Origin of the sequence: Cellvibrio sp. pealriver (assembly GCF_001183545.1) — a bacterium.
GTDB lineage: Bacteria > Pseudomonadota > Gammaproteobacteria > Pseudomonadales > Cellvibrionaceae > Cellvibrio.
In genome coordinates, this window is sequence record NZ_KQ236688.1 from 3,738,123 (window position 1) to 3,795,793 (window position 57,671).

Genomic DNA, 57,671 nt, shown 5'->3' on the forward strand with positions numbered 1-57,671 from the left:
CAGTAGGTATTGCCTGCATTGCCCGCATAACCTGCAGAAATAGGTAATTGCTGCAGGAGTTCATCCAGCGAGTTGGCACCGGAGCGGCTGATTTGCTCCTGGTCTATCACGGTGATCGGGCTGTAAGCAGGCGCTTCAAGGCTCAGGTGGCTGCCGGTGACGCGGGTATTGAGCAGCTGCTTGAGATCCATCTCGAACAGGTCTTCAACGGAGGGTGATGAATCTGCAAGGGTGAGCGGGCTTATCAGCCAGCCAAGCATCACGCAGGCTGTTATTGTCAGTTGTCGCTGCATCCGTAATGGGGCGCAAGCCGGAAAAAATCTCTGCATAGGTTGCTCTGGGTTGTTATAACTAGCCAGTGTCGTATCGCCTAAAGCCTAGCTTGAAAAAACTATAGCAGCAGATCGGCAGCTTTCCCTCTTTGCATTGCATCAAAGTGAGACAGGCCCAGTTTGTATTTTGACGACAACATGGGACGACCAGAGTTAAATTCAGGTGGACGATAAGGCTACTGGAGCGCAGTCCCTCTCGTCTCTCAGGAATCTTGAATAATAATAACAGTGACGTTCGCAATACCCATCAGAGACACGGTGCTCCCGGTTCAAATAATCAATAACAACCATTGGGTCACTTATATGAAAAGATTCAACAGAGTCCTGCTATTGCTGGGCGCACTGGGTTTTGCCCATGCCAGCAATTCCGCAATCCTGAGTTATGGTGCCGGCAATATTAGCGATACCGTCAACCCTGCCGGCTGGAAATGTGTGGTGGATTACGGCAACTGGATCCATAACGCCGGTGTGGTCAAACCGGGTGTGAGCAGTTGTAATCCGATTGGCACTCCAACCCCTATTTATCCGCAAGAAGTGTCTCCTGCGAGTACCAAACCGACTATGACCCATCGCTGGTGGGGTTCAATCCCTTTTATGGGGGAGATGAGAGTTGGTGCCACCACTGACTCCGGCTATATCACACCTGATCCAATAACCGCGCGTATCACCGAGCGCGGTGTGCGTATTCTGGGGATTCCAGGCGGTCTGCGTACCGGCACTAATGACACTCTTTATTCCATTCCCGATCCGTTCAGCGAAGTGTTTGATGGTATCGCGGTAGGTAACTCGTCTTACTCCAACCTCGATGCATTCCTCAAAGATTTCAGCGACGGTTCTGTCACCGTGCAGTGGAAAAGTGGCGCGACTGCAGTAATGGAAGCGACCTTTGTTCATGGCTCTCCTTACGTTTACTTCACCGCGCTGCAGGGCAATCTGGTGATACGCACCAAGTCTGCTGACGGCGGCGAGAAGGGTGTATTCCACCAAAGCGGCAACAATTTGGGGATCTGGACGGACGTGGCGGGCAATCGCAATGCGTTCCTGATCGTCGGTCACGATGCCACTACCTTTACCGGTGTGAATACCAATAGCATCGGTGTTAACAACAGCACCAAGCGTATGACCGTTGCCTGGTTGCCACAGCTGACCGGCACGCCATCGGCAGCGATGATCAGCGCTTTCGCCCAGTACGCCACCCAGCGTGTGGACAAGGTAAATATCAACTACGCGGTTGACCGTGCGACTAACAAAGTCACCATCAGCCACCAATACCAATTCAATGGCGCAAACGTGACCACCATGGCGGGATTGCTGCCGCTGCACTGGAAAAACTCTACCCAGGCCGTTACCAGCTACAAAGTGCGCTCCGCCCGCGGTGTAACCAAGTTCGCGACTACCAGTAGCTTCAGCTACACCATTCCTTACGTCGGTGTATTGCCTTACTTCCCTGAGAATATCGGCGATTACAATGCAACCCAATTGCGCGCGCTGGTAACCGAGTTTGTTAACCAGGGCACCTCCAAGTGGAACACCGCGACCGATACCTATTGGGCCGGTAAAAACTACGGCAAAGTTGCCGAATTGGCTGCAATCGCCCGTTCGATTGGTATGACTACTGAAGCCAACCAAATGATCGCCTGGCTCAAAGCCGAGTTGCAGGATTGGTTCCGCGCCAATACCACTGGCAGCCTTGATACCACCAAATACTTCGCGTACGACAACAACTGGAACACCCTGCTTGGGTTCGATGAATCCTTTGGCGCGCAACAACAGTTGAACGACCACCATTTCCACTACGGCTACTTTGTGCGTGCGGCTGCTGAAATCTGCCGTATCGATGCCGCCTGGTGTGGATCTACCCAATACGGCCCGATGGTTGAGCTGTTGATCCGCGACTACGCCGCTGGCCGCGACGATGCGATGTTCCCGTACTTGCGCAACTTTGACCCGGCTTATGGTTTCTCCTGGGCATCAGGCCACGCTAACTTTGCGCTGGGCAATAACAACGAATCGACCTCTGAAGCAGCGAATGCGTACGGCGCGATCATCCTGTACGGCATGATCACCGGCAATAATGCGTTGACCGAGCGCGGTATGTACCTGCATGCATCATCAACAGCCGCTTATTGGGAATACTGGAACAACATCGACCGCTACAAAGGTTTGGGTGGCGATTACGACAACTTCACCTCGACTTACACCAAACCAACGACTTCCATTATTTGGGGCAACGGCCATGTGTTCTCTACCTGGTTCAGTGCGGCTTACGCGCATATTCTGGGTATTCAAGGCCTGCCGCTGAGCCCATTGGTGCTGCATATTGGCCAACACCCCGGTTATCTGAACAACTACGTCACCCTTGGGCTGAGCGAATCCTCCAACGGCAAACCCTCCGGTTTACCTAACGGCCAATGGCGCGATGTCTGGTGGAATATTTGGGCGATGACCAACGGTCAGGCGGCGGTAGACGATATGCTGGCCTATGGTTTGAACAACCTGATTCCGGAAGAGGGCGAGACCAAAGCGCATACCTATCACTGGGTGTACACCTACAAGCAATTAGGTCATTTGGCGACCGGTACTGGCGCGCTGACGGCTAACCATCCTGCGGCGGTTGCTTTCAACAAGAACGGCACCCTGACCTATATCGCCTACAACTTCGGCTGTTCGGCGATCAACGTGGCTTACTCTGATGGCACCAGCTTCTCTGTGCCAGCAAAAGGTTATGCCCTGAAGCGCACTGGTCAATCGGTAGTGTCTAGCGGTGCAGGTTGTGGCGGTACCAGCAGCTCGACACCATCCAGTAGCGTGGGCAGTTCGAGCAGTGTGTCTGCGAATGCCGTAACGCTGTACAACGACATCAACTATGCCGGTTGGTCAGCGAGCTTCCCGGTCGGGACATATAACTACAACGCGTTTGTGGCGGCGGGTGCTGTGAATGACCAGGCTACCTCTGTGCGTGTACCTGCTGGTTATAAAGTTACGCTGTATGAGCACGGTGACTTTACTGGTACCAGTGTGACCTTGACGGCGGATAGCAGCTATCTAGGTGCCTTCAATGATAAAGCCTCGGCGGTTGTTGTCAGTCTGAACAACAGCAGCTCCAGCGTGTCATCGACTGCACCAACAACCGGTAATGGCCACAGTATCCTGAGCGGCAGCAGTGTTCGTTTCTATGTAAACAATGCTGCTTGGGCTGATATTCACTACACCATCAACAATGGTGCCCAGCAAAATATCCGTATGACTCACAATGCCGATAACTCCAATACCATCGATGTAACAGGTATTCCTGCAGGTGCAACTGTGCGTTATTTCTTCACTATCGCCCAAGGTGCCGGTGCTATAGATACCTCATGGGTGCAATTCAGCTGCTGTTCTGGCGGTAGCAACTCCAGCACTCCGGCCAGCAGCACCGCTGCGAGCAGCTCAGCCCCAGCCTTTAGCCAATTGGTGCAAGCGGAAGCGTTCACGGCAATGAGTGGTGTTCAAACGGAAGCGACAACCGATACCAACGGTGGTCAAAACGTGTCTTACATAGATGCAGGTGACTGGATGGCTTACGCCAACATCACCATTCCGACTACCGGTAGCTATCGCATTGAGTACCGCGTCGCTAGCCCATCGGGTTCACTGTTATCAGCAGACTTGAATGCGGGTGCTACCCAATTGGGTAATGTGACGATTCCGGCGACTGGTGGCTGGCAGAATTGGACGACAGTAAATCACACCGTAACCCTTAATGCGGGTACCTACAGCTTCGGAATCTTTGCCCAACAATCGGGCTGGAATTTGAACTGGTTCCGCATTACCAAGCTGTAAAAGCACCGTAAACAGATAAATAAAAGAAAGCTTTAAACGTCAAACCCCTGCCTGGACAAGTCCGCGCAGGGGTTTTTTATTTGTACCACTTTCTGAATTGAGTAGATTCTACACATGGGAGGTAACATGCAAAAATGAAGATAACTTATTGAAATATAAATAAATTAGCTAATCCCATTTGCTTAAGTGGAAAGTGATATGCCTCAGGTTCGAGTAAATTTGAAGGTGGGACGACACTTTTTCGAACCAATTGTAATTATGGCTTCGCTAGAAAAGCAGTTTTGGCCTAGGGTTTTACAGGGAGGCTCACGCCTCTTAATCAACTGAAAGGTCATTACACAATTTCATACCAATAAATAAATGGAGAACTCCATGAATAAGACACTAACAACAAAGCAGTCTACGGGCTTTAAGAAAAAACTGATCGCTACAGCGGTTGCATCTACTCTTTTCGGCATGAGTGGTTTCGCAGCAGCACAAGATGATAGCGTCGAAGAAGTTCTGGTTACTGGTATCAAGGGCAGCTTGCAACGCGCCATGGACATCAAGCGTGATGCCAAAGGTGTTGTGGATGCGATCTCTGCAGAAGATATCGGTAAATTCCCTGATACCAACCTGGCTGAATCCTTACAGCGTATTTCAGGTGTGTCTATTGACCGCCAAAACAACGAAGGTAGCAAAATCACCGTGCGTGGTTTTGGTCCTGATTTTAACCTCGTTACCCTGAACGGCCGTCAAATGCCAACTAACGGCTCCAGCCGTAGTTTTGAGTTTTCTGATTTGGCTGCTGAAACCGTAAGTGGTGTTGAAGTTTACAAAACCTTCAGTGCTACCCGTGCTTCTGGCGGTATTGGTGCGTTGGTAAACATCAAAACTGCACGTCCATTAGACAATCCAGGTTTGAAAGCCGCTGTTGGTGCCAAGGCAGTAATGGATAGCACCAATGAAGTGGGTGATGACATCACTCCGGAAATCTCTGGTATTTTCAGCAACACCTTCGCAGATGACACCTTCGGTATTGCCATTTCCGGTTCATACCAAGAGCGTGACAACCGTGCGGTAAATGCTGATATCGCCAACTGGCGTAACGGTATTGACTTCCAGTCTGCAGCAGCTGGTGCTGGCGCTACAGTCAATGTGACCGATAATCGTGCCGACAAAACTGGCCCTGTATTTTATCCACGTAACTTTGGCTACGGCATTGAGGATTTCCATCGTGAAAGAACCAATGGTCAATTGGTGTTGCAATACACTCCAATTGATACCGTCAAGGCTACTCTCGACTACACCTATGCAAAAGTTGATTTGACTGCAATCAACACTGGTGTCGGTATTTGGTACAACGATTCTGGCTCTGATGCACGTGAAGTTGTAATCGATGAGAACGGTACCGTTACCAAGCTGACTGCTGCTGGCGACGACTTCGCTTCAAATATCCGTTTGAACGAATCTGAAACCGAAAATAAATCGGTAGGTTTCAACGTAGAGTGGGAAGCATCAGACAACTTGACGCTTTCTTTTGACGCGCATGACTCTATCAATGAAAACGGCGGTGTTAATCGCGGTAATAACGCATTCCTGATTTTGGCTGCGCCATTTATTGATCGCAAAACCTACGATTCTACAGAAGGGAAAGACATCCCTTACATGCACGTAACCTTCAATCCGAACGGTAAAGGTATTGTAAATGGTGTGCCTACAGCTGCGTCTTACGATTCGCTGTTTGGTGAAGCTAACCTGGCGCTCAATAAATCAGAAGTAACCCAATTCCAGTTTGATGGTACTTTCGATACCGGTGCTGATGCAGGTATTACTTCTATTGATTTCGGTATCGGTAATGCAGAAATTGCTAACCGTTGGAGATCTTTCAGCACTGGCCAGATCGCTGCTGGTTGGTACGGTGGCAACCAGGACTTGTTCCCGGATGACATTTTCGCTGAGCACAAACTGAACGGTTTGACTCCATCATTCTCTGGTGGTGGTTCCAACGTACCTGTGTACCACGACTGGGATTTCGAGAAAGGCGTAGCTATTGCTGAAACCGAGTGGAACATCCCCGGCGGTTCAACCAGACCTTGGGGTTGGGGCACAGGCAATATGCGTCCGAACCTTGATGGCAACCCTGTTAGCGACCACAGAGTGACTGAAGATACAACCAGCGCTTACATGGAAATCAACTCAGCGGGCGACGTTGCAGGTATGGAGCTGAAAGCTACCGCCGGTATGCGTTACGAGAGCACAGATATTGAAGCTAATAGCTTCCAGCGTGATCCAGCCGAAATCGTATGGATTAACCAAACCGAGTGGAGCCTCAATCTGGCTGATGAAAGCTCTTACACCTCAGTTGGTGGTGACTATGATGTATTCCTGCCAAACCTGGATTTGAGCTTGGATGTTACTGAAGATGTTATGGCTCGTATGAGCTACAGCAAATCCATCACCCGTCCTACTTTGGGCAAAATGATTGGTACTACCAGTGTAACCACTCGTCCGAAGCCGGGTGAGCGTACTGGTACTGCAGGTAACCCAGACTTGATGCCGTTTATGGCTGACAACTTCGACTTGTCTGCTGAATGGTATTACGACGATGCGAGTTATGTATCTGCTGGTTTCTTCTTGAAGCAAGTAGATGACTTTATCGTTGATGTGATTACTGAACGTCCGGTAGGTAATCTGCGTGATCCTTCCAAAGGCCCACGTGCTGATCTTGCAAGAGCGCAAATCATTGCTGAAGGTGGCACGCCAACTGACGCTAACGTTATTGAGCGCATCAAAGCGAACGAAGGTATTGCTACTAACCAAAACATTGTGCAAAACAATAACGATCCACTGGCTATGTTCAACATGACCCAGCCAGCAAACCAGGAGCAAGCACGGTTCCATGGTTGGGAATTGGCTGCGCAACATATGTTTGGTGAAAGTGGTTTTGGCTTACAGGCTAACGCCACCTTTGTGACCAGTGATATCGACGTTGATAACTCTTCAACTGACTTCCAGTTCGCATTACCTGGTCTGAGCGATTCTTACAACTTGGTAGGTTTCTATGATGCCAATGGTTTGCAAGCGCGTATTGCGTACAACTGGCGCGATACTTTCTTGAATGGTTTCGGTGAAGGCAATACTCCTTACTACACCGAAGAATACGGTCAAGTAGACGTTACCGTTAGCTATGATCTGCCATTTGTTGAAGGTATGACCGTGTTTGTTGAAGGTATTAACGTAACTGATGCATCACAACGCGTTTATGCTCGTTACGAAAACCAGTTTAAATCTGCTTACCAATACGGTGCGCGTTATAACCTGGGTGTTCGTTACAGCTTCTAATCCTCTCCTTGGGTTAGTGTAAGACAAGGAAAAGCCGCTGATGTCTAGCGGCTTTTTCTTTTTACAAAAACACACTTCCAGATATCGTTGTGCATTAATAAATCGCTACTGAAATGAGATACAGTAGCCGGAGAACTAGTGTGACCAAAAACGTTTTGCTCAATAATGTCACCCATAAAGACTTAAAAATCATTCCAGAGAATAGCAATGCTCATGGAGACGGTTTGGGGTTTTCCGCAATAGTGCCATGGGAGTTTCGTCAGGTCGCTGCTTGTTATCCTATATTTTTTCGTAAAACGGGTAGCGATAATCAATTCGAAGCAATAGCCCTTTTTGGATTTTCACCTGATGAGAATTTGTTTGTCGGTGATCAGCGCCGGGATGATATTTATACTCCACTTTCAATAGCACGAATCCCGTTTGCGATTGGCTATACTCAAGATGGAAATACTGGCCAGCGTGAGCCTGTGGTACATGTCGATATGGATCATCCACGGGTTAGCTTTACTGAGGGTACGCCGGTTTTTCTGGAGCATGGCGGCAACTCGCCTTATCTGGAGCAGGTAAACAGTATGCTTGCTGAACTGATCAGCGGTGTTAATGTGTGCAAGCGCTTCACTGATATATTGCAAGCCGAAGATTTGTTGGAGCCTTTTGTATTGAAAATTACACTGGATAATGGACAGCAAATAGAGCTAGGTGGTTTTTACACTATCAATGAAAAGACGTTACGCGAATTAAGTGCTGAGCAGCTCGCACGGTTACACAACCAAAATTTTCTTGAATTAATTTATATGTCAATCGCCTCTTTGGCGAATATTAAAAAGCTAATAAATAAAAAAAATGCATTGCTACGTAATTAAAATAACCTTTATTCAATAGTTAATAGGGTTGGCAGTAGCGAAGCGATAAAGAGAGTATTTTATGTTGGAGAGCATGCAACCGATTAAAGTATTAGAGGGAGTTTCACCTGACGCTATTCCCTCGGCAGTTCTGGAATCATCTGTCCCGTTAGTGCTAAAAGGATTGGTAAAATCATGGCCGATTGTGCGCGCTGCAGAGCAATCAGCACTGGATGGCTTTGAATATTTATGCCAGTTTTATAATGGAGAGCTAGTCAATACTGCTATAGGCGATACAAGCAATACGGGAGCGATTTTCTATAATCAGGATTATTCAGGATTTTCCTATGAGCGAGCCCGGTCCTCCCTCGCTAATGTCTATAACAATATTAAAAATCTTCAGGCTAGCGGTTCGCAGCGTGCGTATTATGTAGATTCTGCGCCTGTTGATTTTTGTGTGCCAGGTTTTCGGGAACAGAATGATCTGAATTTAGGTGAGTTTAAACCTCGCGTCAGTTTATGGATGGGTAATAAAACGATCGTGTCTGCCCATCATGACATTCCTGACAATATTGCTTGTGTCGTGATTGGCAAACGCCGTTTTGTGCTTTTTCCTCCGAACCAATTAGAAAATCTTTATATTGGCCCGCTGGATTTTAATCCCGCCGGTCCCGCGATCAGCATGGTGGATCTACACAACCCCGATTTTGAAAAGTATCCCCGGTATCGCGAGGCGCTTGCCCATGCACAGGTTGCTGAATTGGAATCAGGTGATGCGATTTACATTCCCAGTATGTGGTGGCATCACGTAGAAGGACTGATGCCATTTAATTTAATGGTGAACTACTGGTGGACATCTTTTCCTGGTTACATTGGTTCCCCCCAGGATGCTTTTACTCATGCGTTAATGAATATCAGGTCTCTCCCTGCGGATGAGCGGCAGCATTGGAAAAACTTATTCGACTATTACATTTTTGATGCAAGTGAAGAAACTGTTGCGCATATCCCCAAAGAAAAGCTCGGTATTTTGGGTGATATGGATGAGATGACGGTGCGGCGACTTCGCTCACAGTTACTTAATCGTTTGAATCGTTAACAAAAAATAAATAATTCGGCTAATGCGCAAGCTAATAGGCATCTGATGAAAAAAAATGAACGAATAGTCATAGTGGGTGGCGGGTCTGCAGGTTGGATGGCTGCCGCTGCATTATCCAATGCGTTTGGATCAACTAAAAAAATCACTCTGATTGAGTCTGATGCTATTGGTACCGTCGGAGTGGGTGAGGCTACTATTCCCGCAGTGAAATCTTTCAATAAGTTACTGGGAATTGATGAGGCAGAGTTCTTAAAAACAACCCAGGGTACATTTAAGTTAGGAATCCAATTCGAAAATTGGGGCGAAAGGGGCGATGTTTATATGCACCCTTTTGGTCTGGTTGGTAAAGATTCATGGATGGCTAACTTCCAACATTTTTGGCTCAAAGCCAGCCGCATGGGAGTTGCAAAGAGTTATTTTGATTATTCATTGAATATCCGTACTGCGAAAGAAAATAAGTGTTTTATAGATCCTAATTCCGGGTTGGATTACGCCTATCACTTTGATGCTGGTTTATATGCGCGCTATCTGCGCCAATACAGTGAAGTGCGAGGTGTTACACGTATCGAAGGACTGATCGACAGTGTGCAGACCAGGAGTGAAGACGGGTTTATTGAATCAGTAACAATGCAAACCGGTGAAATAATTGAGGGTGATATATTCGTAGATTGTTCCGGATTTCGTGCGCTGTTAATTGAACATACCCTTCATACGGGCTTTGAAGACTGGTCGCATTGGTTGCCATGTGACCGCGCCTTGGCGGTGCAAACCGAATCTGTTGGGGAGCCTGTTCCCTATACCCGTTCTATTGCGCATGCAAGTGGCTGGCAGTGGCGAATTCCTTTGCAGCACCGGGTCGGGAATGGTTTGGTTTATTGCAGCCGATATATCAGCGATGAGGATGCTAAAAAATTATTACTCGATAACCTTGATGGAACAGTAAGAACCGAGCCGCGCCTGATTAAATTTAGAACCGGACGCGCAATAAAACAGTGGAATAAAAACTGTATTGCGATTGGATTGTCCAGTGGATTTTTGGAGCCTCTTGAGTCTACAAGCCTGCATTTGATTCAAACAGGTATTGTGCGTTTGATCCGGATGTTTCCGGGTGATGCGATCAATCAATCAGAAATTGACGAGTACAATCGCCAATCGCGTTACGAATATGAGCGTATCCGCGATTTCATTATTCTGCACTATCATGTAACTCAACGCAGTGACAGCCCCTTTTGGAATTACTGTCGTACCATGTCTATTCCCGACACGCTCGCACGCAAAATTGATGTTTATAAAAATACGACCAGTGTCTTTAAGGAGCAGGACGAGTTATTTCACGAGGGTTCTTGGCAACAGGTTATGCTTGGTCAGGGAATAACGCCGACAGGTTATCACCCGGTCGTCGATAAGCTTTCGGATGATGAATTGATTCGATTGTTGAAAAGCATAGAAAAAGAGCATGATCAGTATTTGTCGCGCTTTCCTACGCATCAACAATTTATTGATCACTATTGCAAAGCAATAATGCCCTGAATGAAACACGGAGACCGGATGGTCGGTCTCCGTGTTTGTCCGCTTTAACAGCCCTCATTCTGCGGTTCGTTAGCAAGAATGTGTGCGCACTCGAACGTAAAATAATCGGTTGCCAAGTTCGTAAAACATCATTTATTTGCTACGAGGTTCGGGTTGAATCCCATTATTGGATGTAGGTGCCCCATCTTCGTCAGTTGGCACAAAGTGGGACGACCCTTTCTTTATTTCAGTGCCATTATTCAATCACAAATTCCTGCTTGTGCCCGTGGTTGAGCCTGGCTGGAGTTGTTGCTGATGTGTGTTTTCAGCAGATGAACCCTTGGGTGATGTCAGGTCCCCACGGGTGTTAGCAAGTTTGGTTAGGTACACAAATGCCAACCCTATCTATTCTTGTTAGCTCTCCTTGCTTGGCCCCCGCGTTCTCCCTCAAGTAGAAAGCGGGGGCTTTTTTACATCGGCGGTCATTTTTTGTTTTTCAATCAACCCGGAACTAATAAGCCTGACCCTAATACAGAAGAACAAACATTTGGGTATTAGGAACAAAACTCATACTACAGCTCCTACAACAACATTTTTTTGCGAGGTAATTTATGCCTAGTTTGTATAAATCGGGTGTTTTCGCGGCCTGCAGTCTTGCCGTGCTGGCGACATTAAGTGGATGCGATAAAAAATCCAGCGAGACAACTACTGCGGATACGGCACCGGTAGCAACAGCAGAAGCATCTCTGTGGCCAAGCGTACAAAGCGCGGTTAAGAAAGATCCGGCAATCGAAGCAAAAATTACCGAACTTCTGGGCAAGCTGACCCTTGAGCAAAAAGTGGGACAGTTAATTCAGCCTGAATTGCGCCAAGTAACACCAGCAGACGTGACTGAATATTCGCTCGGTTCTATTTTGAATGGCGGCGGTTCTTTCCCATCAGAGAATAAACACGCCAAAGTAGAAGATTGGCTGGCGTTGGCAGATGCGTTTTATAACGCGTCCATGAGCACCGAAAATGGCCGCGTACCTGTCCCTATTATGTGGGGTACCGATGCAGTGCACGGCCACAACAATATTATTGGTGCAACCATTTTCCCGCATAACATCGGTTTGGGCGCAGCCCGCAACCCGGATTTGATTCGCCAAATTGGTGCAGTAACCGCCGCTGAAATTGCAGTGACTGGTATCGACTGGAGCTTTGCGCCCACGCTCGCGGTTGTGCGCGATGACCGTTGGGGGCGTACTTATGAATCTTATTCAGAAGACCCTGCGGTAGTGAAATCCTACGGCGGTGCGATGGTTGAAGGCCTGCAAGGTGTTGCGGGTAAAGATTTACTCAGTGAGCGCCATGTCATTGCCACTGCCAAACACTTTTTGGCTGATGGCGGTACTGAAGGCGGGCAAGACCGTGGTAATGCGGCAATTAGCGAAGAAGAATTGGTAAAAATCCATAATGCCGGTTATGAAACGGCGTTGGCTGCCGGCGCACAGACGGTGATGGCATCGTTCAGTAGCTGGCAGGATGTAAAAATGCACGGCAATAAATATTTGCTGACTGACCAGCTCAAAAACCAAATGGGCTTTGATGGTTTGGTGGTAGGTGATTGGAACGGCCATGCGTTCGTATCTGGTTGTACACCGGTGAGCTGTCCACAATCAATCAATGCAGGTTTGGATATTTTCATGGCACCGGATCCAAACTGGAAAGAGCTGTACCACAACACCCTTGCACAAGTGAAAAGCGGTGAAATTCCGATGGCGCGTTTGGATGATGCCGTTGCGCGTATCTTGCGTGTGAAGCTGCGTGCAGGTTTGTTCGATAAAGGCGCGCCTTCCACACGCGAACTTGCAGGAAAAGCGGAAGTCATCGGTTCGCCGGAGCATCGCGCAGTTGCACGTCAGGCAGTGCGTGAATCGATTGTGTTGCTGAAAAATAATGGCGCGACATTACCGGTAAAAGCGAACAGTAAAATTCTGGTCGCAGGCGATGGTGCAGACAACATCGGTAAACAATCCGGTGGATGGAGTATCACCTGGCAAGGTACGGGTAACGTGAATGCTGACTTCCCGGGCGGCAGTTCGATTTACCAAGGCATTGCCGATGCAGCGAAAGCCGCTGGTGGTTCTGCCGTGTTGAGTGTCGATGGCAGTTACACCGAAAAACCGGATGTTGCTTTCGTGGTGTTTGGTGAAGACCCTTATGCGGAAATGCAAGGCGATGTAGGTGCGCTGATTTACAAAAATGAAACCAGCCTCGCACTGCTGAAAAAATTAAAAGCCGATGGCATCAAAGTGGTTTCCTTGTTTATCACTGGCCGTCCTCTTTGGGCTAACAATTTTATCAACGCCTCTGATGCATTTGCCGTTGTATGGTTGCCAGGTTCTGAAGGTGTCGGTGTTGCGGATGTGGTACTCACCAAAGCCGATGGTTCCGTCAATTACGATGTAAAAGGCAAGTTGCCGTTCTCATGGCCGTCATCGCCAACACAGTCGCCATTGAACGTGGGTGATGCTGACTACAAACCTCAGTTCGCGTTTGATTTTGGTTTGACCTATAGCGATAAAACCGAAACCGGTTTATTGGATGAATCTGCAGCGCAAGCCGTTGCTGCTGAAACACCCGACAGCGCACCAATATTCAATCAACGTGTAATGAACCCATGGACATTGGTGTTGCTCGATCACATGAATAACATGTTGCCTGTGACCACCAGCAGTGGCGAATTAGGTGCGGTGGTTGTGTCATCAGAAGATAAATCTGTACAAGAAGATACCCGTCGCTTGAAGTTTGATGGCTCCGCGAAAGCAACCGTCACTTTGGGCTCTACGACGCGCACCGATTTCACTCCTTATCTGGAAAGCAAAGGCGCATTGGTATTTGATGTCAAAGTGAATGCAAAACCAAATGCTGACGTAAATCTGGGTATGTATTGCGGCAGTGATTGCGGTGGTGAAATTGCCATTACTGAGCAATTAAATGCAGCTGCAGTAGGCGAGTGGACAAGTGTGAGTGTTGCGCTTGAGTGCTTGGCGAAAAAGCGTGTGAAGATGGATATGGTTCTGGCTCCGTTTATGTTGAGTACAGCGGGCACGTTGGATGTATCTATCTACAATGTACGTATTGAAAAAAATGCAACAGCACCTGCATGTGTTGAATAAACGAAGTCGCTAAATAAAAACTGGGCTCCATTTATGGAGTCCGGTTTTTTGCTTAAGTAACTATTTGAATTTCAGTAAATGGCGACGAGTTATAAAATTGCAGAAAAATTCATTTTCAGTTTATTTGGTTTTATTCAGTTTTAACGTTTGTTGAGTTTGCATTAAAAATTAAGCCAGTGTTTTTAACAAAATCCCGACTTTTTTACACAATAACAATAGAGGTAATTATGAAAAATCACGAACTCAGCTATAAACCCCATTTCACCAAAATATGCGCCGCGATCGCATTGGTTAGTTTAGTTGGTTGCGGTGGTTCTGGCGGTGGCGGCGGTAGTAAAAGCAGTTCAAGTGCTGCATCAAGCTCCTCAGTTGCCGCAACTCCAGAGTGGAAGTTGGTATGGAGTGATGAATTTGATGGCGCGACAATTGATACCAGCAAATGGAATTTTGAAAAAAATTGCTGGGGCGGTGGTAACAATGAGCAGCAGTGTTACACCGACCGTTCAGAAAATGCCTACATCGAAGGCGGTGTATTGAATATTGTTGCAAAGCGTGAAGATTTCACTGGTTCTGATTCGCCTGAAGGTGATAGTCCAAACACCAAAACCTTGCCTTATACTTCTGCACGTTTACGTACCAAGAATATCGCTGAGTGGACATTTGGTAAATTTGAAATTCGCGCAAAACTTCCTTTCGGGCAAGGTACATGGCCAGCGATTTGGATGCTGCCAACAAATTCACCTTATGGTACCTGGGCATCCAGCGGTGAAATCGACATTATGGAAGCGGTGAACTTAAAGGTCGTTACTAATGGCGGTGAGCCTGAAGCAGCGGTACACGGCACATTGCATTTTGGCCGCAACTGGCCAGGTAACGTCAACTCGGGCGCAGATTACAAATTACCGAACAACGCCAACCCGGCAGATGATTTCCATACCTATGCTGTTGAATGGGAAGAGGGTGAAATCCGTTGGTATGTAGATGGTGTTCATTTTGCCACTCAACGTGAAACTGGTTGGTATGGCCAATACATGCAAGATGGTGTGTTGAAAGATGCACCGGTAGGCGCGCCATTTGATCGCCATTCCAAATTCCATTTATTGTTGAACCTTGCTGTCGGCGGTAATTGGGCGGGCAACGTAAATAACAAAGGTGTTGATGAATCCGTATTCCCGCAAAAAATGTTGGTAGATTGGGTGAGAGTATATGAATGCACTGGCTCACCAACGACAGGTAAAGGCTGCGCGACCATCAGCCCCGATGCAGAAATTGTGGCGGGTCATCAACGGCCGGTTATTGGTGCAGTTGAGTTGCCTGGGCCACCGTTGTTTTTGATGTACGACAATAGTCTGGCGAGCGTATTGCAATTTGATTCCTACAATCCCGACGGTGCAATCAGTCATTCACAAGTTGAGGAGGCTGGCCGCGGTAATGTGTGGAATGTCGCAAAGACGGGCGCTAACGGTAACGTCTATTTCAAAATAAAAGGTGATCCTGCTGATATGAGCAATTGGTCAACTGACAGTGAATTAATTTTTGATGTCAAAGTTAACAGCAAAGCAGCCGGTGCAAAATTATTGGTGAAGATCGATAGCGGTTGGCCGAATGTGAGTGATGTCAGTGTGCCTTTAGGTGCTGACGGTGAGTGGAAAGAATTCCGCATTACGCTTGCAGATTTGCTTGATAACGGCAATTCACTGGCGGGTGGTAAAGCGAGGTTGACATCGGTCGTGAATACTTTTGTTGTTGATCCATCTGCTGCAATGAATGTGTCATTTGATAATATCCGCATTGAAGGTAAATCGGCTGATGGTGGTGATACGCCAACATTTGCTGCATTGCCGTTGTTCACCGCTTATGGGGACGTTATTGCTGATGGTTTGCAAGTTCAAAGCTATAACCCAAGTGGCCATATTGCCGCATCAGAAAAAGATGAGGATGGTCGCGGCAAAATATTCAATGTGGTAAAAACCGGTGCCGATGGCAATGTGTTTTTTAACGTGATTGAGGGGCCTGCAAATTTGAATCATTGGGCTGCACAAGGGAAATTGAAATTTGATTTCAAAGTGAATAGCAAAGCTGAAGGCACTGCTTTATTAATTAAAATGGATAGCGGTTGGCCGAATGTGAGTGATGTCAGTATTCCACTGCCTGCAGACGGAGTATGGACCTCTTACAGCATTGGTATTGCGGATTTGATTGATAATGGTAACTCGGTGCCGTGTTGTCCTGGCATTGCGCGGCTCAATGAAATTACCAATTTATTTGTGGTAGAGCCCTCGGGTGCAATTGATGTTTCATTTGACAATGTGCGTTTGGAAGTTGAATAAACCTCTGGGCTGACATTAAGAAAATTTTTAAGATAGAAAAAGGCAAAAAAAGAAAAAGCCGGCAAATGTGCCGGCTTTTTCTTTTAGATTAAAAATCAAAAAAGAGAATAGGCAAAAGCCTGTCAACAGGAGAACTTATGCGTAATGTAATTATTTTAATGCTGTTATTGATATGTGGTGGTTGTGTTGCGGTTAGTGAAAAAAACACAATGGAGTCAGTAGATAAACCGCGCGTAATTGAAGTGTCCCGCGCTGCTTATCGCGACTCTCTGTATGGGTTTTGGTTGGGCCAATGCATTGCTAATTGGACTGGCTTGGTAACAGAAATGGACAAGGTTGGTAATATCGGCGATATCAAAACCGGTGATTTTTATACGCGCGATCATTGGGGTAAAAAAGATCTGCCGAGTATTTGGGGGCAAGGTATTCCCAGTAATTTGTCGGAGACAATTGATTTTGTGACTGTTGATGAAAGCGGTGTTTGGGGCTCGGATGATGACACGGATATTGAATATATTTATCTGCAACTGTTGAAAAACAGTCCATCCGTTCTACTCACGCCAGAGCAAATTCGCACAGGTTGGATGATGCATATTTATTCTGCAAAAGAAGAAACCCCTTTTGGCCGTGATCCGGAAGGAAATTATGAAAATTTTTTATGGGTATCAAACCAAAAAGCATTCGATTTAATGTCTGATGGTGTGCTGCCGCCTACAACGGGAAGCCATGCCCTGAACCCCCATTACGATATGATCGATGCGCAGCTGACGACGGAAATTTTCGGATTTTTTGCACCTGCAAGACCGGATGTCGCGCTTCAGTTAGGTGATTTGGCTGTGCGCACGGTAGCCGACAAAGAAGCTGCCGACATCGCCCGTTTTTATATTGTGATGTATTCACTCGCGTCTGCTGTGGACAAAAAATTATCGCGCAAAGAGCAAGTATTATGGCTGGCTGAACAAGCACGTTCTTATTTGCCGGAAGGTCAGTATCCTGCCGCAATGTTTGATTTCGTCAAACAACAATATCATTCAGGCGTAACCTGGGAGCAAGCGCGCGATGCCATTTATGTGCGCTACCAGCAACAGCAACAAGACGGTTATGATCTGACGTCGCGCAATCTTTATTGCAACGGATGTTTTGCGGCAGGTGTTAACTTCGCTGCAAGCTTGGTCAGTTTGTTTTATGGTGAAGGTGATCTGAAAGAGACAATTAAAATAGGCGCTTTGGCAGGCTGGGATTCTGATAACCCAACCGCTACTTGGGGTGGGTTGCTAGGTTTTATGTATGGCAAAAAAGGAATTGAAGATGCCTTTGGTAAAACATTTTCAAACCGATTTAACATTCATCGCACGCGTAAAAATTTCCCTAATAACGGTATAGATACATTTGAAAATATGGCGGATGCAGGCGTATTAGTCGTTGATAAAGCCATTGTCGAGCTATCAATGGGTAGTCTGGATAAAGTAAACGATAAGTGGATAATTGGCAGATAGAGCAAAAGGTAGAAACAACCCAGGTAGAAAACAGAAAAGCCGACATAATTGTCGGCTTTTTATTAGGCTGCTTTACTTTCTTTGTTTAAATTTTGTTTACGGTATTCGGTAGGCGACATTCCTACAAGGCGATTAAAAAAGCGATGGAATGCGGATTTGCTGTTGAAGCCTGCATGCAATAAAACATCCATTACAGTCATGTCGGCGTGTTGGCTATCGCCCAATAAACGTTTGGCTTCTTCTACGCGGTAGCTGTTCATAAACTCAAAAAAGTTGGTGCCGTAATGCTTGTTGATGACGGCGGAGACCTCTTTGACGGGCAAGTTGATGCGCTTGGAAAATTCATCGATATTGAGGTTTTGTTTTAAAAACAATTTTTGTACTTCCATGCCCAGCTGCACTTTCTGGATTGCAGAGTCGGTAAGTTTTTCGTCAGTTTTATCTTTGGTGACTTCGGGTTTGGTGGTGAGTAATTTGTGCGTGTGTACTACGCTGTTAATGAATAGTGCATTGATCAGGATAAACACAACGTAGTTTTCTGCAATACCGAACAGGTCCGACACCTTGGGTGCATCCAGTGCTACGGTGTTAGCGATGACATGGACGAGTATTGAAAAGCTCCAGGTAAACAAGAAACCTAGGCTCAGCATATTTAACCAAGTGGGTTCGGTAGGTGAAAAGTTGGAGTATTGGTTGTGCAGACTAATACGATAGCGGCGAACAGCATTCACTGAGGCCAACGCATAAAAGAACGGCATGATTTTAATAAAGTGCCATACGCAGTTGGCAATTTCACGCTCTGTTTCGGTTTGCCCGAGGGTTTTGAAACGCAAATCAGAACTATCAATTTGGAAGCCTAGTAACCATAACAATGCAATCGCAATGGGAGCAAGGTGCAGTAAGTGCCTCCGCGTAAACCGGAAGGCGTCCTCCGTGAGTGAAATAACATAAAATAACAACATGGGGCCTTTGAGCAGCTGCGCAATAACCAAAAAATACGGCAGCATGGTTTCATCAAACAGCTCAAACAGTTTTACGTCGTCATTCCACAAAACCAGAATACAAGCGGAGCTGATGGCGATAGAAATTAAAAAAATACTGAGCAGACGGTTGGCGAGTTTATTTTTGACCGGCAGTATCGCTTGGAAAATCACCAGCAGGATACATTCGGCGACGGTCATGAATAAGATGACGTCGTGGATATTGAAAATGTGTTTTTGCATGAGCGTCAAACCCTGGTTGTCGTTGTTATGTGTTATTAGGTCTGTAATGTGTCAGGTTGTGGCCTGTGGTTGAGGGTTGGATTATAGTGGATGCAACCCTTTGTGTCGCAACCAATTACCTTTTACCCTTGCACGGACGAAGCCAAGTCTATCAGTGGGTGCGAAACAATACTGCCTCCTCGTTCTATTTATGGTTTGTGATCCTATGCCGGATATTGCCAGTCCATCCTTTTCCGGGAATTGCCCTCTATTTACGTCGCAACATGCGCAAGAGTTGATCGCAAAAATGCCGGAGTTGCGATTCGATCTGGCTCATGATCAAGCATGGGTTGAGACACTTGGCGCGCAAACCTACCTAAACTTTTATAGTATCAATTTCACCAAATACCAGAATTATCTGGGACATGGCTTTGGCTATGTTCCGGTGGCGGGGTTTCGCGTTGCAACCCACTACTGGCTGCCGTTGAACCCGGCATCGCCCCCCAAAGGCACCTTGGTCATTGTGCATGGCTATTACGATCATGTGGGTATTTTCGATAAAGCGATTGCGTTTGGTTTGCAGCAAGGGTTTGCGGTGATGGCGTTTGACCTGCCCGGCCATGGCCTGAGTAGTGGTGAGCAAGTGGCAATTGATTCGTTTGACCAGTATGCGGATGTGCTTGAAACCCTTTTGCAATCAGCGCGCCATCTACTCCCTGCACCTTATTATGCACTGGGGCAAAGCACAGGTGGTGCGACGCTGCTCAACCATTTATGGCGATACGGGCAACAGCCCACAGCCTTGCCGTTTACGGGTATCGCACTTTGTGCGCCACTGATTCTGCCGCGTGCATGGGGTTCGGGTCGTTGGCTTTATGCGCTATTACACCGCGTGGTGAAACGTATGCCACGCGGCCCGTCAAAAAGTTCACACGATGAGGCATTTAACCGTTTTGTGGATGGTCAGGATTGCTTGCAATCGCGGTTTTTGTCTGTGCGTTGGGTGGGAGCAATGAAGGAGTGGGATGTGCGGTTTCGCCAGTTCTCACCTTTGCTTACGCCTTTGGCGGGATCGCAAAAGCCGGTTTTGGTGGTGCAGGGCGATGAGGATATGACCGTCGATTGGCGCTACAACCTCACTCATATCCAGCGCGCTTTACCCGGTACCAAAATTGCAATGATTCACGGGGCCGGTCATCAGCTAGTGAACGAAGAGCCGGTTCTGCGCGAGAAAATCTTTACGGAAATTAGTCGGCATTTCTTCAGTGATTGACTTGTTGATCTGGCGAGCGTTCAGGCACACTCGCGCCAGTTTTTAACCTTTCTTTCATGATTCATTTTTATCTTTCTTCATTTTTTTTGCTCTACGGATTTCTGTAGAAAAAGGAGCTCACGTGCACCAGTCTGACCGAACGATCAAAGATTACTTGCTTGTCCTGCTCAAGGGTTTATGTATGGGCGCTGCCGATGTGGTGCCTGGAGTGTCGGGCGGAACCATTGCATTTATTACCGGTATCTACGATGAGTGGCTCAACTCCCTCAAGCGTTGCACACCGGCGGTGTTATTGATGTTGAAGCGCGAGGGTATCGCCAAGACCTGGCGTTACATCAACGGTAATTTTCTGTTGGCGCTGTTCGGCGGCATTCTTATCAGTCTGAAAACCTTTGCTGCAGTTGTGTTGATCGCGATGGATGCGTATCCCATTTTGGTATGGGCATTTTTCTCGGGCTTGGTTGCTGCCTCGATCTACCATCTCGCGCGCGAGCAGCGCGGTTGGCGCATAACCGAGGCGTTTGGCCTGTTGTTTGGCATCGCCTTTATTCTGGCGATTTCGTTTATGGCTCCCGCGCAGTTGCCGGGTCATGGTTGGATTTTATTCCTGGGTGGTTTTGTGGCGATCTGCGCCATGATCCTGCCGGGGATTTCAGGCAGTTTTATTTTATTGCTGGTGGGCTTATACCCGGTCTTTTTGCAGGCGATCCATAATCTGGAAATTGGCAAACTCATCTGGTTTGGCGCAGGGTGTATCTGTGGCTTGATTGTGTTTTCGCGCTTCTTGCTGTGGTTGTTGAATAGTTATCACAACCAGACATTGTCGGTGCTGATCGGCTTTTTGGTTGGCTCTCTTTATGTGACCTGGCCTTGGAAAAACGCGCTGCTCACTACCACTGACAGCCATGGCAGAACGGTAGTGTTGCAACAGGAAAACCTGAGCCCGTTTAATTTCATGGCGGTTACCGGTAACGAACCCCAGCTCGGCTTGGCCATACTCTGGGCATTTATCGGTGTTGCCTTGGTGCTGGGCGTGGAATTTGTGGCGCTGTGGATCAAGCGCCGCAATCAGGTGCCCGCATAAGCCCAATTTGCCTGATGCCATAAAAAACGCCGCAATCCTTTCGGGTTGCGGCGTTTTTTATGGCTGGGCTATAAGCTGATTAAAACAATATACGGCAGCGACTTAGAAAAGCACGCGGCAACGAATAGTCCCTTCAATATTCTTCAGCTGCTCTAGCGCGATTTCATCGTAAGGCGAGTTGATGTCCACTACTACATAGCCGACCTTGTCGTTGGTTTGCAGGTACTGGGACGAGATATTGATCTGGTTGTCCGAGAAAATTTTGTTGATTTTGGACAGCACGCCCGGAACGTTGGCGTGCACGTGCAGCAAGCGGTGCGCATCCGGATGGCCAGGCAGCGCTACTTCCGGGAAGTTGACCGAGCTGGTGGTGGTGCCGTTGTCGGAGTACTTGATCAGTTTTTCCGCGACTTCAATACCAATGTTTTCTTGCGCTTCCATGGTGGAACCGCCGATGTGCGGGGTCAGGATCACATTGTCCAAACCGCGCAACGGGCTGATGAACTCATCGCCATTGGCCTTGGGTTCTTCGGGGAATACGTCAATTGCCGCACCGGCGATATGGCCGGATTTAATGGCGTTGGCCAGTGCATCAATATCCACCACAGTACCGCGTGAAGCGTTGATCAGGATCGCGCCTTTTTTCATCAAACTAATTTCACGTGCGCCAATCATCATCTGGGTAGAGGCGTTTTCCGGCACGTGCAAGCTGATAATGTCAGAGGTCGCCAACAATTCGTCCAGTGAGCGTAATTGCGATGCGTTACCCAGCGGCAGCTTGGTGACTACATCAACAAAGCGCACTTTCATACCGAGCGATTCAGCGAGCACACTGGTTTGGCTACCAATAGAGCCGTAACCGATCAGGCCGAGAGTCTTGCCACGGATTTCGTAAGAACCAACAGCAGATTTATCCCAGCCGCCGCGATGACACACAAAGTTTTTCTGCGGAATATTGCGCAGCAACAAAATCGCTTCAGCGATCACCAGTTCAGCCACCGAACGGGTATTGGAGTAGGGCGCGTTAAATACTGCGACACCGTGTTCTTGCGCGGCTTTCAAATCGACCTGATTGGTGCCGATGCAAAAGCAACCGGCGGCGATCAGTTTGGGTGCATTTTCAAATACGCGACGGGTCAGTTGGGTGCGCGAACGCAGGCCGACAAAATGCGCATCCTGAATACGCTCGATCAACTCATCTTCACCCAGCGCGGTTTTCAGGTAGTCGATGTTGGTGTAACCCTGCGCATTCAACGTATCCACTGCTGACTGGTGAACTCCTTCCAGCAACAGAAACTTGATTTTGCTTTTATCTAACGAGGTCTTGCTCATGGAACAAACTCCTAAAGTGTGAAAGCGGTGCAGCGCGTCTCCGGCAGGTTAAGTGGGGGGAGACTGGATGGCCGGGCTTGATACGGGATGAGCGTCGGCGAGGCTGAAAAAGTGGCGCGCATCATACCACAAGCCTGTGCTCGATAAGCAGCTGCTAGGTCGGCCTGGATTGGGATATTTGGCGCAGGTGGTTAGGTGAGTGGTTTTACTCAGCTTGTAGTCAATTTTTATATTACCTGCAGGGGGCGAACTTCTTATAATGCCGTGACCGATTATCTGCTGTAGGTAATCATCACCTTCGAGGTCCAAGGTTTGTCATCCCCTTTGTTATCGCCCGCTGTATCAAACGACGCTCCATCTCCCACTTTTTTTATCGCCCTTCTCGCCATGGGGCTGGGCAGCTTCGCGATTGGTGTGGGTGAGTTTATTTCTATGGGGTTGCTGCCGGAAATTTCTGCTTCGCTGGCGATCAGTATCCCGCAGGCGGGGCATTCCATTAGCGCCTATGCATTGGGGGTGGTAGTGGGTGCGCCGGTGCTGGCTGTGCTCAGTACTGGCCGGTCGCGCACGCGCATGTTGGTGGTGTTGATGGGTTTGTACGCCATCGCCAATATCGCCAGTGCTCTGGCACCGAATTATGAGGCTATGTTGCTGCTGCGTTTGCTGAGCGGGCTTCCTCACGGCACTTTTTTTGGTATCGCCTCGTTAGTCGCGGCATCGCTTGCACCCGCGCATATGCGCACCCGCGCGGTGGCCTATGTGATGCTGGGGTTGTCCATCGCGACGCTCGCGGGTGTGCCGATTGCTACTGCTCTTGGTCAGTGGCTGGGTTGGCGCTCGGCCTTTGTATTGGTGGGGTTGATTGCGCTGGCATCGGCCATTTGCATTATCAAATTTGTCCCTTACGAGGCCCCGCAGGAAGGCGGGCGTGTTTCCCATGAGTTGTCGATGTTCACCAACCGCCAGGTATGGATCACCTTGGGAATCGGTGCGATTGGTTTTGGTGGTTTGTTTTCGATTTTCTCCTACGTCAAACCGACGCTAATGAGCTTGGCGGGTTTGACCGAAATGGGCGTGCCTTTTGTACTCGCACTCTTTGGCGCAGGTATGGTGGTGGGCAATATTTTTGGCTCACGTATGGCCGACCGGGATTTACTCGGCACCATCAAGCGCTGCCTGATCTGGTCGATGGTGGCCTGCGCCTTCTTCGCGATTGTCGCCCCTTATTTGTGGTTGGCGTGTATCGCCGTATTTTGTGTGGGTACCGTAGTGGTGATTGGCCCTGCGGTGCAAATCCGCCTGATGGATGTGGCCGGAAAAGCGCAGACCATGGCCGCCGCCATGAACCACTCCGCGTTTAATTTTGCCAACGCCGCCGGTGCATTTTTGGGTGGTGTGGCGATTGATGCCGGTTTGGGCTTTGCCTCTACCGGTTGGGTGGGGGTGATACTCTCAGCCGCGGGTTTGGCGATGTTTTATTGGATGGTGATTGATGCCAAACGTGCACAGGCCGCATCAGCCGCTGGTCGATAAAAGCCCCGTCACGCAAATGCGGTGACTATCGCCGTCAATCCGGTACTGCCAGCGCACATCCAAATCCAGTAGTTTCATGCCATACACGCGCTCCGGTTCCGGTTGCTGGTACTGCGGGCGCGGGTCTTGCTGCAGTATCTGGGTGATAAGTCCCGCCAGATCAGTACCAGTGTTGCGCTGGTAATCCACGCAAAATGCACGTAATTCATCGGGGATCTCCACGCTGATCAATGCGGGCATACTGGCGGCAAAGGTATTTTTTGCCTCGGGCACGCAATCCACATAGGGCACATAGGGTTTGATATCCAGCACCGGTGTGCCATCCAGTAAATCTACGCCACTGATCTGCACCAGCAGTTTGCCATCGCGTTCAATAATCCCTTCAAAGCGCACGACCGATAAGCCAATCGGGGCTGGGCGGGTTGGCGAGCGGGTCGCAAATACCCCAAGTGTCTTGTTGCCGCCCAGGCGCGGCGGTTTTACTTTGGGTTTCCACTCCTCCCGTTTATTTGCATGAAATACAAACTGAACCCACAAGTGTGTGCAGCCTTCCAGACCGTCAAACGCACTTGGCTCGTTGTAGGGAGGGAATAATTCAATCTGCGCACGGGCAAGTGGTGCGAGGCCGGGTTGGCGCGGAATACCAAATTTCTCCTTGAAACAGGAGTGCACAAGGCCGATGGCGGGAAAGTGGAATTCCATAAACAAGCTGCCGTATTGAGAGAGCTGCACAGGCTAGGCAAAAGTGGCGGCCAGCTCAACCCTAATTTAGACCGGCGCTGTTATTGGAAAGACGCTGCTTTTGGAATGAGCGGTCAGTGTGAAGCCTTGCTTGAGCCCGTGGGTTGACGCAAATTATCGATTGTCTATTCTTATCAGGACAAAAATGTCCTTCGCTGTCATTCTATGGTTGTCGGCAAAATTGACACTTTTGTGTGATGCGGTTCGCAAAAAATAGCGGCGAGCTTTGATGCTAAAGGAAAAAACAAAGCAGGTATGCTTTGTGCTTATTGTCAGATATACAAATAAACGGACATTACTACCAGAGAACTTTTTATGCGTTTTTATTCCAAATTCCTGACGATTGCCGGTGCTGCTTCCTTCTCGGTGATGGCGTCAGCCACCCCGTTGAATGATTACAACCTGATTTTATTCGGCGATTTGAATGTATCTGGCGGTAGCGGCCATATCGAAGGCAAAGCCTTTATTGGTGGCAATGTCGTCAACGCGTCGGTATTTGCGCAGAAAGAGCCGGATAACTCTACTGCTGATACTGTGAAAGTTGTCGGCAACTTCAAGAGCAATAGCGGTACGCATATTGATGCTGGTTATCTTGCTTACGAAGGTACTTTTTCCGGGCCTGCCAATATTTGCAACGGCACGGACATGGGGCAAAGTGGCTGCCTTAAGAAAGTGACCGACGGCTCTTTAAGTGCAGAAAAAGTTGATTTGTTCAACGTGCTGCAGGCGGAATCTGACTATTACAAAGGCTTGGCCAGCTCGGACAATACCGCGTTAATCGGTGACATGAACAATAAAAAGTTCAGCTATACCGGTGGCGCAACTGACCTGGTCGTTTTCAATATCACCGCAGACCAGCTGACCGGACCCCAATGGAGTCTGGATATGGATTTTGCCACCGCCCTGAATGTTGTGATCAATGTATCGGGCACCAGTTTTAATGCGGGCACTACCAAAAATGGTACTAACAGTTTCCGCAACAACTTCAATAATGTGTTGTGGAATTTTTACGAGGCGACCACATTGAATTTTGGCGATTCTTGGTATGGCTCCATTCTTGCGTTAAACGCCACTATTAAAACCAACTCCAATCTGGATGGCGCTATTGCTGCCAAGTCCTATGCGGGTAATGGCGAAATTCATAAAGGCAGCTGGGATTACACCCCGCCAACCGTCGAAGTACCTGAGCCGTCGCTGCTGGGGTTAATGATGGCCGGATTGGGCTTGTTGGGTCTTGGCCGTTTGCGCCGCCGTCGCTAATCAGTTTTTATTTAAAACTAAAATGCCCCGAGCGATCGGGGCATTTTTTTTGCCTGTCACAAAAAAATTATGGCATCGCCTGTTCTGTATCATGCGATGGGGGCGATGGAATGGCTGTTGATGCAATGACTGTAGATGGCTCGGTTGCAGATGAAAGCGATGTAATTTCGCCCGTATCCAGCTGCAATAAAAAATGATCGCTCGGCGCATCGCCAGAAAATTTCACCAGAATATTGATCAGTTTCCCCAAGCGCTGCTGATAAAGAGGCAATGGGTTTTCAACTGTATTGTTGGTTGTAGAATGATTGTTTTCCGATAACAAAAATTGCTGTGCGAGTAGTTGGTAGTGCGCGAATCGTTGCGCACTAATGTCTTGCAGTGCGAGTTGATCTGCACTCCATAAGCGATAAAAGTCCACGCTTAAATCACTGTCTGTCCAGTCGGCAAAACTGGCAAGCGTCAAACCGTTTTTTTGGGCAACAATCTCTGCCTGTTTGGTTGCCAGCTGCCAAGCTTGCCTAACGGCTTCATCGCTATCCTGATCATTTATTGCGGCTGTTAACTGCGCAAGACTAATATCAGTTTTTAATTGCGAGAGAGTTAACAGTTGCATTCCATTTAATTGCATCAATAACGCGCGTATATCCGCAGGCCACTCCTGTGGCAAAAAACGCAAGCGTGCCAGTTCGCGTAAATGCCATTCGGTAAATTGGTGATAATTTTTTGCTTGCAGGATTTTGTTGTCCCAAATGTCGGGCGCATTGATCGATTGCAAATAATTCCATTCCGCACGGTAGTGCGCAAACAATTCATCAAAACGCGGTACTTCTTTTAAGGCAACCGTTTCCACTTCAACTTGTTGGTTCTGTTTAATGGTCAATATTTTATAAGCAGGAATATAAGCGGCAAGTGAAGGTGCTTGAATATTGAATAACACATTGCCGTTTTCACCGCGATACACACCTGTGTCATTAATATGCATATGTCCAGCAACATGAATTTTCAGTCCGGTATCGGCCAAGGCTTTGCTGGTGTTGGTGCTCGGGTTTCGGTTGAGCTGAAATTTTTGTTCGCCCATCAACTGCGCAATATCACCGCCTGCGCCGTCATAAAATTCCAGCATCGGAAAATGGGAAAATGCAATCAGGGTTTTTCCTTGCGCTTGCGCGCGTGCGACAACATCGGTTATCCATTCCAATAAATGGGTTTTGTGGGAAATAACTTTGTTGTAGCCCGCATCGCTTGACCCCATAAAATTATCAGGATCTTGCGCGTTGCCGTTGCTGCCCATTTCAGGTTGGTAAACATTGGCATCAATTGCCAGCAACCATAAACCATCGACGGGCTCTACCAGATAACTACTGTCGGGAAGGTGATAACAATCGCTGTAGTTCGCTTGTTTGTACACTCCGCCAGTACCTTGATGACAAATTTCATAGTGCCGGTTTTCAAATTTTGCTTCGCGTGTAGCAGTTGCAAGATCGTAGTGATTTTTTTGGGCGCTGTAAGGTGTTTCAAAATAGCGATAACCCGCCTTGGGGTAAAAACCGTGTTCGCCCAGCAAATCCATAATGGCGTGATAACCCAATTCCTGCACCTCATCCGAGCACACTACGGGATGCCGCTGCGCTTCATGACGGTGTTTTTTTTGCATTGGGATTTCTTGTATTGGCATTTCTTGAATGGACATTTGTTGTGTGCACAGCGGGTGTTGCTTGCTAAAAATCGGCTGTTCTTTTCCGTCTATACCTAAGTAGTCCTCTTTTCCTGCCGGATGTGAAAACGGCCGCGTTGGATCGTGATTGCCCGGTGCGGCAAAAAATTCAATACCGTATTGGCGGTGGTATTGATCCAGAATGGATTTTAATCCGCGTAAATGTGCCGGTTGGCCGTCATCACTAAAATCGCCGGGCAGGGCAACGTATTTAATGTTGCGTTGGGCAATGTCATCAAGCGCGGCGAGCAGCGCAAAATAATTTTCATTGAATAAACGGGTGGAGTGCAATTGTGCGCGCATTGAGCGAATGCTCGCGTGTTGCGTGCCGTAAGGCGTTGTTGTGGGCAAACCGGAAAAATGATCGCCACTGAAATCGGCATAGATATCGTGGAAATGAATGTCCGGCATAAACGCAATTTGTAGCGCAGCAGTGTTTTGGTTGTTGGTAGATTGTATTTGTTGAGGTGGTTCCGGCGCGCATCCGGTGATGAAAATAAACAGAGTGGATACAACAAAACAGCAATATTTTTTCATGGTGAAAAATCTATAAGCAACATAAAAATCAAGCAGTAGGGCAGTCTACTGCAGAATCGCTACAGTTTTATGACAAGCCATAAAATGAAAACATCACAGAAAACCGGAATATAAAAATAAGAGGATGCATTGTTAATAATTGTTAAATGAAGCGGTGGAAATAGAACAGCAATAAAAATGAAATGCACGCCGTTTATGGTGCCGTGCGTTTCTAATTCCTGTTCAGGAACATCAATCTGCTTGGGAAGTAAAATGGAGTTTTCTCTTTTTATGAGAGCTAGAAATGGTCGAGTGTAGTTTTTCTAACTGTAATAAATAGAGGACGTTAACGTGAGAACTCATAAAAACATCGCAATCCATTCAGGCAGAAACCCATTAAGTGAAGCCGTTTCCCGCATAGTGTTTGGTGCTGCATTGGCAGCGCTATCACTGCAAGGTATGGCTCAGGGTGCTGACCAGCTTGAAGAGATTGTCGTCACCGGCAGCTACGCCAAGAGTCTGGAAAAAGCGATTGATATTAAACGTAATGCGATTGGCTTTTCTGATTCTATTGTCGCCACCGATATTGCCGATTTCCCCGAACAAAACCTTGCTGAAGCCTTGCAACGTATGCCCGGTGTGACCATTGAGCGCAATAAAGGTTTGGGTAGCAAAGTGAATGTGCGCAGCCTGCCCAGTGAATTCACCCATGTTTCCATCAATAATCTTTCTACTGCATCAGGCAGTGGTGGGCGCGATGTTGAGTTCGATATTTTTGCATCAGAAATTATTCAAAGTGTGACGGTTAAAAAATCCCCTACCGCTATCGACGAAGAAGGCGGAATTGCGGGTTCAGTGCTGATCTCAACAGCGCGCCCCTTTGATTACAGCGATGCAAAATTGGTTGTGTCAGCCGAAGGTGCACACAATTCTATTTCGGAAGAAATTGATCCAAAAATTTCTATGTTGGCGAGTAATACCTTTGGTGACTTTGGCGCGTTGGTATCGTTTTCGATGGCGGAGCGCACTAACAGAACCGATTCCAATTCCGGTATTAATTTTCGCCCGCTATCGCGCTGGACTGAAAAAACCGGTTCATCAAAATGGCAAGCCGACCAAACCATCGCCGTGCTTGAACGCGACACCGGCGTAAAAATCAGTGATCCTTTTAACAAGGAAGAAACCAATCGCGTTGTGTTCCATGACAAGATCGGCGATCGCGCTTATTTGAATGAGCAGGACAAGTGGGGTGCAACTGCCGCTTTCCAATATCAACCGAGCAGCACTTTTAGCCTCACCTTTGATGCCATGCTCGGCGGCTACGACAACACCGAAGATGAATACGATGCGGCGGCCTACACAGCTTCGAGCATTAGCGCATTGGAAACTGTTCACGCTTACGACAACACAACGCTCGCCAAACACGGCATTGTGGTATTAACCGATGTTTCCTACGCGGCGACACAACACGAATTCTTGAGCAAAGAAAACGTGCACGAAACTGATTTTACCCAGTACAGCTTTGACATGGAGTGGGAAATTGGCGGGTGGTTAATTGACGGGCTTGTCGGTTATTCGGGTGCAGAAAAAATCTCGGACACCAGCAATTTAAAACACGTGGCATTTGCACCTTCACGCAGCCGTTACACCAATAATGGTGGTGAGACGCTGTTGAGTGCCAATCCAAAAAGCATTGATATGTACAATTCGCCGGAAAAATATTTATTCGATTCCTACGAAGTGAACCTCGAAGCCATTCAGGATGATAAATATGCAGCACAATTGGATTTCACTAAACCCTTGGAATTGGATTTCTTTAGTGCATTGAATCAAGTGCAATTTGGTGCGCGCTATACCGATAAATCCAAAGAGCGCGAGCGCGGAACCAATACCGTGCGCGGGCCCAAAGCCGGTGACAATTCATGGCGCAATGTGCGCACCTTGCAAGACAGCGAGTTGACGCCGGTTTCTGATTTGGTTCCCGGTGGAAAATACTTGTCGCAATCATCCAACAGCCCGCAGTGGTCGCAAGTATCCAACGGTTATGCGCGCGATACTTTCCGCTACGACGGTTTCAACGTGGAATTTGCCGATAGCGAATATTATCGCGTTGATGAAGAAGTCGTGAGCCTCTATGCCATGGCCGATTTCAAATTTGATGTGGCGGCCATGCCGGTGATGGTCAATACCGGTGTGCGCGCAGTAGATACTTCAGTGCTGTCGTTTGGTTATCACCAAATCCAGAATGCAAACGGCTCTACCGGTTATACGCCAACACCCATTTCCAAAGAAGGCAATTACAACGATGTACTGCCAAGCCTCAACATGAATATGGAATTGCGTGAAGGTTTGATGTTGCGCGCTGCGGCATCGCAAACGTTAATGCGCCCGGCACTGGGCGATATTGCGTACAAACGCACCGTGAGCTTGAATGATTTTAAATATCGCGATGGCAACCCGGATTTGAAACCTACCTATGCTGACCAATGGGAACTGGGTCTGGAATGGTATGTGGGCGATAACGCACTCTTCGCTGCATCGTATTTTGAGAAAAAAATTGAAGGCGTAGTGCGTGAGTCACTCACCGGCGTTGTAAAAGATGTTACTAAATACAACGCTAACGGCACTATTGATGGCGTGTACGATTTTGAAATTTATCAAAAGGTAAATGCGGAAGGCGATTACGATGTGTCGGGTGTGGAATTGATTGCACAATTTCCGCTGACGATGCTGCATGAATCACTGGACGGTTTTGGTATCAACGCCAACTACACCGCGCTGGATAATTCACTCACCGGTGAATCGGATTTGGATATTCCGGCACCGCCGGAAGGTTTGGCAGATGAAACTTACAACCTGACGTTCTATTACGAAAATGATTTGTTTGATGCGCGCATTTCTTACAACTACAAAGACAAGTATGTTGAATATATCGCGAGCGATATGTATCCGGTCTACCGCGATGCTTACGGCCAAACGGATATTTCGCTTGGATACCAGGTGACCGATGCGATCAAAGTGGTGCTTGAAGGTATTAACATGACCGACGAAGAAACCAGCGCTTACACCATTGATCCGTCATTCCCATCGATGTACGAATTTTCTGGCCGCCGCATTAGTCTGGGCGTGCGCGCTGATTTCTAAGCAGTAACAGAAAACAGAAAATAAAAAAGGATGCTCCGCGAGGGGCATCCTTTTTTGTTTTTTGGGCAAACAGGCCTAGCGTGGATACAGGGTCTTTACCCCTTCGGCAGTACCCAACAAAAGCACATCGGCACCTTTGGCGGCGAACAAACCGTTGGTCACTACGCCGGTAATCTGGTTGATGCGGTTTTCCAATCCCACCGGATCGATAATCTGTAAGTTGTGGACATCAAGGATCACATTGCCGTTGTCGGTGACCACGCCTTCGCGGTACACCGGCGTGCCACCCAGTTTGACCAGTTCGCGTGCGACATAAGAGCGCGCCATGGGGATCACCTCAACCGGTAGCGGGAACTTGCCCAGCACATCGACCCATTTGCTGCCATCGGCGATACACACAAATTCTTTCGATACCGCGCGCACGATTTTTTCGCGCGTCAAGGCCGCACCGCCGCCTTTGATCAAGTGCAGGTAGGCGTTGCTTTCATCCGCACCATCAACATACACCACCAGTTCGCTCACCGAATTGCAGTCGAGCACATCGATACCGAGTTTTTTCAAACGCTCGGCGGAGGCATCAGAGCTTGCGACAGCACCGGCAAACAGGGATTTGATCTCGCCCAGATAATCGATAAAAAAATTGGCAGTAGAACCCGTGCCGACACCAATAATGGAGTCGTTGAATAATTTGGGTTTGATGTATTCAATCGCGGCGCGCGCGACAGCTTGCTTGAGTTGGTCTTGAGTCATGGTGGTCTCTGAATTGTGCTAATTCTGTGGTGCTAATAGTTAGGTACGCCGACTACAAGGGGTTACCGGTCAAGACACGCCGTAAACCCATCCGTGGGGGCTTGTCTTCGACATCCCTGTCTCAGACAGTCTTGACCGGTAACCCCTTGCAATCGGCTGATCGTGAAATCCTGGTAGGTTCTCTAAAACAACTTCGCAATAGTATACGGATTTTCGCCGTGCCAGCGGCGGCCAAATTGTTTACACTGCGGTGACTTTTTCACTTCATTATGCAAAACAATCATGCCTGAATCCTATATAAAACGTATCCTCAACGCCCGTATCTATGATCTGGCGATAGAAACCCCGCTCGATGAAGCGCGCTTGTTGTCAGCGCGTACCGGCAATAAAGTCTTGCTCAAGCGCGAAGATTTACAGCCGGTGTTTTCATTCAAATTGCGTGGTGCGTACAACAAACTGCAGCAACTGACCGAAGAAGAGCGCAGCCGCGGTGTGATTTGCGCCTCGGCAGGCAACCATGCACAGGGTGTCGCGCTCGGCTCGCAGCATTTGGGCATCAAGGCGACTATTGTGATGCCGCGCACTACACCGGCGATCAAAGTCGATGCCGTCCGCGCGCGCGGTGCCAAAGTGGTGTTGCATGGCGATAGTTATGACGAAGCCTCTGCGCACGCGAAAAAATTGGTGGAAGAAAAAGGCATGACCTATATCCACCCGTTTGATGATCCGGATGTGATCGCAGGCCAGGGCACCATCGCCATGGAAATCCTGCATCAGTATCCCGGCAAAATTGATGCGATTTTTATCGCCGTCGGTGGCGGCGGTTTGGCGGCAGGCATTGGTGCGTATGTGAAATACCTGCGCCCGGAAACCAAAATTATCGCGGTGGAATCGGAAGAGTCGGCGTGCCTGATGGCGGCGATGGAAAAGAAAAAACGCGTTGTGTTGCCGCAGGTTGGTATTTTTGCGGATGGCATCGCGGTTGCGCAAATCGGTGAGGAGACCTTCCGTGTGCTGCGCAAGGTGGTCGATGAGTGCATGACTGTCACTACAGACGAAATTTGTGCAGGCATCAAAGATATTTTTGAAGATACGCGTTCCATCGCGGAACCCGCTGGTGCGACCAGTGTGGCTGGCCTGAAAAAATACGTGGCGCAACACGGTATTACTGGCCAAACGCTGGTGGCGATCGACTGCGGTGCCAATATCAATTTTGACCGTTTGCGTTATATCAGTGAGCGCACAGAAATTGGTGAGCAGCGCGAAGCGATTCTCGCGGTGACGATTCCGGAGCGTCCGGGTGCCTATAAAGAGTTTTGTAAGGCACTGGGTAAGCGCAATATCACCGAATTTAATTATCGTTACGCCGATGCCAAAGACGCGCGCATTTTTGTGGGCGTGCAAGTGGCGGCAGGCGGAAAAGATCGCGCTGATTTGGTCGAGGAGCTAAAAGCCCAGGGTTATGATTTGGTGGATATGACGGAAAACGAGTTGGCGAAATTGCATATCCGTCACCTTGTGGGCGGCCACGCTCCGCAGATCACCGATGAAGTGCTCTATCGCTTTGAGTTCCCCGAGCGCCCGGGTGCGTTGATGACCTTCCTGAACAAAGTGGCCGGTCGCTGGAATATTTCGCTGTTCCACTACCGCAACCACGGCTCTGCTTCGGCGCGCGTGTTGGTGGGTATGCAGGTGCCTAAAAAAGATTACAGCGAATTGAAAGCGTTTTTGAATGACCTGAATTATCCCTTCTGGGATGAAACCAAAAATGAGGCTTACAAGTTCTTTCTTGGGTAATTCTGCGATTTTTTGTTATACCCTCGTCGTCATTCCCGCTTGCGGGAGCCGATAGGCCAGCATAGCTAATCCAGCCTTTGTTAACGCCTATGGATCCCCGCTAGCGGGGATGACGACTCCCTCCCTATCTGCCCGACCCAGAATTACCCTGCATTTTCCGCATCCCTGTCTATTCTTAAGTCTGTTCTCCAAAGGGTTAATTTATGTTCAGAGACTGGCGTATGTGAATTTATGGTGTAATCTGGACAACGTTGTCAAAAAATTTGCATGTCAAATCAACCCATTAAAACGACTTCAGCTATACCAACTTAACTGCAACATTAACTACAACAAACATATAGGCAGGAGCATTGCTAATGAAATCTGCAGGTCAACATATCGCTGCGCGTTTAGGCGCATTGACGCTGGCGTTAGGGCTCGCCCAAAGCGCCTTCGCTGGAAACCTTAGTCAGCAACAACTCAGTGAATTTGCGGGCAAAGCCCAGCTGCGCTTTGGTGTTGTAAACAATCTGGGCGCGAAACCGCAAGGGCAAGTGAAGCTGGTCAATGACTCAAGCGCTGCGTTACCTGCAGGGCAGGGCGATTGGCGGATTTACATTCACTCGGTGCGTAAATTGGACCCTGCAACGGTAGAAGGTTTGAGCCTGCGCCACATACAAGGCGATTTGCATGAGCTTGCACCAACCGCATCCTTCAAGGGGCTCGCAACAGGTGCGACGCTGGTGGTGCCCTACGCCGCAAGTTCAAGTCTGGTGAGTTATTCCGATTTTATGCCGCGTGCATTTATCGCCCAGCAAGGATTAACAACAGAAATTTTTGCCAATACCAATACTGAAAACCTCAGTGAATTCGTCGAGCCGTTTACCAAGCCGGAACAACTGCAACGCTTTTCACCGGATCTTTATCCTATCGCGACACCTACTACCCGTTATCAGGATAACCTTGCGGTCAATACTGCTGCTGCCAAGGTGGATGCTGCTCCCAAAATTATCCCGACACCCGCCGATGTGAAATATCGCAAAGGTACGGCGGTGATCGATAGCAACTGGAAAATCAGTTACGCAGGCCGCCTGACGGGCGAAGCAAAATACCTCGCCGACCAGCTTAAAGCGGCGGGGATTACCATGGCATCAAGCCCGGCCCAAGCCAGTGCGGCAGGCGGCGTCACTGTGTCATCGGCTAAAACAATTGAATTGAAAGTGGATGCCGCGGTGGGCGACAGCGAAGCTTATAGCCTCAATATCGCAGCTGACAAAATCACTATCGTCGGCAGCGACAACGCCGGTGCGTTTTACGGCATTCAAAGTGTGTTGAGTTTGTTGCCCGCGCAATCTTCCGCAAGCCACAGCTTGCCGCAACTGACTGCCAATGATGCACCACGTTATCGCTGGCGCGGCATGATGTACGACATGGGGCGCAACTTCCATGGCAAGGAATACACCTTGCGTTTGATCGAGCAAATGGCGCGTTACAAGCTCAACAAACTGCATTTGCACCTTACCGAAGATGAAGGCTGGCGTTTGCAAATCCCTGGCTTGCCTGAGCTGACCGATGTCGGCGCGCATCGCTGTTTTGATCTGAGCGAGCAGAGCTGCCTGCTGACCCAGTTGGGTACCGGGCCACACAAAACCGGTTCAGGTAACGGCTACTACACCACCGAAGACTTTATCGAAATTTTGAAATTTGCCAGTGCGCGTCACATCGAAGTCATTCCGGAAATCGATATGCCTGGTCACGCGCGTGCCGCAGTGAAATCCATGGAGGCACGTTACAAAAAGCTGCTGAAAGACGGTAAAAAAGCCGAAGCTGAGCAGTATTTGTTATCCGATCCATTGGATAAATCCCAATACATGACGGTGCAAAATTACACCGACAACTCCATCAACGTGTGCTTGCCATCAACCTACGCGTTTGTAGACAAAGTGATTTACGAATTGCAGCAAATGTATCGCAAAGCCGGAACGCGATTGGTGACTTTCCATATGGGCGGCGATGAAGTGGGTGCAGGTTCCTGGACTGCGTCACCTGCGTGTAATGCTCTCTTTGCCAAAGGTGAGATGGGGGTTGCTGGCCCTGCGGATCTGAAACCCTACTTTGTCAGTAAAGTGGCGGCTATCACTGCTGCGCGTGGTTTGGACTTGGGCGGTTGGGAAGACGGGTTGATGTACGATCCTAACAACACTTTCAATCGTGCCCAATTTGCCAACAAACATGTACTGGCAAATGCGTGGGACAACATTTGGGAGTGGGGTGTTGCTGACCGCGCGTATCGTTTGGCAAACGCCGGTTATGAGCCGATTATTTCAGCGGCAACCCATTTGTATTTCGATCACCCGCACGAAGCTAATCCGGAAGAGCGTGGTTACTATTGGGCTGCGCGCTACACCGATGCCTCCAAAGTGTTTGGTTTCATGCCGGACAATCTCTACGCCAATGCCGATAAAACCCGCAATGGTGCAGCGATTGAAAACTTGGAAGCCTTGGTAGGGCGCGCTATGCCAGCGCTGGAAAAGCCCGAGAATTTGCGCGGTATGCAAGGCCAAGTCTGGAGTGAAACTATCCGCACCGGTGCGCAAATGGAACAGATGATTTATCCGCGTTTGATTCCACTGGCCGAGCGTGCATGGCACAAAGCGTCATGGGAAGGCGACAAGCCGGATGCCAGTGAGCGCCTTGCTGATTGGGCTGCATTCGCCGTGCAATTAAGCACCAAGGAATTGCCGAAGCTCGCTTCATTAGGCGGTAGTTTTTATCTGCCACCACCGGGTGCAGTGATTGAAAAAAGCCAATTGTTGGCCAATACATCCTTACCCGGGCTCGCAATAGAAATCAGTTTGGATCAAGGCGAAACCTGGACTTCCTACACCGGCGCGCTGTCAGTCAAGGATAATCCAGTATTGCTGCGCAGCCGCCTTGGCGATGCAACCAGTCGTGTCGTAACCGTTGCTCCCTAAGCGGGAATAACGTGTTTGGTGAATAAAATATTCGGCGCAAGGATGCGTAAATCGTTAATTGACGTTATGTGATTCGCTACAACCAAGCGAAAAAAAACCATGATTTACCGGTGTTTTTGCGCTGCCTTTCATCAAAAGTATGGAAAACATCGGGAAAAACGCACTTTTTTGCTAAAAAAGTGCGTTTTTTTGCGGTTTTTCGTGGGTAATTGGTTTCCTTCTGCTAAATCCTTGCCTATTATTTATCCACGCCACAGCCTTGGGCTGTTTTGTGGTCGCTTATAAAAGATGTTGTTTTTTTAAAATAATATTGCGCAAGGTTACCACCATGAAAGTCGATGTTCTCTCCGCTGTGATCTTGATATTTTGTGTAGGAGTTTGCATAACGCTGTTAGATGTAGGTGCTTTGGTATCGTTTGCGGAGGCAGCAGTAGAGTCAGCCTCTGAATAAACGGATACAGTTGTACCGGAAAAATCAGGCGATAAACGGAATTTTCGACAACAACTCCCGCTCTTGCGGGAGTTGTTTTTTGTGGCGGGCAATTTTTGTTTATTGATGTTTTTTATCGACGTGTTTTTTTATTGATGCGTAAGCAGAATTTCTTGTTCCGTTGCGATAGCAAACAACGGGATATCCCAAGCATCTGTCGCGAGTGAATCAACTTCCTGGCAACTGTGCGCCAAGCCGATCAAATAGGGTTTGCCTGCATTATTTTTTTGTTTAAACGCAAACGTTGTATCGTAAAAACCACCACCCATCCCCAAACGCGCCCCGCTGCGATCAAACCCAACCAACGGCATAAGCACAACGTCCAAGCGCTGTGCCGGTAGTTTATGGTGCTGGCGAAAATCCGGTTCGGGAATGCCAAAGCGGTTCTTCGCCAGTGTGGCATCGGGTGTGTACTCCACAAACCACAGGGCTTTGTTTTTATCCGGGCGTAGCACCGGTAAATAGCAGTGCTTATCCATCTTCCACAGTTGTTGAGCCACCGGTGCCGGGTCAATTTCTCCATCGTTTGCAATATACAGTGCGACATGACGTGCACGCATGAATTGCGGCAGCTGCATTAGCTGGCGCAGCAACAGCAGTGACGCATGTGCTTGTTGTGTGATGCTCAGGGCTTTTCGGCGCGAACGCAATTCACTGCGCAAAGCCGATTTGGTATGTGCAGTCTGTGCGGTTTGTGAAGATGTTAGCAGTGATGAGTCAAGCGGATCGGCCATAAACAGCCTTGAACAATCGTGAAGAAAGAAAACAGAAGAGAATTAAGAGACCCCGAAATGCCGCTTACCAAGCTGGCCTTGAACCCAAAGGTTCAAGGTGGCGATACCTGTGGCTTTTTAGGCTTTCCGTCAGGCGGACATGCACACCAAGCTCAAACGAGATACTGCCGGGCTAACATTTATCGGCTCAAGGACATTGTTGGATTGCAAACATTCCAGGGCGTGATGTCAGTATAACCCAGAGTTACCGGTTATTCGCAAATGAAATTATGCTTGGGTTATATAGCCGTTTAGTGATTAATCGTCTTAAACGGGGCTGGAAAAAAGTCGCTATTTGCGCTTATGGTGATTTTTAATCCAAGTTGCTTTTAATAAACACTACTCTCGATCCAAACCGGAAAGGGTGCGATCCAATTTCTCGTTCAGACGCAATAAATTAGATTGGTTAGCTGATCCACTTGTTCCGCTGGAGGCAGTTTTGGCCTGCAGCAGCTCATGGCTTAAATTGAGCGCAGCCATGACTGCAATGCGCTCAAGGCCGATGACAGCACCGGTACCACGGATTGCTTTCATGCGCTCATCCAGCAATTGCGCTGATTCCACCAGCGCCTGGCGCTCCTCACGCGGGCAGGCAACTTGATATTCCTTATCGAGGATTTTTACAAAAACAGTTTCGTTGCTCATGGCGTATTCTCGGGTGCTTTTTATCGGGTACTGTGCGCGGGTACTTTTTCTCGGGTGCTTTTTTCAGCTATTCAGCATCCAGATTGCGTAAATGGGTGATCATGGCCTCAACGCGGCTGCGTGCGAGCTCATTTTTTTCGATCAGCCTTACACGTTCGCGCTGCCATTCATTTTCACGCGTTTTAAGCTCGGCATTCTCTTGCTGCAGGCGATTGCACAGCAGGATCAGCTTATCCAGCTTGGTTTCGAGGGCGAGTAGCAGATCGTCAGACATGATAATAAGTAACCATAAAATAGCGCAGGTTGCCCACTATATTGTGCGGCCCGCAGGTGGTCAATCATAGAGCACAAGTTAATGTGAATTCGAGAAGATGGTTGCTATCAAGCGATAAACAAACAGGTTTTACTTGAGGTGCGTCAACCTTGGAATTCGCTATATAAAAAGTTTGCGGAGCCGCCAAGGGCAATCGTGATAGCATTTGCCCATTGCGATGAGAGGCCTACATGACTGAAAACACATCCCCCGAGCAACTGCTCACCCCCCTTAATTTCGATGAACTCGCCAACCTGTTGGCTCCCTTGGGCACATTGAATAGCCCCTCTGAATTGCACGGACTTTTATGTGGCAAGTTGGCGGGTGGTGCGACGCTGAGCGAAACCCATTGGCTACTGGAAGCCGTTGAATTCCTCGATTTTATTGCTGCGCCCGATGAGCGTGTGCGTATCGCGCTGAGCCGGCTGTATCACACCACCAATGATCAGCTTCAGGGCCAAATGAGTTTGAAATTGATGCTGCCTGACGATGATAGTTTGCTCAGTGAGCGCGTGCGTGGTTTGAGCGAATGGTGCCACGGTTTTCTGACCGGTTTTGGCAGTGTTGATCATCAGGGTAAACGTGTGATCAATGAAGAATTTGAAGAGATGTTGGAAGACATTGCCAATATTGTCCAAATCCAGGCCGATGACGAAGAAGATGAGGCCAGTTCAGAGGCGGATTACATGGAAGTGACGGAGTACGTCCGTGTTGTGGTCAACTCATTGTATTTTGAATTTTCGGCTGAGCCTGCTGCGCCACTTGATCCATCCAGCAGCGCGCCTGCATCTGATTTGTTGCATTGACTGTGTGAACAACCGTGAAAAAAATGTGTGAGTGCACCCATGAGAATTTCCCGAACTGAATTTGCCCGCCGCCGTAAACAATTAATGGCTCAAATGGAGCCTAACTCTATCGCCATAGTACCTGCTGCGCCGGAGCGCCCACGTAGCCGCGATACGGAATATCACTACCGCCAGGACAGCGATTTTTTATATCTCTCCGGATTTGAAGAGCCGCAAGCTGTGCTGGTATTAATCCCCGGTCGCGATCACGGTGAATATGTTTTGTTTGTGCGCGAGCGCAATCGTGAGCGGGAAATATGGGATGGCTATCGCGCGGGGCCGGAAGGTGCTTGTAGCGAATTTGATGCTGACGATGCATTTCCGATTGATGACATCGATGAAATTCTGCCGGGGCTGTTGGAAGGGCGGCAGCGCGTGTACTACTCCATGGGGAAAGACAGCGAATTCGATAAGCATGTGATGGATTGGGTCAACACTATTCGCGCAAAAGTCCGCTCCGGTGCCACACCACCGGGTGAGTTTTTGGATTTGAGCCATTTTTTGAATGACATGCGTTTATTTAAAAGTGCTGCCGAATTGCGTGTGATGAAAGAAGCGGGCGAAATTTCAGCACGCGCCCATGTGCGTGCGATGAAGGCTGCTAAACCGGGTGTGATGGAATATCAGCTTGAAGCCGAAATCATGCACGAGTTCCAAATGAGCGGTGCGCGTTTCCCTGCGTATAATTCCATCGTCGGCGGCGGAAAAAATGGTTGCATCCTGCATTACATTGAAAATTCCGCGCCGTTGAAAAATGGCGATTTGGTATTAATTGATGCCGGTTGCGAACTGGATTATTACGCGGCTGACATTACCCGCACCTTTCCGGTAAACGGAAAATTTTCACCCGAACAAAAAGCGCTATACGACATTTGCTTGCAAGCACAGCTGGACGCTATCGCTGAATGTAAACCCGGTAAACATTGGAATGATCCACACGAGGCAACCGTCCGTGTGATTACCGAAGGTTTGGTAAAAATCGGTTTGCTGGAAGGCGATGTGAGTGAATTAATTAAAAGCGAAGCTTACAAAGAATTTTATATGCACCGCGCTGGCCATTGGCTGGGAATGGATGTGCACGATGTTGGCGATTACAAAGTCGGCGGTGAATGGCGCGTGCTCGAACCGGGCATGGTAATGACCGTAGAGCCGGGCATTTATGTTGCGCCTGACAACGAGCGTGTTGCGAAAAAATGGCGTGGTATTGGCATCCGCATTGAGGACGATGTCGTAATTACCAAAGACGGCAATGACGTACTCACTAAAGATGTACCGAAAACCGTCGCCGAAATTGAAGCCCTGATGGCAGGTTAATATTATTTGCTATGACCCAATCGTTTGAATTTGATATCGCCATTATTGGCGGCGGCATGGTAGGGGCAAGTCTTGCCAGTTTGCTTGCAGCCAGTTTACCGCAGGTGCAAATTGCCTTAATCGATTCACAGCCATTTGCGCGTGCCGATGAAATACATTTTCAATCCAGTTTTGATGCGCGCTCAACCGCACTCTCGCTCGGTTCTGCGGAAATATTCAAGCAGTTGGGTTTGTGGGGTTTGCTGCAGCAGCATGTGACAGCAATTGCGCAAGTACATGTATCGGATCGCGGGCATTTTTTAGGTGGTGTGATTGATGCAGCCGAGCGCGATTTGGATGCGGTGGGTTATGTTGTTGAAAATACCTGGCTGGGTAAGGTGCTGCTTGCACACGTGCAAGCACAATCCAATATTCACTGCTTCGCCCCTGCACAAGTTACCCACATTGTTCCGCATGAACATTCTGCACAGCTACATTTAGTGCACACACACCCGGAAAAAGGTGAACAGGTATTGCTGATCAATACCTCGCTGGCTGTGATTGCAGATGGTGGCGAATCAACGTTGCGTCAACAGCTGGGAATCGGTACCGATGTTCGAGCATATGAGCAAACGGCGATCATCACTAATGTAGAATTTTCCGAGCCACACAATGGTGTCGCGTTTGAGCGATTTACTGATCAAGGGCCAATCGCGTTATTACCCTTGGGTGAATCACATCATTCATCCCAGGCTGCTTTGGTGTGGACATTACCGTCTGCACAGGCAGAAGAAATACAATCCGGTAGTGATGAAATATTTCTTGCGCAGCTGCAAGAGCGTTTTGGCCATCGTGTGGGAAAATTTACCCGTGTCGCAAAACGGTTTGCCTATCCGCTGCAATTAACTTTGGCGCAAGAACAAGTTCGCTCTCATCTCGTGTTGATGGGAAATGCTGCGCACTTTTTGCATCCGGTTGCCGGGCAAGGTTTTAATTTAGCCTTGCGCGATTGCGCATGCTTGACTGAGACACTGCATAAAGCAGCGGCTGACAATAAATCGCTCGGCGATTTAGCGGTGCTGCAACAGTATGTTGCGAAGCAAGCATTGGATCAGGAAATTACCATCGAATTCAGCGATAAATTGGTTCGCCTTTTTTCTAATAACCAATTGCCACTTATTGCGTTGCGGCACTTAGGCTTATTAAGCCTTGAATCGCTACCATTGTTGAAAGACCAGTTTGTGGCGCAAACAATGGGAACTGCGGGGCGTAAATATCATTGGAAACCAGACGGTTTTCTTGCTGCCGAAAAAACGCCTGCCGGTGATCCTGCATCAAAAATTATTCCCGAAAAATCGTCGCATTTCGATGTGATTATTGTAGGGGCAGGGTTGGTTGGCGCATCACTGGCTTGTGCGATTGCACAATTGGAGTCTGCGCAGTCGTTGCGTATTGCCGTGATTGAAGCGGGTAATTCCGCTGTGCAGTTTAATGGTGATAGTTTTGATCCGCGTGTGGTTGCGCTGACACATGCATCAGAACATTTACTCCAAAAAATCGGCTGCTGGAATGGAATTATCAACGAGCGCGTATGTGCATATCGCGAAATGAAAGTGTGGGACGGTGAAGGCACTGCAGCGATTGAATTCGATTGTGCGGATGTGCAGCAAAATCATCTCGGACACATCGTTGAAAACTCGTTGCTTGTGGCGCATTTGCGCAAGCGCATGGACGAATTCGCGACTATTCAATTAATTCAGCCTGCGGCAGTCACCGCACTTCACTCTGAGGCAGATATGGCCTCACCTGTGCGCATCACCTTGAACAACGGCGATAACATCACCGGATCATTATTGATTGCGGCGGATGGTGCGCATTCCAGTGTGCGCGAACTGGCCGGTTTTGCAACGCGCGAATGGGATTACAACCAGCAGGCAATTATCACTACCGTACGCACAGAGCAGCCGCATGAATTTACTGCCTGGCAGCGTTTTATGCACACGGGCCCTCTGGCATTTTTGCCGCTGCAACACAAAGGTGATGCGCATCAGTGTTCCATTGTGTGGTCGGCTGATGACGATCTTGCGCAGGAATTGATGGCGCTCGATGACAAACAGTTTTGTGCGCGGTTGACGGATGCATTCGAATCGCGCTTGGGTAAAGTCATTCACTGCGATCAGCGTTATTGCATTCCTTTGCGCCAGCGTCACGCAACATCTTACATACAGCAAAACATTGCATTGGTTGGGGATGCGGCGCACAACATCCATCCATTGGCGGGGCAAGGTGTTAATCTCGGTTTGTTGGATGTTATTGCATTGGTAGATGAAATTGAACGCGCGCTGGTACGCGGCATTCCGCTTCATGATGCATCTATTTTGCGCCGTTACCAGCGTCAGCGGCTTGCGGGTAATCTTGGCATGATGACGGCAATGGAAGGTTTCAAGCGGTTATTCGGCAGTCGCTCAATCGCCATCAATTGGCTGCGCAATACCGGCATGCGCCAACTAAACTCTGTATCAGGCATCAAAAAAATCATTATCAATGCGGCGCTGGGTGTGCCTTAACAGCCTAGTCAGGATGAGTTTATGGATTTATCACTATTTTCAGTTGCGCCCTTTGATTGGGCGGGTATCGGGACATCATTACTGTGCGGCAGCATCATCGGGATTGAGCGCCAATTGCGCGGTAAGCCAGTAGGTATACGCACATCATCATTGATTACCTTGGGAACCTATATTTTTATTGCGGCATCCTTATATGTGTCTGCACACATGTCTGGCCCCGAAAAGGTAGTGACTGACCCATCGCGGATTATCGGGCAGGTCATTACCGGTATCGGTTTTTTGGGCGCAGGTGTGATGCTGGCACGCGATGGTTTTGTGTTGGGTGTGACATCGGCTGCGACTATCTGGGTGTTGGCGGCTATAGGGGTGGTCATCGCCATTGGCTACCACATGGTTGCGATTAAATTATCGATAGTGGTTATCGCTGTTTTGGTGGGTGTGGATTTGTTAGAGGATTACTCCCAGGCGTTTACCCGGGGTGTGCATAAAAAATATCAGGATTGGCGCGGTAAAGGTAAATCCAGCTCTGACTGATTGGTGTAGAAAAGTAACATTTTTTTAAAGAAGTATTTATGTCAAAACTCTTGATTGTTTCAAATGTATTAAATCTCTTTTTATTGATGATTTTGTTAGCGTCAATTGCCGGTTTTATTTCGTTTTTAAATATCTACGGATTATTTTTGGCCTGCGTAACGGCAGCAGTTGCATGGGGTGTGTATAAGCATCGGCGATGGGGCTATTTTGCCGCGGCAGCATGGGCCTTGGCTTGTTACCAATTAGCCAAACAAGGCTATGAATTTCAAAGCATTAAACGCCACGTCATGATATTGGGTTTTACATTAATTCCTGTTGCACTGTTTTTGCACGAAACACTGGGCAAGGCTGCTGCAAAAACTGCACAAAATCATGGCAAAAAAACACAAGATGACTCAAAAATGCCCGATTAAATGTGTCCCTCATACACAGCCTAATAATTATGTGTCGATATTCTCTAAATTCCCTTATAACTGCTTGACTCGGCGCGGGCTAGTGTTTTAATTTTGATCTGCTACAGATTGAGATCCGCCCCAAGACTAGGCTTTTGTAAGACAACCGCTTGCTCAAGACACTTGGACGTACCACGACCTGAGCAATAGCTTTATTACAGGCTATTTCACTCTGGCTTTTAGTAAAGTCGGTTTTTTTGTTCGGTCAGCTACGCTGACGTTTTAAGATGCAAGATGAGGAAACTATGTCAGATCTAGTCTCTGGTGTTGTTAAGTGGTTCAATGATGACAAGGGTTATGGTTTTATTGAGCGTGAAGGCGGTGCCGATGTATTCGTACACTTCCGCGCAATTAACGGCAATGGCCGTAAAACCTTGAAAGAAGGTCAAAAAGTGACTTTCGAAGTGACTCAAGGTCAAAAAGGTCCACAAGCTGAAAACGTAACTCCACTCTAATCTGTGTGAGTTTCGAAAAGGGTGATTGAGCAATCAATCACCCTTTGTTGTTTTTAATGGTTACTTCTTTTCTGTCATTGCTTTTACAATGATGCTTTCCCTTCTTTGGTTTGTTCCCCATGTTTGATTTGCAATCCATTATTTGGCTTACCTTGATTGCCATCGCTATTTATTATTGGCGCGGTGCATTACGTGTGAAGGAGCGCGCCTATATTGCTGCGCAAAAACGCTGTGCTGAAATGGATGTGCAATTGCTTGATGAAAATGTGTATTTGCGGCGTATCTGGTTCAAGCGTAACGACAAAGGCGTTCTCTCGCTTTGGCGTGCATTTTATTTTGAATTTACAGTAGGCGGTTCAGACCGTTATTTGGGCCGCGTCATTATGCTTGGGCCTCACATTACCCATGTAGAGCTCGATCCTCATCGGGTACATTGAGTGGAGTGCGTCAGTGATGAATGAAAAAATAGGCGGTTGGAAAACAAAAACATCCCAAGTGATGTATGAAAATCCCTGGATAAAAGTATCTCACGAAGAAGTGATTACCCCTAAAGGGACTGATGGCATTTACGGTGTGGTGCATTTCAAAAATACCGCAATCGGTGTGGTGCCAATCGATCAAGATGGAAATATCTGGCTGGTAAAACAAAGCCGATACTCACTCAACCAATACACATGGGAAATTCCCGAAGGTGGTTGCCCGCAAGGTGAAAATCCACTGGATGCGGCAAAGCGTGAATTGGAAGAAGAAGTGGGTTTGCGTGCGAACCAGTGGCAGCAGTTAATGACTATGCATTTGTCCAATTCGGTCACGGATGAATATTGCGTAGTGTTTGTTGCACGTGATTTGTTTGCCGGTCAGCAACAGCTGGAAGCGACGGAAGATATTGAATACAAAAAATTGCCGCTGCAGGATGCCATAGCAATGGTGCTCAGTGGTGAAATAACCGATGCAATATCGGTTGCTGCGTTGTTACGCGTTGCTTTGGATTTAAAAGACTATTTGGAGTAACACTCGCGCTTACTGATAATGATAATAACGGAATTACATTTTTTAACAGCTTAATGTTCAAGCTCTGATTAGTGTTTGGTATTTGTCCTCCCTTCATACTTTTTTGGTTAAGGAAATCTCAATGAAAGTTGTCAATCTACTTGCCTGCGCGCTTCTATTGGTCGCAGCCTCTGTGTCTTACGCCAATACCTGCGAAACCAATTTCCGCGCCGAGGGTGATCCTCGTAATGGTGCAGAATTTTCTACATCAACCAGCTTTTCTGATCTCAATGCATCCAGTGCGCTAGGGCAGTTGCGCACAATTGCACTTGCAGACGGGTTTAACGTTCTCGGGGAGGAATTAACCGCTACCGAAGGCACGTTGACCATCGAGCAGAAAAATGGTCGTCATCCGTTTCTGATTTATCTTACTGCGGTGAACAAGGGTGCTACGGCCGATGTTAGTATCCGCACAAAACTGAACCGGCGCACGGTCGCCAAGCCGGAAGATATCCGCAAAGGCATGTGTGGAATGATTGCGCGGATCAAAACCGGAAAAGAGGGCGAGGCAATTGCAGCCAAGGCTCGTGCAGCCATCAAACCCGAGCCTGTTATCGAAGAGCAGCCACGCTGGTTGGCGAAAGATATTTATCGCTTATCAAAACGAAAAACTGCAGAAATGATTACCGCGCATTACAAGGGGAAGCGCTATCTTTTGGATGGCACAATAGGCACGCCGCTTGAAAATGAAGGAACGATTGAGCTTTGGTATAAAGTCACCATCGACGGAAATAGTTTTATGCGAACGCTCGACACGGACGAGTCCACATTCTGGCCACCAATTGTGTGCCAAATGGCGAAAGAGGATCGCGCTGCGGCTGCAAAATTAAGTGAAGGTGAGTTCGCCAAATTGACTGGAACTTTTTCGCACTTCCAGAAAGGAATGCCAGATAGAGTCGTGCTGAAAGATTGTCGGTTCAGCCATTAGTAAAGTTCACACGCACTCTTGGAATTCTCTGGGGGTGCGTGTAGCTGACGATCAATTTTCATTAATCTTTTTGGTTGGGTGAAATCAACGAACGCAGCCAATTAATCCACCCATTATTTCCCAGCATAAATTTATCCAGCTGATTCTGATTATCAAAATAATGCTCCGGATCGCTGAACAATAATTCGCGCTTTAACATTCTGCGGTTTGGATTAATGTTTTTAATAATCCGCGCAGGATTCCCCGCCGCCACCGAATTTGGTGGAATGGATTTGGTTACCACCGAGCCTGCGCCTATCACCGAATTTTCGCCAATAGTCACGCCTTTGGTGATAATCACTCGCTCGCCAAGCCATACATTATTTTCAATCACCACAGGTTTGGTGCAGCGAAAGGGACGGATGCGGTTATAGATGCCGTGCCAATCGCTATCGCTAATAATGACATTTGCTGCAAACATGCAGTTATCGCCAATGCGGATAGATTTTGCGGATGAAATTCTCACGCCGGGTGAAATCAAACAGTAATCCCCAATAACAATTTCTGCATCGGCTTGTTTGCTTGGCCAGCTGGTGAATCGCACACAGTTATCACTCGCACAAATAATTTGTGCGTATTTTCCTAGATGAATATTACGCCCAAAAATAACCAAGCTACGCGGATGTGCAATTTCCGGGATGCTGCCCAAACTATCAAACTGCGGAGCAATAAAACGTTTTACATACCAGTTGTTAATTATTTTGTATAAACGTTTAACCGGGTAGGGCGTATTGCTGCGGCGCATTGTGGCCTCGATTGATTGCTGATGGGCTTGGCTGTTTGTTATGGACATGCCTGTTAGAAGGGCATGTCTGTTAGAATGCGGGTTCAATTATGAGTGAGAATAAGCCATGCTGCCAATTGATATCGAAACCGTAAAAGGATTTTTGGATCCCGTTGAAGGTGCTGCGTTGTATGAGTACGCCGCTGCAGTTGCCAGTCGTGCGCCCTGTTTGGAAATTGGCAGTTATTGTGGAAAATCCACAGTGTATCTTGGCAGTGCATGTAAAAAAAATAATAGCGTGCTATTTGCTGTTGATCATCATCGTGGATCGGAAGAGCATCAACTTGGTGAGGAATATCACGACCCTGCGTTGTACGATTCCGCCGCCGGGAAAATGGATAGCTTCCGTGAATTTCGCCAGACATTAGCGCGTGCAGAGTTGGAAGATGTCGTGGTTCCTATTGTTGCGCCTTCAAGCCTCGCTGCGCGCTATTGGTCAACACCATTGTCACTTGTCTTTATCGATGGCGGCCACAGTATGGAAGCTGCCCTTAACGATTACCGCTGTTGGACGCCTCATGTTATGCGCGGTGGTTGGCTTGCGATTCACGATGTGTTCCCCAACCCCGCTGATGGCGGTCGTCCGCCTTATGAAATCTGGAAGCTTGCACAAGCATCAGGTTTATTTGAGGCGATGCCTCTGGTGAAAACCCTCGGTTTATTAAAACGGCTTTAAGGTATTTTGCGCAGTGTTTAGGTAAGGTCTATTTGATCACCCAAATAAATGCGATGCCACCGCGATAAGAGTGATTGCTCACCACAAGTGAACTGTTGGTAAAATCTGCGCCCTCAATGTTGTCGTAGCGAATAAAAAAAGCCAGTTGGGTATTAATGCCGTTGTGATTGAATTTACGGCTAAATGCCGCTTGGTTATTCCAGCCGCTGTAGCCGCCGCTAGCATCAAAATAATTGCGCGTTGCTGTAACGTAATCATGATCTACCTTGTAGTAATAATCGTGATAATCCTCGCTCGCAAACGCAACGCCTGCGCGATAAGTAAATGTCCACTCCTGCAATTTATTGCGATACACAAACTGCGGCGTAAATACTGATCCAATATAACCTGAATCCTCTGCGCCTATGGCGAATACCGCGCGCCACGGAATTTGCAGATGCCAGCCTTCTGCAAAACTATCACCCGTTAAATTGATATTGAATGATGGCCCCAGCTCCAATGTTGAACCCAACTCCGGCATGTCTTCACGCAATGTGCTTTTGTCTGTTTCGGGGGTGATGGATGCACTTGCACTGACGGTAAATTCATATTGGTCTGTGCGTAAAAAATTGCCACGCACGCCGTCGCGGTCAGAGCGGATAATTTTTCCGCGATAAACAAAATAAGGAATGGGGCTAATAAAACTGCGATATTCATCGGAGCCGCGATAATCTGGGCCAGAGACCGCTCCAACCCCTAAACCCAATTCCCATTTTTTGGGGTTGCTGTCAGATGGGTCCTGATTTTTTTGCGCATAGGCAGCACTGCTTAAGAATGTCAGCAAAAGTGCTGCAATTGAAGGCTTGAATAACAAATGTAATTGCATAGAACTGATCTAATCCTGTCGTGGGGCTTGTTCTTTTCTGTGGGCGACTTGGTGGAATTTTACTGGTATTCTGCCGGCATTATCCATGCAATTACTTTTTAGATTGAGATTTCCGTGAATACGACTGCTTTTGCCTCGCTTCCCCTTAACCCTGACATGCTCGCTAATCTGGAATCACTGGGTTACAACGAGATGACCGATATTCAGGCGCAAAGTTTGCCATTGGTATTGGCGGGCAAGGATATTATTGCCCAAGCGAAAACGGGCAGCGGAAAAACGGCCACCTTTGGTATTCCGTTATTGGAAAAATTGAATGTCCGCTTTTTTGGTGTGCAGGCGTTAGTGTTGTGCCCTACACGTGAACTCGCCGATCAAGTTGCTAAAGAGATTCGTCGCCTTGCACGTGCAACGCACAATGTAAAAGTATTAACGCTCTGTGGTGGTGTATCGATTGGCCCTCAAATTGGCTCGCTTGAGCGGGGCGCGCACATTGTTGTGGGCACGCCGGGGCGTATTGTGGACCATATTTCCAAAGGCACTTTAAAGCTCGACAGTATCAATCAACTGGTGTTGGATGAAGCTGACCGCATGTTGGAAATGGGCTTTGCAGATGATCTTGAAGCAGTGATTGCTGCCTGTAATGCTGAGCGCCAGACATTATTGTTCTCGGCAACTTATCCTGATGATATTAAAAAAATCAGTGCGCGTTACCAGCGCGACCCACTGATGGTAAAAGTGGAGGCGATTCATAACGACACTAATATCGAGCAGCATTTTTATGAGCTGCAAGATACCAGTGAAAGTTTTCCGGCAGTGCTGTCATTGCTCGCGCATTTCAGACCTGAAACGTCTATTGCGTTTTGCAATACCAAAATTGCATGTGACGAATTACTCGATTATTTGCGTGATCACGATGTCAGCGCATTGACCCTGCACGGCGATTTGGAACAGCGCGAGCGCGATCAGGTATTGGTTCGTTTTTCCAATAAAAGCTGTTCGGTATTAATCGCTACCGATGTGGCCGCACGCGGTATTGATATCAAAGGTCTGGATGCGGTGATCAATGTGGATTTGGCGCGCGACAGTGAAGTGCATGTGCATCGTATTGGGCGCACCGGACGCGCGGGTGAATCTGGTTTGGCGTTAAGTTTGGTAGTGCAAAAAGAAGTACACAAAATTAACCGTCTTGAAGATTACATGAAGCAATCGATTACGCTGGAAAAACTTCCACAAAGCGATAGCCGGTTATTGCCTGAGCCGGCAATGGTAACGATTAATATTGATGGCGGTAAAAAAGATAAGTTGCGGCCGGGCGATATTATTGGTGCGTTAACTAAAGATGCCGGGTTACCGTTTGAAAAAATTGGTAAGATCGACATGTTTGATTTTACCGCTTATGTCGCTGTTGATCACAGTATCGCGAAAGCAGCGCTCAAGCAGTTATCCGATGGAAAATTAAAAGGCAGGAAATTTCGCGCTCGGCGTTTGAAATAATCAAAGCGCCGATATTAAAGGTGAAGTTCAAAAGCCGTATTTAAAAATAAAAACGTAAAAGCTCTGAGAGAATAGATAATCGTTAAATATTGTTAAATAAAAAACACGATACCTATTTTTTCGTATCCTGCAGTTTCTTCTTTATCCACACTCACAATTAGAATAACGAGAAGGTACTTGTATGGCTATTGCCGCAGTCATTATTGCAATCCTTATTCTGGTGGTACTTATCACCTGGGTAAAACTCAATCCATTCCTTGCGTTTTTGGTTTCGTCTGTCTGCGCTGCGATAATGCTGGGCATTCCTCTGGATAAAATTCCCGCTACTATCGAAACGGGTATTGGCGGCATGCTCGGCTCACTGGCGGTCATTCTGTGTTTGGGCGCTATGTTTGGAAAGTTAGTGGCTGAATCTGGTGCTGCCCAGCAAATCAGTAGCAGCCTTATGCGCTGGTGTGGAAAAAATTACATCACCTGGGCGTTGCTGTTGACCGGTTTTATTGTGGGCATTCCGCTGTTTTACAACGTTGGTTTTGTGCTCTTGGTGCCATTGGTGTTTTCAGTGATGCACCAGACCAAATTGCCGGCGGTGTATTTGGGTATTCCGTTGCTTGCAGCGCTGTCGGTCACTCATGGATTTTTGCCGCCGCATCCGTCTCCGGTTGCATTGATTCCGCAATTTGGTGCTGACATGGGCACAACATTGCTGTACGGGTTATTGGTAGCAATTCCGACCATGATTATAGCGGGGCCGATTTTTTCCTCGACGCTAAAAAATATTCACAGCGTACCTCTTGCCACATTTAAACCAGCCGATTTGCCACCCGAAAAATTGCCCGGCATCGCCAATAGTTTTGTCACGGCGTTGTTGCCGGTATTGCTGATTGCGTTGACTAGCCTTGCGGTTTACGCAATGCCATCGGCCATTGCCGATGCACCTGTCACATTGTTCTTCGCCAATTCAATGGTGGTATTGATGATTGCATTGGCAATTGCTACCTATTCGTTGGGCATCAAGCAAGGCATGAGCATCGGCAAGGTGATGGCGGTGTATGGCGATGCGATAAAAGATATCGCGGTGATTTTATTAATTGTTGCGGGCGCGGGTGCATTAAAACAAGTGATGGTGGTGAGTGGGGTGAGCGATCAGCTTGCGCATTCGCTGGAAAATATTGCTATTAATCCACTGATTTTGGCGTGGTCAATTGCAACTGTTATTCGCATTGCATTGGGTTCCGCAACGGTTGCAGGATTAACCGCTGCAGGGATTGTGGCCCCGTTAATTCCGCTAACCGGCGCTGATCCGAATTTGATGGTATTGGCGATTGGTGCAGGAAGTTTAATGTGCTCGCACGTTAACGATGCCGGATTTTGGATGTATAAGGAATATTTTAATTTGAGTTTGAAAGATACGTTTAAATCCTGGTCGCTGATGGAAACGATTATTGGTGTGGTTGGGCTGATGGGTGTGTTGGCACTGGATGTTGTTGTATAGAATTCTTTTCTGATAAAAAACCGCAAAGCAGTGTGCTTTGCGGTTTTGCTATCGGGGTTACATATTCAGTGCAGGATGTTTCCACCTAATAACTGACGAACTTCTTCTGCGGCAAAATGGTAATGCTGGTTGCAGAATTGGCAGTCGATATCAATACTGCCTTTTTCTACTAATAATTCTTCTACTTCTTCTTTGCCAATCGACAGTAATGCACTGGCACTGCGCTCACGTGAACAGCTACAGGCAAAATGCAGCGCTTTGGGTTCAAATAAGCGCAGCGGATGTTCGTTGAATAAACGATACAGCACCGTTGAGTGATCCAAATCCAATAATTCTTCTTGCTTTACCGTGCTGGCGAGCGTGGTAATGGTTTCCCATTTGTCGCGGTTGTCATCGCTATTGGTAATTAATTGTTGCGGCAATGCCTGAATTAAAAATCCGGTGACTGAATGGTCGCCTGCTGCAAACCATAAGCGCGTTGCCAATTGTTCGGATTGTTGGAAATAATGTTCCAGACAGCCAGCAAGGTTGTCTGCATCCATGGGGACAATTCCCTGATGGCGTTCGAGCTTGCCGCTAAAGTTTTCGCTGCGTTGTGGTTCGATGGTAATAACCAACACGCCGTTGCCGAGCAGTTGTTGTAAGTTGCCGTGGTTGGCAAGTTCGTCACTTAATTCTATTTCAGGATTTACGCGCACTATGCCGCGCAGGCTATTGTGATGGTTGCACTCAGCCATGATGGTGCCTACTGCGCCGTCACCGCGCGCTTGTAAAATAATTTTTCCATCAAACTTTAAGGTGCTGGAGAGTAACCCAACAGCCGCGAGAAATTCGCCGAGTAGTTGTTGGATGGCGGGTGCTTGTGGATTGTGGCTTAGCACTTCGCGATAACTATAACCTAGGGTGACAATCTCACCGCGCACATCGCAGTCATCAAATAAAAAACGGTGGAGTAAATCGTTGCTTGGCATTGGTTAAAAATCTCTTAAAAATAGTAGCGATCTTTGGTCAGTTGCGGATGGTAATTAAAGACTGTAGGAGACATGGATGTCGACTTCAAGCCTACAGGGATGTATTCACGGCGAGTCTTTAATTACCATCCGCAACTGAGCGAAGATCTTTCTGTGTGATTAATTAATCCTCATCACCCAACAAATTCACACGCTGGAAGCGGTGAATTTGGCGGCGTTCTTTTTTGTTGGGGCGGTGGTCGCTGATAATAAAATTACCCAGCCCCGCTTTGCGTTCCGCTGCGCGTTTCTCGCGCAGGTTTTTGCTTTCTTCCGTTTCCTCATACAACAGCGCTGCTTGTGGAGCGCCGCGGCGTTGATCGGAGAGTGCTTTGATGATGACGGTTTTATCATCCCAATCCTGACGGATAGTTAATTCCAACCCTACTAACGCTTCTTTGCTGGGTTTGATGCGCTGTCCATCGCAATGAATTTTTCCGCCTTCAATAGCCTGTTTGGCGAGCATGCGTGTTTTATAAAAGCGCGCAGCCCACAGCCATTTGTCGATGCGAATTTTATCGTCATCATCGTCTTGTTCGTGTTTTTGTTTGCTCATAACTTAATTGGCCGATGGCATAATTTCATCAAAGTGATGGATGGCAGGATACTGCTCCATGCGCCGCTCTTTTTGGCTGTCGGGTTGATGAATGCCAAGCAGGTGTTTGATACCAAATAATTTTGCGGAATCGAGAATACGCACTGTGTCGTCAATAAACAGCGTGCGTTCCGGGTCAAATTGTTCGCGCGTTTGCAATTCCTGCCAAAATTTTTGCGATTCTTTGGGCTCATTAAATTCGTGCGATGAAATAATGACATCCAACCACTGATCGATCTGCGTCACCTGCATTTTGAGTGACAAGCTCTGCGGATGGGCATTAGTAACCAGCAGCACTTTTTTACCCGCGTTGCGCAAACGCTGCAAAAATTCGCCGACGTGCGGACGTATCTGGATTTTGTGTTTCACTTCTTCTTTGAGGCTGGGAATATCCACATCCAATGCCTTTGACCAAAACTCCAGGCAATACCATTGCAAGGTGCCTTCGTATTGGTGGATGTCGGCTTTGAGTTTTGCATGCGCGGTAGCCAGATCAACGTTGTGGATTTGCGCATAGCGCTGGGGCAGGTGATCCAGCCAAAAATAGTTGTCGAAATGGAGGTCTAACAAGGTACCATCCATATCCAGCATGACTGTATCTATTGAGTCCCAATTAATCATAAACTTGTCTCTACCACCTTTTACGAACTGCGTTTAGCTATGCCCAATAATGCCCCGCCACATAAGCCCAACCAAGCCAAGCCCGAAATTTTAAAGCGCGCGACGGTTGCGCGCAGCCGGTTGTTCCGCGCCGATGAAATCCACCTGCGCTTTAGCAACGGTGAAGAACGTACCTATGAAAAGCTCTGTTCGGGCGGGCCGGGGGCGGTGCTTATTGTACCCTTGCTGGATGAGAATACGGTGCTTTTGGTGCGTGAATATGCGGCCGGATTGGAGGATTACCACCTCGCCTTGCCCAAAGGTGCCATCGATCAAGGGGAGTCATTACTGGAGGCGGCGAACCGTGAGCTGAAAGAGGAGGTGGGTTATGGCGCGCGTCACTTGCAGTTTCTCAAACGCATCAATCTCTCGCCTTCTTACATGGAGCACGGCATCAACATTGTGCTCGCCTGGGGCTTGTATCCGGAGCGTTTGGAGGGCGATGAGCCTGAACCTATCGAGGTGGTGCCTTATCCGCTGAAGGATATGCTTGAGCTCATCATGCGCCCCGATGTGTGCGAAGGTCGCAGTATTGCTGCGCTGTTTATGGCGCGTGAATGGCTCGCGGGCAAGTTGCCGCTAGAGGCATCGCAGGAGGCCACCGATGACTGAGCATCCGATCAGCCCGGAGTTGATTCGCAATCTGGTGGAGCTGGCGCGCTGTGCCGGTGATGCCATCATGGCTATTTACATCAATAAAGATACTTATCAGGTCGAGCACAAACAGGATGAGTCGCCTCTGACTGCGGCAGATTTGGCGGCGCACAGGGTGATTGATCAGGGGTTAGCGCAGCTATTGCCTTTGCCCGTTATCTCGGAAGAAAGCGAGCTGCCGGATTTTGCCGACCGCCACCTGTGGGAAAACTACTGGCTGGTTGATCCGCTTGATGGCACCAAGGAGTTTATCGCGGGCAACGGTCAGTTCACGGTCAATATTGCCTTGATCCAACGCGGCCGCCCGTTATTGGGTGTGGTGCATGTGCCCGCGACCGATACGACCTATTTGGGCGTGTTGGATGCGCGCGACCCTGCCAGTTTAGGTGCATTTAAATACCTGCGTGGGCGCGGGGCTGAGCCCATCCGGGTGCGCTCCATGATTGAGCGCTACCAACAGCGCGAACCTTTTACGGTGTTGCTGAGCCATCGCCACAATACCCAGGCAACGCTGGATCTAATGGAGGTGGTTAAACAAAACTGGCCGGGAACCATTGAAACTACCAATGCGGGCAGCTCATTGAAATTTTGTGTGATCGCCGAGGGCTTGGCCGACTTTTATCCGCGTCTGGCACCTACATCGGAATGGGATACAGCGGCTGCACAGGCCGTGTTGGAGGCCGCAGGTGGACGTGTGGTCTGCGCTACATCCGATCTGCCATCGCTGGTGTACAACACGCGGGAGGATATTTTGAACCCGCATTTTTACGCGCTGGGCGATAAACATTTCTATTGGGAAGGGTTATTAAACTCCAACTCCGTTAGCGGCAATTCTTAACGCGTTTTTCTGCAAAAAAATACTGTCGGTTATCTGCCGCCGCACCTGATTGGTGTGGTGGCAATCCTGTTGGTTTTATAACCAAATCACCATGCCTCCGAGAAGAAAATATTCTAAGTTTGCGCTAGTGAATCTCATCACATTTGGACTAGGCTTCAACCTGTAGGTCACTGCTCTGTGTGTCATTGCTGTTTCCTGCCCTGATTCATTCATAAGGAGAGTTCGTCGATGAGAAGAGAAAGCAAAAACCTGAAGGCCGATTTGAATACCAGCCGTTCTGATTTGATGCGCGATAAATTGCTGCGTGAAATTTCAGACTATGAGCGTCAGCTTGCAGAACTGAAATTAAATGGCACCCAGGTGAATTTCACTATGATCCAGACGTACAAAGAATTGATCAGTGCACGTCAGGCCATGCTCAAACGTTTACCGGTGCACTATTAATTGTTGCGGGTAATTGTAATGCTGCGGGCGCACATTATTTGTGTGCGCCGGATTTGATACTGCCCAAAGGTTTAAGCGTAAAACGCGGGTCAAGTTCGCGCTGCAAATGAATCCCCATTGCCAGCTGAGCATGATGTAATTTGCTCTCGTTGGCCGCAGGACGATTTGTGTGGGGGCTTGGGGCAAGTGTGCTGCTGAACGATGTGCGCAATGCTTTGTGTTGTAACCAGCTGTTCGCATCAATAAATGGCATTGGGCGATGGATAAAATATCCCTGTACCTGATCGCAGCCCAGCTCACGCAAACTGCCTATTTGTTCAAATACTTCTGCTCCTTCTGCCACGACTGTCAGCCCTAATGCATGGGCAATCGACACGATTCCCTTGCTGATATCCCAATCCACTTTATTGCCCGGTAAATCAGCGACAAAAGAGCGGTCAATTTTGATCATATCGAGTGGTAAACGTTTGATATAGGTGAGCGACGCATAACCCGTTCCGAAATCATCCACCGCCATACGTGCGCCCAAATCGCGGCAGCGCAACATAATCCGCTTGGCG

Annotated in this window: 45 protein-coding genes and 1 other RNA gene (2 of these 46 cut by a window edge); 30 read left to right on the forward strand and 16 right to left on the reverse strand. The window is 48.1% G+C overall.

The window, feature by feature from the left end; all coding sequences use genetic code 11:
* A protein-coding gene (locus VC28_RS16300; RefSeq protein ID WP_082191580.1) for a TonB-dependent receptor crosses the window boundary here: on the reverse strand, positions 1-329 show its 5' portion. The gene continues 2,440 nt to the left of window position 1, outside the view; only the first 329 of its 2,769 coding nucleotides appear in the window; the start codon lies at positions 327-329; its stop codon lies off the left edge, out of view.
* A gap of 306 nt (positions 330-635) precedes the next feature.
* Here VC28_RS16300 and VC28_RS16305 point away from each other — a divergent pair, with 306 nt between their 5' ends.
* The 8 genes from VC28_RS16305 (at position 636) to VC28_RS16340 (ending at position 17,912) form a co-directional block, all read left to right on the forward strand.
* On the forward strand, positions 636-4,154 hold the full coding sequence (locus tag VC28_RS16305) for a glycosyl hydrolase (protein ID WP_049631579.1): 3,519 nt from the start codon (positions 636-638) through the stop codon (positions 4,152-4,154).
* A gap of 372 nt (positions 4,155-4,526) precedes the next feature.
* On the forward strand, positions 4,527-7,478 hold the full coding sequence (locus VC28_RS16310; protein ID WP_049631580.1) for a TonB-dependent receptor: 2,952 nt from the start codon (positions 4,527-4,529) through the stop codon (positions 7,476-7,478).
* A gap of 140 nt (positions 7,479-7,618) precedes the next feature.
* Positions 7,619-8,341 carry a SapC family protein gene (locus VC28_RS16315; protein WP_049631581.1) on the forward strand — a complete coding sequence of 241 codons (723 nt, stop codon included), beginning with the start codon at positions 7,619-7,621 and terminating at the stop codon, positions 8,339-8,341.
* 61 nt (positions 8,342-8,402) lie between these two features.
* Complete coding sequence (locus VC28_RS16320) at positions 8,403-9,416, forward strand: cupin-like domain-containing protein (RefSeq protein ID WP_049631582.1); 1,014 nt, start codon at positions 8,403-8,405, stop codon at positions 9,414-9,416.
* 45 nt (positions 9,417-9,461) lie between these two features.
* Entirely contained in the window at positions 9,462-10,946 is a 1,485-nt protein-coding gene (locus VC28_RS16325; RefSeq protein ID WP_049631583.1) for a tryptophan halogenase family protein, read from the forward strand.
* 590 nt (positions 10,947-11,536) lie between these two features.
* On the forward strand, positions 11,537-14,086 hold the full coding sequence (locus tag VC28_RS16330) for a glycoside hydrolase family 3 protein (RefSeq protein WP_049631584.1): 2,550 nt from the start codon (positions 11,537-11,539) through the stop codon (positions 14,084-14,086).
* A 227-nt stretch (positions 14,087-14,313) separates the two neighbouring features.
* Complete coding sequence (locus VC28_RS16335) at positions 14,314-16,416, forward strand: glycoside hydrolase family 16 protein (RefSeq protein ID WP_082191583.1); 2,103 nt, start codon at positions 14,314-14,316, stop codon at positions 16,414-16,416.
* 137 nt (positions 16,417-16,553) lie between these two features.
* Positions 16,554-17,912, forward strand: a complete 1,359-nt coding sequence (locus tag VC28_RS16340; protein ID WP_049631585.1) for an ADP-ribosylglycohydrolase family protein — start codon at positions 16,554-16,556, stop codon at positions 17,910-17,912.
* 62 nt (positions 17,913-17,974) lie between these two features.
* On the opposite strand, the gene VC28_RS16345 is transcribed toward VC28_RS16340, so the two are convergent.
* On the reverse strand, positions 17,975-19,135 hold the full coding sequence (locus VC28_RS16345) for an AraC family transcriptional regulator (protein ID WP_049631586.1): 1,161 nt from the start codon (positions 19,133-19,135) through the stop codon (positions 17,975-17,977).
* A 205-nt stretch (positions 19,136-19,340) separates the two neighbouring features.
* Between VC28_RS16345 and VC28_RS16350 the strand changes: the two genes are divergently transcribed.
* Both VC28_RS16350 and VC28_RS16355 read left to right on the forward strand, forming a co-directional pair.
* The gene (locus VC28_RS16350) at positions 19,341-20,387 is read left to right on the forward strand and encodes an alpha/beta hydrolase (protein ID WP_197085552.1); all 1,047 of its coding nucleotides are present in this window, start codon (positions 19,341-19,343) and stop codon (positions 20,385-20,387) included.
* 121 nt (positions 20,388-20,508) lie between these two features.
* Entirely contained in the window at positions 20,509-21,471 is a 963-nt protein-coding gene (locus VC28_RS16355; protein ID WP_049631587.1) for a DUF368 domain-containing protein, read from the forward strand.
* Positions 21,472-21,573: 102 nt separating this feature from the next.
* Here VC28_RS16355 and serA read toward each other — a convergent pair whose 3' ends face one another.
* Positions 21,574-22,803: a phosphoglycerate dehydrogenase gene (gene serA, locus VC28_RS16360; protein WP_049631588.1), complete on the reverse strand. Its 1,230-nt coding sequence runs from the start codon at positions 22,801-22,803 to the stop codon at positions 21,574-21,576.
* 312 nt (positions 22,804-23,115) lie between these two features.
* On the opposite strand from serA, the gene VC28_RS16365 reads away from it, so the two are divergent.
* Positions 23,116-24,336 carry an MFS transporter gene (locus VC28_RS16365; protein WP_053094221.1) on the forward strand — a complete coding sequence of 407 codons (1,221 nt, stop codon included), beginning with the start codon at positions 23,116-23,118 and terminating at the stop codon, positions 24,334-24,336.
* Here VC28_RS16365 and tsaA read toward each other — a convergent pair.
* Positions 24,319-25,038, reverse strand: coding sequence for a tRNA (N6-threonylcarbamoyladenosine(37)-N6)-methyltransferase TrmO (tsaA, locus tag VC28_RS16370; protein ID WP_049631590.1), 720 nt, complete (start codon positions 25,036-25,038; stop codon positions 24,319-24,321). The two genes, VC28_RS16365 and tsaA, sit on opposite strands and share 18 nt — an antisense overlap.
* Before the next feature lie 354 nt (positions 25,039-25,392).
* On the opposite strand from tsaA, the gene VC28_RS16375 reads away from it, so the two are divergent.
* Entirely contained in the window at positions 25,393-26,337 is a 945-nt protein-coding gene (locus VC28_RS16375) for a choice-of-anchor A family protein (protein WP_049631591.1), read from the forward strand.
* A gap of 67 nt (positions 26,338-26,404) precedes the next feature.
* On the opposite strand, the gene VC28_RS16380 is transcribed toward VC28_RS16375, so the two are convergent.
* Positions 26,405-28,588 carry a metallophosphoesterase family protein gene (locus VC28_RS16380; protein ID WP_082191586.1) on the reverse strand — a complete coding sequence of 728 codons (2,184 nt, stop codon included), beginning with the start codon at positions 28,586-28,588 and terminating at the stop codon, positions 26,405-26,407.
* A 330-nt stretch (positions 28,589-28,918) separates the two neighbouring features.
* On the opposite strand from VC28_RS16380, the gene VC28_RS16385 reads away from it, so the two are divergent.
* Positions 28,919-31,711: a TonB-dependent receptor gene (locus VC28_RS16385; RefSeq protein WP_049631592.1), complete on the forward strand. Its 2,793-nt coding sequence runs from the start codon at positions 28,919-28,921 to the stop codon at positions 31,709-31,711.
* A gap of 75 nt (positions 31,712-31,786) precedes the next feature.
* Here VC28_RS16385 and rpiA read toward each other — a convergent pair whose 3' ends face one another.
* A complete protein-coding gene (gene rpiA / locus VC28_RS16390) occupies positions 31,787-32,461 on the reverse strand; it encodes a ribose-5-phosphate isomerase RpiA (RefSeq protein WP_049631593.1) in 675 nt (224 codons plus the stop codon).
* A 282-nt stretch (positions 32,462-32,743) separates the two neighbouring features.
* Here rpiA and ilvA point away from each other — a divergent pair, with 282 nt between their 5' ends.
* Together ilvA and VC28_RS16400 are read left to right on the forward strand one after the other, a co-directional pair.
* Positions 32,744-34,258, forward strand: a complete 1,515-nt coding sequence (gene ilvA / locus VC28_RS16395) for a threonine ammonia-lyase, biosynthetic (RefSeq protein WP_049631594.1) — start codon at positions 32,744-32,746, stop codon at positions 34,256-34,258.
* Positions 34,259-34,614: 356 nt separating this feature from the next.
* Positions 34,615-37,212 carry a family 20 glycosylhydrolase gene (locus tag VC28_RS16400; protein WP_049631595.1) on the forward strand — a complete coding sequence of 866 codons (2,598 nt, stop codon included), beginning with the start codon at positions 34,615-34,617 and terminating at the stop codon, positions 37,210-37,212.
* Positions 37,213-37,791: 579 nt separating this feature from the next.
* Here VC28_RS16400 and VC28_RS16405 read toward each other — a convergent pair.
* The 4 genes from VC28_RS16405 to VC28_RS16415 all read right to left on the reverse strand — a co-directional run bounded on the left by VC28_RS16405 (position 37,792) and on the right by VC28_RS16415 (position 39,394).
* Positions 37,792-38,436 (reverse strand): 5-formyltetrahydrofolate cyclo-ligase, encoded by a 645-nt coding sequence (locus VC28_RS16405; RefSeq protein WP_082191587.1) that lies wholly within the window; start codon positions 38,434-38,436, stop codon positions 37,792-37,794.
* Between the two features lie 45 nt (positions 38,437-38,481).
* Positions 38,482-38,661, reverse strand: a non-coding RNA gene (gene ssrS / locus VC28_RS19610) — 6S RNA.
* A gap of 153 nt (positions 38,662-38,814) precedes the next feature.
* Positions 38,815-39,120, reverse strand: coding sequence for a cell division protein ZapA (locus tag VC28_RS16410; protein ID WP_049631596.1), 306 nt, complete (start codon positions 39,118-39,120; stop codon positions 38,815-38,817).
* Between the two features lie 67 nt (positions 39,121-39,187).
* Positions 39,188-39,394, reverse strand: coding sequence for a TIGR02449 family protein (locus tag VC28_RS16415; RefSeq protein ID WP_049631597.1), 207 nt, complete (start codon positions 39,392-39,394; stop codon positions 39,188-39,190).
* A 230-nt stretch (positions 39,395-39,624) separates the two neighbouring features.
* Between VC28_RS16415 and VC28_RS16420 the strand changes: the two genes are divergently transcribed.
* The 9 genes from VC28_RS16420 (at position 39,625) to VC28_RS16460 (ending at position 47,557) form a co-directional block, all read left to right on the forward strand.
* Positions 39,625-40,239 carry a UPF0149 family protein gene (locus VC28_RS16420; RefSeq protein ID WP_049631598.1) on the forward strand — a complete coding sequence of 205 codons (615 nt, stop codon included), beginning with the start codon at positions 39,625-39,627 and terminating at the stop codon, positions 40,237-40,239.
* A gap of 39 nt (positions 40,240-40,278) precedes the next feature.
* A complete protein-coding gene (gene pepP / locus VC28_RS16425; protein ID WP_049631599.1) occupies positions 40,279-41,592 on the forward strand; it encodes a Xaa-Pro aminopeptidase in 1,314 nt (437 codons plus the stop codon).
* Positions 41,593-41,603: 11 nt separating this feature from the next.
* The gene (ubiH, locus tag VC28_RS16430; protein ID WP_049631600.1) at positions 41,604-44,138 is read left to right on the forward strand and encodes a 2-octaprenyl-6-methoxyphenyl hydroxylase; all 2,535 of its coding nucleotides are present in this window, start codon (positions 41,604-41,606) and stop codon (positions 44,136-44,138) included.
* Between the two features lie 21 nt (positions 44,139-44,159).
* Positions 44,160-44,672, forward strand: a complete 513-nt coding sequence (locus VC28_RS16435; RefSeq protein ID WP_049631601.1) for an MgtC/SapB family protein — start codon at positions 44,160-44,162, stop codon at positions 44,670-44,672.
* A 38-nt stretch (positions 44,673-44,710) separates the two neighbouring features.
* A complete protein-coding gene (locus tag VC28_RS16440; RefSeq protein WP_049631602.1) occupies positions 44,711-45,085 on the forward strand; it encodes a hypothetical protein in 375 nt (124 codons plus the stop codon).
* Between the two features lie 284 nt (positions 45,086-45,369).
* The gene (locus VC28_RS16445) at positions 45,370-45,579 is read left to right on the forward strand and encodes a cold-shock protein (RefSeq protein WP_039912329.1); all 210 of its coding nucleotides are present in this window, start codon (positions 45,370-45,372) and stop codon (positions 45,577-45,579) included.
* 119 nt (positions 45,580-45,698) lie between these two features.
* Positions 45,699-46,016 (forward strand): DUF3301 domain-containing protein, encoded by a 318-nt coding sequence (locus tag VC28_RS16450; protein WP_049631603.1) that lies wholly within the window; start codon positions 45,699-45,701, stop codon positions 46,014-46,016.
* 16 nt (positions 46,017-46,032) lie between these two features.
* Positions 46,033-46,590: an NUDIX domain-containing protein gene (locus VC28_RS16455; protein WP_049631604.1), complete on the forward strand. Its 558-nt coding sequence runs from the start codon at positions 46,033-46,035 to the stop codon at positions 46,588-46,590.
* 121 nt (positions 46,591-46,711) lie between these two features.
* Positions 46,712-47,557, forward strand: coding sequence for a hypothetical protein (locus VC28_RS16460; protein WP_049631605.1), 846 nt, complete (start codon positions 46,712-46,714; stop codon positions 47,555-47,557).
* 61 nt (positions 47,558-47,618) lie between these two features.
* On the opposite strand, the gene VC28_RS16465 is transcribed toward VC28_RS16460, so the two are convergent.
* Positions 47,619-48,341, reverse strand: coding sequence for an acyltransferase (locus tag VC28_RS16465; protein WP_049631606.1), 723 nt, complete (start codon positions 48,339-48,341; stop codon positions 47,619-47,621).
* 106 nt (positions 48,342-48,447) lie between these two features.
* Here VC28_RS16465 and VC28_RS16470 point away from each other — a divergent pair, with 106 nt between their 5' ends.
* Complete coding sequence (locus VC28_RS16470) at positions 48,448-49,056, forward strand: class I SAM-dependent methyltransferase (RefSeq protein WP_049631607.1); 609 nt, start codon at positions 48,448-48,450, stop codon at positions 49,054-49,056.
* A gap of 28 nt (positions 49,057-49,084) precedes the next feature.
* Here VC28_RS16470 and VC28_RS16475 read toward each other — a convergent pair whose 3' ends face one another.
* The gene (locus VC28_RS16475; protein ID WP_049631608.1) at positions 49,085-49,921 is read right to left on the reverse strand and encodes a MipA/OmpV family protein; all 837 of its coding nucleotides are present in this window, start codon (positions 49,919-49,921) and stop codon (positions 49,085-49,087) included.
* Positions 49,922-50,035: 114 nt separating this feature from the next.
* On the opposite strand from VC28_RS16475, the gene dbpA reads away from it, so the two are divergent.
* A complete protein-coding gene (gene dbpA / locus VC28_RS16480) occupies positions 50,036-51,415 on the forward strand; it encodes an ATP-dependent RNA helicase DbpA (RefSeq protein WP_049631609.1) in 1,380 nt (459 codons plus the stop codon).
* Between the two features lie 181 nt (positions 51,416-51,596).
* Entirely contained in the window at positions 51,597-52,910 is a 1,314-nt protein-coding gene (locus VC28_RS16485; RefSeq protein ID WP_049631610.1) for a gluconate:H+ symporter, read from the forward strand.
* 65 nt (positions 52,911-52,975) lie between these two features.
* Here VC28_RS16485 and hslO read toward each other — a convergent pair whose 3' ends face one another.
* The 3 genes from hslO to yrfG form a co-directional block, all read right to left on the reverse strand.
* Entirely contained in the window at positions 52,976-53,881 is a 906-nt protein-coding gene (gene hslO, locus VC28_RS16490) for an Hsp33 family molecular chaperone HslO (RefSeq protein ID WP_049631611.1), read from the reverse strand.
* Positions 53,882-54,044: 163 nt separating this feature from the next.
* Positions 54,045-54,476, reverse strand: coding sequence for an RNA-binding S4 domain-containing protein (locus VC28_RS16495; RefSeq protein ID WP_049631612.1), 432 nt, complete (start codon positions 54,474-54,476; stop codon positions 54,045-54,047).
* A 3-nt stretch (positions 54,477-54,479) separates the two neighbouring features.
* Positions 54,480-55,136 (reverse strand): GMP/IMP nucleotidase, encoded by a 657-nt coding sequence (gene yrfG, locus VC28_RS16500; RefSeq protein ID WP_049631613.1) that lies wholly within the window; start codon positions 55,134-55,136, stop codon positions 54,480-54,482.
* Between the two features lie 39 nt (positions 55,137-55,175).
* Between yrfG and nudE the strand changes: the two genes are divergently transcribed.
* The 3 genes from nudE (at position 55,176) to VC28_RS16515 (ending at position 57,111) form a co-directional block, all read left to right on the forward strand.
* Positions 55,176-55,787 (forward strand): ADP compounds hydrolase NudE, encoded by a 612-nt coding sequence (gene nudE / locus VC28_RS16505; RefSeq protein ID WP_049631614.1) that lies wholly within the window; start codon positions 55,176-55,178, stop codon positions 55,785-55,787.
* Positions 55,780-56,667: a 3'(2'),5'-bisphosphate nucleotidase CysQ gene (gene cysQ, locus VC28_RS16510; protein WP_049631615.1), complete on the forward strand. Its 888-nt coding sequence runs from the start codon at positions 55,780-55,782 to the stop codon at positions 56,665-56,667. Before nudE ends, cysQ begins: the two co-directional genes overlap by 8 nt.
* A gap of 228 nt (positions 56,668-56,895) precedes the next feature.
* Positions 56,896-57,111, forward strand: coding sequence for a hypothetical protein (locus VC28_RS16515; protein ID WP_049631616.1), 216 nt, complete (start codon positions 56,896-56,898; stop codon positions 57,109-57,111).
* Positions 57,112-57,145: 34 nt separating this feature from the next.
* Here VC28_RS16515 and VC28_RS16520 read toward each other — a convergent pair whose 3' ends face one another.
* Positions 57,146-57,671, reverse strand: the final stretch of a protein-coding gene (locus VC28_RS16520) for a putative bifunctional diguanylate cyclase/phosphodiesterase (RefSeq protein WP_049631617.1). It continues 1,463 nt past the right edge of the window; 526 of the gene's 1,989 nt are visible here — the last part of the coding sequence; its start codon lies beyond the right edge, outside the window; the stop codon is at positions 57,146-57,148.

Coding starts and splice junctions, on each gene's coding strand:
- VC28_RS16305 (WP_049631579.1), top strand. CDS start 636: ATGAAAAGATTCAACAGAGTCCTGCTATTGCTGGGCGCACTGGGTTTT.
- VC28_RS16310 (WP_049631580.1), top strand. CDS start 4,527: ATGAATAAGACACTAACAACAAAGCAGTCTACGGGCTTTAAGAAAAAA.
- VC28_RS16320 (WP_049631582.1), top strand. CDS start 8,403: ATGTTGGAGAGCATGCAACCGATTAAAGTATTAGAGGGAGTTTCACCT.
- VC28_RS16325 (WP_049631583.1), top strand. CDS start 9,462: ATGAAAAAAAATGAACGAATAGTCATAGTGGGTGGCGGGTCTGCAGGT.
- VC28_RS16330 (WP_049631584.1), top strand. CDS start 11,537: ATGCCTAGTTTGTATAAATCGGGTGTTTTCGCGGCCTGCAGTCTTGCC.
- VC28_RS16335 (WP_082191583.1), top strand. CDS start 14,314: ATGAAAAATCACGAACTCAGCTATAAACCCCATTTCACCAAAATATGC.
- VC28_RS16340 (WP_049631585.1), top strand. CDS start 16,554: ATGCGTAATGTAATTATTTTAATGCTGTTATTGATATGTGGTGGTTGT.
- VC28_RS16345 (WP_049631586.1), bottom strand. CDS start 19,135: ATGCAAAAACACATTTTCAATATCCACGACGTCATCTTATTCATGACC.
- VC28_RS16350 (WP_197085552.1), top strand. CDS start 19,341: ATGCCGGATATTGCCAGTCCATCCTTTTCCGGGAATTGCCCTCTATTT.
- serA (WP_049631588.1), bottom strand. CDS start 22,803: ATGAGCAAGACCTCGTTAGATAAAAGCAAAATCAAGTTTCTGTTGCTG.
- tsaA (WP_049631590.1), bottom strand. CDS start 25,038: ATGGAATTCCACTTTCCCGCCATCGGCCTTGTGCACTCCTGTTTCAAG.
- VC28_RS16375 (WP_049631591.1), top strand. CDS start 25,393: ATGCGTTTTTATTCCAAATTCCTGACGATTGCCGGTGCTGCTTCCTTC.
- VC28_RS16380 (WP_082191586.1), bottom strand. CDS start 28,588: ATGAAAAAATATTGCTGTTTTGTTGTATCCACTCTGTTTATTTTCATC.
- rpiA (WP_049631593.1), bottom strand. CDS start 32,461: ATGACTCAAGACCAACTCAAGCAAGCTGTCGCGCGCGCCGCGATTGAA.
- ilvA (WP_049631594.1), top strand. CDS start 32,744: ATGCCTGAATCCTATATAAAACGTATCCTCAACGCCCGTATCTATGAT.
- VC28_RS16400 (WP_049631595.1), top strand. CDS start 34,615: ATGAAATCTGCAGGTCAACATATCGCTGCGCGTTTAGGCGCATTGACG.
- VC28_RS16405 (WP_082191587.1), bottom strand. CDS start 38,436: ATGGCCGATCCGCTTGACTCATCACTGCTAACATCTTCACAAACCGCA.
- VC28_RS16410 (WP_049631596.1), bottom strand. CDS start 39,120: ATGAGCAACGAAACTGTTTTTGTAAAAATCCTCGATAAGGAATATCAA.
- VC28_RS16415 (WP_049631597.1), bottom strand. CDS start 39,394: ATGTCTGACGATCTGCTACTCGCCCTCGAAACCAAGCTGGATAAGCTG.
- VC28_RS16420 (WP_049631598.1), top strand. CDS start 39,625: ATGACTGAAAACACATCCCCCGAGCAACTGCTCACCCCCCTTAATTTC.
- pepP (WP_049631599.1), top strand. CDS start 40,279: ATGAGAATTTCCCGAACTGAATTTGCCCGCCGCCGTAAACAATTAATG.
- ubiH (WP_049631600.1), top strand. CDS start 41,604: ATGACCCAATCGTTTGAATTTGATATCGCCATTATTGGCGGCGGCATG.
- VC28_RS16435 (WP_049631601.1), top strand. CDS start 44,160: ATGGATTTATCACTATTTTCAGTTGCGCCCTTTGATTGGGCGGGTATC.
- VC28_RS16440 (WP_049631602.1), top strand. CDS start 44,711: ATGTCAAAACTCTTGATTGTTTCAAATGTATTAAATCTCTTTTTATTG.
- VC28_RS16445 (WP_039912329.1), top strand. CDS start 45,370: ATGTCAGATCTAGTCTCTGGTGTTGTTAAGTGGTTCAATGATGACAAG.
- VC28_RS16450 (WP_049631603.1), top strand. CDS start 45,699: ATGTTTGATTTGCAATCCATTATTTGGCTTACCTTGATTGCCATCGCT.
- VC28_RS16455 (WP_049631604.1), top strand. CDS start 46,033: ATGAATGAAAAAATAGGCGGTTGGAAAACAAAAACATCCCAAGTGATG.
- VC28_RS16460 (WP_049631605.1), top strand. CDS start 46,712: ATGAAAGTTGTCAATCTACTTGCCTGCGCGCTTCTATTGGTCGCAGCC.
- VC28_RS16465 (WP_049631606.1), bottom strand. CDS start 48,341: ATGCGCCGCAGCAATACGCCCTACCCGGTTAAACGTTTATACAAAATA.
- VC28_RS16470 (WP_049631607.1), top strand. CDS start 48,448: ATGCTGCCAATTGATATCGAAACCGTAAAAGGATTTTTGGATCCCGTT.
- VC28_RS16475 (WP_049631608.1), bottom strand. CDS start 49,921: ATGCAATTACATTTGTTATTCAAGCCTTCAATTGCAGCACTTTTGCTG.
- VC28_RS16485 (WP_049631610.1), top strand. CDS start 51,597: ATGGCTATTGCCGCAGTCATTATTGCAATCCTTATTCTGGTGGTACTT.
- hslO (WP_049631611.1), bottom strand. CDS start 53,881: ATGCCAAGCAACGATTTACTCCACCGTTTTTTATTTGATGACTGCGAT.
- VC28_RS16495 (WP_049631612.1), bottom strand. CDS start 54,476: ATGAGCAAACAAAAACACGAACAAGACGATGATGACGATAAAATTCGC.
- yrfG (WP_049631613.1), bottom strand. CDS start 55,136: ATGATTAATTGGGACTCAATAGATACAGTCATGCTGGATATGGATGGT.
- nudE (WP_049631614.1), top strand. CDS start 55,176: ATGCCCAATAATGCCCCGCCACATAAGCCCAACCAAGCCAAGCCCGAA.
- cysQ (WP_049631615.1), top strand. CDS start 55,780: ATGACTGAGCATCCGATCAGCCCGGAGTTGATTCGCAATCTGGTGGAG.
- VC28_RS16515 (WP_049631616.1), top strand. CDS start 56,896: ATGAGAAGAGAAAGCAAAAACCTGAAGGCCGATTTGAATACCAGCCGT.